The sequence below is a fragment of the Pseudomonas sp. NFACC42-2 genome, assembly GCF_900116055.1.
In the GTDB taxonomy this organism is placed as follows: domain Bacteria; phylum Pseudomonadota; class Gammaproteobacteria; order Pseudomonadales; family Pseudomonadaceae; genus Aquipseudomonas; species Aquipseudomonas marginalis.
In genome coordinates this window covers 1-57,671 of sequence record NZ_FOZO01000023.1, presented here as the reverse complement: position 1 = coordinate 57,671, position 57,671 = coordinate 1, and the positions used below count along the sequence as shown (strand labels likewise).

The following is a 57,671-nucleotide window of genomic DNA, read 5'->3' as shown; positions in this document are numbered from 1 at the left end:
AACCGGAAACGTTTGCGGTCATATTAAAAATAAAACTATCTATGACATCATCCACGTATACTAGATCAACAATTGATAGCGCATTATTGACGGTAATAGGTATATCGCGAGCTACATTATAACAAAACGTGGAAACTACCGAATTATAGTTGGGCCGCGACCATTTTCCAAAAACATTTGGCAATCGATACATTAGTACCGGCGCACCTATCAGCTGAGCGTGTGCTTCTAACGTCTTTTCTGCCTTAAGCTTGCTTATGCCATAAGCATTATCCATTCCTGCTTGCGTCGAGGAGGTGAATAATATGGGAATGGAGCGCCCTGAATTAGCTACTAACTCACATAATGAGCAGGTTAATTCTATATTACCGACCGTAAACTCGCTAATATTCTGGGGGCGATTGACGCCTGCAAGATGAAAAATAAAATCCAATTGGGGCGCATGCGAAACCAAGTCCGAAAAGTTGTCACCTTTACAAAACTTAATAACCTCCATTTCGGCAAGTTCATTCAAACGACTTATGAGATTACGCCCCAAAAATCCGTCTGCGCCAGTAATTAGAACTTTCATACTCGTTATTCCTCTGGATCTGCTTTTTCGCCTTTCTGAATGGCTTGCATAAACTTAAGCTTAAGAAGCAGTGCTTTCATGCCGGCAATGTCCAAGCGCACAGTGTTGTGGGAATTATAATCTTCCATATGTGAGATCTTCTCCTCTCCCACCTCAACAAATTTACTGTAGTTCAAATCACGGAGATCAGGCGGAATACGATAATAATCTCCCATGTCGTCAGCACAGGCCATCTCCTCTCGGCTCAAAAGCGCCTCATACAGCTTCTCGCCGTGCCGTGTGCCTATCACTTGAATCGGATGATTCTGAACACCTAACAACGAGCATAAGGCAATCGCAAGAGTTTCTACTGTCGCTGCGGGCGCTTTTTGCACAAATAAATCGCCATTGCTGCCATGCTCAAATGCATAGAGAACCAAATCCACAGCATCTTCTAGTGTCATCATAAAACGCGTCATAGCGGGATCAGTAATAGACAGTGGCTTGCCATTCCTTATTTGCTCAACAAACAATGGAATTACGGAACCACGAGAGGCCATGACATTACCGTAACGAGTTCCACAAATAACAGTTTGGGATTCGTCTACGGTTCTAGACTTCGCGACCATGACTTTTTCCATCATGGCTTTGGAGATTCCCATCGCATTAATCGGATACACAGCTTTATCGGTACTAAGACAGACCACCCGCTGAATTTTATTTAAGATCGCTGCTTCCAAGACATTATCAGTTCCAAGGATATTGGTCTTGACTGCTTCCATAGGGTGAAACTCGCAAGACGGCACCTGCTTAAGCGCCGCTGCATGAAAGACATAATCGACACCTCTCATCGCACTTGTTACGCTTTGTAGATCGCGAACATCTCCTATATAGAACTTTAGCTTTTTATTATTATATTTTTTCCGCATATCATCTTGCTTTTTCTCATCACGACTGAAAACTCTAATTTCAGAAATGTCAGTTTTCAAAAACCGGTTAAGCACAGCGTTACCAAAAGAACCTGTACCGCCAGTCAATAGCAAAATTTTATTTTCAAACATAATAGACCTCAAATTTTCTTATTCAACGTGATTCCTAAATTAATATTAATCGTGCAATTCACGTTGTATCAAACCCAGGTAAGAGTCCGCCCTATCCGTAGCAGATGGATATGAGCTTACAAAAATCTTTGCGTTATGGATAAAACGTTCTTGTTCATCTGGAGATTTAGCGAAGTAATTAGCAATCGCCGCAGCTGCAGAGTGAGCATCTTCCGGCACAAAATAATTGGCAAAGTCTTTACAACAATCTTTAATGAAGGAAAAATCCGAAGCAAACAATGGTTTACCCATGAGCATACTTTCTATAGGCACAGCTGAAAAGCACTCTAAGAGACTTGGAAAGACAACGCCATCTAATGAACAGTAAAAAGTTGGGCATTGCGCCAATGTTAATGAGCCGACGTTATTAATGTTTTTTTTAAAAAAATCGGAACATGCGCCCCATTCTTCTGGAGAAAACGTTACATAAATATCCGCATCAATACCGTGTTTTTTTTTCAACGCGATTTTTATGTATGGCAATAAATCAAGATTCTTGTGGACATAATTCCGTGATATCAGTCCCAATTTTATTGCAGGTGATTGTTCCATTCCACTATTAATTGAAACCCAGCGATCAGGCTGACTAAAAACTGAATCAACAGCACTGTTGATCACAGTAATTTTTTTTCTATGAAAACCCGATATCCTCTGCAGTCCCAACTTTACATGCTCCAGCTCAACCACAAAAGAGTCTGCTTTAGCAAAGAAAAACCTCTGAGCCCTAAACTTCAGGCGCATCAATACTCGTCTTATAACTGATACCTTGTAAAATGCCCGACTTTCAGGATATATAATTGATGGCTGCGCAAAGCCAACAATATGTTTATTAATTTTTTTCATAGAGTAAGCGGGACCGAACACTGTAAACACCAGATCATATCCTGAAATATTCTGGCTCAATCCCCCCCATAGCGCTTTGATTCCTATAAAATCCGCGACTGTTACTTTTTTAAAAGCAGACAGATTTACGCCAAGCTCCAAGAGATTCTTCATAACGTTGGTGGAGACTAAAATCGAGACGTCAAAATCTAATGACTGCTTAACACTCACGCGATTAATAAACGATGTTGCAACAGCAACCGCTCCGCCCACGTGTAAATTAGAACAATTAATTAAGACCTGCTTTCTTTGCTCAGTGATCATACAAAGCCTTTAGCATGAAAGGTTTCTCAGCAGTGGAATATATTTATCGAGCACTCCACACCAGTAAGACTCAGCAAAAATCTTGTCCCCGCAACCAATAGACTGCATTAGCGCGTGCAAATCAACTTCATATGATTCACCGGACTTAACCAATTCGTACTCAGCGCGTTTTCCAAGCAGAAGAGAGATGCGTTCAACTATCGTAACAACAGATGTAGCGTGAGATGGGGAAATACTTTGAATTGTGTTAATCCCTGTATCTGAGTTGAGCAACAACCCACAAACACGTACGACATCCTCTATATCTATCAGATATCTGTACGCATTGGCTTGAACCGTCATAGGTACTTGGTGCAGCACGGACCTTACGAAATAACTGATTAACGTCGTATTATTAACCAGTCCCACAACTTGAGGAAGCCGATAGACGCACCACTCGCTCGCAAGTGACGAAACTATATTTTCCATTGCAAGCTTATGGTTAATGTAAGGAGTTCTATTTTCCTGATTAACACTGCAAGTTGAGAAGTAGACTACACGAAGCGTGTTGTTGGCAGTGATCACTGACTCAATCAGCTCGGCCTCGCGTGCGAATTCTGAAACTCTTGTTTCATTTGAATTAGAAACGCCCGCGCCAATAATCAAGCAGTCAGAATCCGTACTTAGATTGACCATATGCTTACTAATCAATCCACTGCCGATTATTTTATTCATTGATAAACACTTGTAAAAATTAGCCCGTTAAAAAAATAAAAGACAGCTTACGGCTGTCGCCATTTACGCATCAGCGCTATCGTCTGTCGTTTCACGACTCCCACAGCCATCGCCATGAATGGCCAGCTGCAGCGAAAATATCCTATCGCATGTCTAAACTCCCTCTTTCTTAAAGAGTAGATGAACATGTTGTGCGCATACGCAGATTTTAGCTCTTCTCGCTCAACAACGCCACCAAAGCGCTTATTGAAAAATACTGAAACTTTGTAGGCACTTTTTTCAAAGTCGACTTTTCCATCGTGCATTACGAAGTGCGAAGCACTTCGTTGAAGAACCCTATAAGTAGCAGTGCTGTCTTTTATATAGCCGATTTTGTAGCTGCCTGCAATATGCAACCATATAATATAGTCGAGCATTTTTGCCTTTAGAAAATCTGCATCTACGCTATATCCCTTTAGCGCTTCGGACCTCAAGAGTACAGTGCAAGACTTATATTGATTACCCAGAACTAAACTTGCTTTCACATCCCCGACTGGAGGAATTACGCCTCTGGAAGCATCATGAGCGTGAAAAACAAACTGTGTTTCTTGAACTAAAACATTAGAATCTGTGAACACTGCACCGTAGTCACTGTTCATTTCAAGGAACGTTAGTTGCTTCTGCAGCTTTAACGGATCATTCCAGAAATCATCTCCCTCGCACGGGGCTATATATGCACCTTTAGCGTATGATAACGCAACATCAAAAACTCTTTTACCAGTAGAGTATATATTCTTGGGCTGTTGTATTACTCGTATCAATCCTGGATAACGACCTGCGTAAAAGGAAAGTATTTCACGAGTACCGTCAGTCGAAGCGTCATCATGAACTATTATCTCAAAAGGCACATTTATCTTTTGCGCCAAGAAAGACTCAATCGCTTCGGCAATGAATGACCGCTGATTGTACGTACAACAAATAACACTTACTACCGGGCTACTCATTCAGATCATCCAGCTTTCGAATAAACACACGGCGAGTTCTCCCTGAAAACTTGTAAACTGCCACCATCAACAACAGGCTCAATATATAAAAAAATGATGAATACTGCCGATAATAAAACACACCCCACGATGAAACCTGAAACAACAAAATAAACAAGATTAAATCTGAAAACTTTATTACTCCATGCTTTTTTATATCACGTAGCACCCAACACACTAAACAACTCAATAGAGAAATTACGATTAAACCACCTATTCTGCCAAAGTCATACATGAACGAACCGATAAGAGTAGTAAACACCCATGGAGCGACACCTTCATCTAAAAACACCTTATTCCATGCTTCCTTATTAAAAGGAATCGAATCTGCTCCAAAGAGATAGGAGCTAAGGGACACCAACGGCGCAAACGATATAGCCCCATTAGCCAAGGGCGGATTAACAAGATAGTGGTCATTAAAGTTAAGTACTTGCTGCCCTGCGTAATCCAGCAATGCTATCAAGATGCCGCCTCGATTATCACCACCAAAGCGCTGAGCTGAGATAACCATGAATATTATAAATGCAGGTATCGTCAACATCATGGCCATCCTTTTCAGAAATTTCAATTTTCTATTGACGATAAAACCTCGAAACAGCAAATAAAAAAAACATAAAGACATAAACCAAAAGACAACTCCGTCTCGGCCTACATAAGCCATGATATAAAAAATATAAACGGTACTCAAGACTAGGTGCACAAGCGACCTATAGACACTTGCACCGGGGTACGCCTCTGTCAAATTTAAAAACGCGAACAACATATTTAACACAAACAAATTTGATACTAAAGAAAATATAGAATTTATTAGACCCATCTCACTCAAATAGTTGACTTGCCCTGCTGCTACAGCATTCCGGTTAGCTTCAATATCCCCGCTCAGCATCGTCAGTGCATGAGATAAAAAAAACACTATCGCCCCAAAAGTGAAAGGCACAATTGCCCACTCTATGAACTTTATAGTCTTTATATTATTCAAAACTATCACCTTAAAGCGAAAATCCCTAAATCGAAAAAAACCTAACAATAAAAGACTTAAGCTTATTGAAAAATAGATCAAAGGCTCTAATTGCAACATGTACCTTTCATCATAGCCGAAACAAAAATAGAGAATAGCAGAACAAAATAAAGAACAAAAATAAATAAATATCAAATAGCTCACCACACCTACTTTTAGTTTATTTACCAACTGATATACAACTAGCAACCACCCCACCACCAACACTGGAATAAAGATCATCTAAACCTCTTCAGCTCATCAAATATAGACAACTTATAGACAAACATGGCGAACACAGACATAGACAATATAACTATCAATGCCGCGCAAGCAACATAAAGCAAGTTATAAAACACTCCAGCAACTTTTACATCGATAATAACTATAAGCAAAGAAATCACCACACCTGGAAACAGCACTCTCAATACGTCCTTAATTAGCCAGTCCATGTGTAATCCGGGGGAGATCTTTCCGTGTACGTAAGCAACCCAAAATATTAAAAATGATAGGTTAATAATCAACCAAGTGAACCCAGCGCCTGTGGCGCCGTAAAATATTGTAGCGAAGTAGGTAGCTGGCAACGTAATAGTAATCATAATCAAGTTACCCACCAAGTGGTATTTCAAGTCTCCTTTGGCATATTGTAAGTAATATGGAAAAGCACCGATCGCCAAGATTCCATTTCCTAAGGCGTACAATTTCATTATCAGTGCAGTATCATCCTTCAGTGTCACTCCACCAGTCCACGCGTAAAGCAGATGGTCCCCAGCGCAAAGTAGAGTCAACGTCAAAGCGCCTGCAAAGAGACTCACTAGTTGCGTTGACTTACGATATAGATCAATAACCTCGGCTTTCTTATTTTGTGAGTAAAGATTTGCCATTCTAGGCATAATAGCCGAGCTGATTGGCCCACTGATCACCATTACAGTACTTGCAACCAAAACAGCTAAGGAGAAAAAACCATACTCATTCAATGTTAGTAACTTCGATAATAACAATTTATCTGTCTGAGTAGCAAAAACCCAAACTGAAGAAGTGAAGGCTATAGTCATTGAAAACTTTAAAACGGACTTAATTGGCTTTATAGACCATCCTATAGCGCCCATAGTAAGCTTAAAACGACACAAAATAACTCTTGACTTATTCCACAGCAATATAAGCTCGAGCATAGCTACACATAACTGGTAAACAAAAAATACTTTTGCCGTAAAACCAAAGTACCACATTACCGGAAATACAATTATGAACCGCAACGTCGTAATGATTAAATTAAGCAGCCCTAACCAAACTTGCTGCTCCACTCCACTTATGACCCCCCTGTAAATCCCCCCCATCCAACGTAATGCGACACATACACCCATAATTTGGACAGCAAACTCTACCTGCCCATTGGAAAGAACTTCCGCATTTAACCACTTATTGGATATATAAGGAGCCAATAAGAAAATTCCACCTCCGCCAATTACTGCCGCTCCTAAAAAAATAACACTGAGAGACCTAAATAAACGCCTGAATTCTAATGCACGCGTAGCATCTGCTTTCAGTCGGGCAGCCTCTCGACTTATTGTAGGTGTCAATCCCAAATCAAGCAGGTTAAACCATGCCTGAAGCATCGTGAAAAAACCCAGCAATCCGTATGTTTCCGCGCCCATATATTTGAGATACAGAGGCAGCATGAGAATGCCAGCGAGAGTCGTGTATATTTGGCTTACGTAGTTTGCAAGCACATTTTTTTTAATGGACACTTAGCCACCCAAAACTAAGACTAAAATGCCTTTATAACTGTTATAACTCTACGGAGGTCATCTATCGTAAGCTCCGTATGAATTGGTAAGCAAAGCACTTGCGCTGCAATTATATTTGCAACCGGCAAATTATCAGATGAAGATGACGTCAATTTTTTGTACATCGGAAAGGCGCTAATCAACGGATAAAAATAGCGCCGACTAAATATATTTACCTCTTTAAATCGCTCGTACAACTCGTCACGCGACACAGGAAATTCGTCAGTGACTAAAATTGGAAAGTACGAATTATTAGATCGTTCAAAAAAAATATCCTCTGTCAACTTTATCCCTTTTACATCTGACAGTTGGCCACGATAATACTCCGCAACGTCTTTTCTTTTATTCAAAACAGTATCAATCGTCTTCATTTGGAGCAATCCAAATGCTGCATTAATCTCACTCATTTTCCCGTTAATGCCTGGAGCTACTACTGTAACCTCATCAACAAAACCAAAATTTTTGAGCTGATCAATCTTTTTCTTTACCTCTTTGTTCCCGCTAACAATTGCACCGCCCTCGAATGTATTGAAAACTTTTGTAGCATGAAAGCTTAATACACTTAAATCTCCACGCCGCAACAGGCTTTTTCCGTCCTTATCTCTAACAGCAAAAGCATGCGCTGCATCATAAATAACCTTAAGGCCGTATTCATCAGCGATAGCTTCTATAGTATCCACATCGCATGCATGCCCATAACAATGCACAGGCATTATCGCAGTTGTCTCCGATGTTATTGCAGCTCTGATTTTCTGAGGATTCATATTCATGCTAATGGGGTCAATATCAACGAAAACCGGAGTAATACCATTCCAAAGCAAAGAGTGAGCTGTAGCCACGAAGGAATAAGGCGTGGTAATAACCTCCCCTTTTATGTCTAATGCTTGAAGCGCCGTTAATAAAGCGATGGTACCATTATTGAATAGAGATATATTTTCCACACCTAAATATTTACACAACTCTCGCTCCAACGCTTGATGCATCTCTCCGCCATTTGTCAGAATTTTACTGCTCCAAATCCTCTCTAGATAAGGATTGAACTCTGCAAGTAAAGGCAACGATGGTTGAGTTACATATATAGGCTTATTTTTCAAAGTACCTCCTTAAACACAAGAAAAATTGGAAACTGCGCTATTAATTTTCAACAATACTTTTGAAATTATTATTTCATCAATGTGTATTTTAATAGCATATGAACATTTGCCATAACCACTTCCTAACCCTCATTCCTCCAAAATCTTGTCCATTTCTTTACAGCTCCTTTCTAGACGGAGCCATCCTTCCCCCGCAAAGAACCGCCAGCAATAATACCGGTTTAGATCTCATCTGTAGATAGTTGGTTGAACATGCCCTCATTGCATGCAACACACGGGCAATATCGATGGAGCGGCGTGAGAGGCATCACCGCTACGACAGCTGAAAATAAGCATTTTCGAAAATCGGAAGCTTCTGACGCCTAGCCTTACCCAGAGCCTCGTCGTCCATGCCTTTGACGCTATACACTGCCTGCTCAAGGTGTATCCGACAGAATACTGAAAAGCAAAATACAGATCAGTTGGATAGAATCAATCCTTGCTGCTCGATAGCAGGGGAGGGGGGAGCGAATCATGCCGAGGGACTCGAGCAATGCACAGAAGGGGGGGGGAAAAGATGCAAGGCTTAGAAAGAGCTACCCAGCCAAGAAAATCGGCACATACCGAATGTAAATTTCGAGCCAACTTCCACAAAAGCTAATGGCGTCACCCGCTCCCACAGAATCCACGGATAACCGCCCCCTTCCCCGACAGGGTCAAAAGGGAAGATTATCGGGCTCTAGAGCATTCATTATTATCCTGGAGGATAACCTAATCTACCAGCCAAGAATTAAAGCTCTCGTGTCCCATCAAGTCCACTATTATCTTCTTAAAGCAGCAACAAGTAGTTCATACTCAGAGAGGAAAAACACTCATTACTCACTATCAACGTTTAACAGTACGTCCTTGGAATATAGATGCCAAAGCTGGACCAACGCACAGACCAACAATCAGTGCACCTATGATGAGCACTGATACGGGCAACTGCACCGTCGTCCACCCCAAAAAGGACACTGCAACGCTCCGTTGATTCTCTAGCACAAAAAACAGAACACTCAACGCGGTAGCCAAAACGATCAGAACAAGCACAACACGCTTAACTCCTAGCATGGAACATCCTCCTAAATATGCTCAAACCCCCTCCTCCTCATCCTCATTCACCCGATCCCGCAATTCCTTCCCCGGCTTGAAATGAGGCACAAATTTCCCATCCAGGCTCACCGACTGCCCAGTCTTAGGATTCCGCCCTACCCTTGGCGCGCGGTAGTGCAGGGAAAAACTCCCAAACCCACGAATCTCAATCCGATCCCCGGTAGCCAGGCACTGCGACATCTGTTCAAGCATGGTCTTGATAGCCAGCTCCACATCCTTGGATGAAAGCAGCCCTTGATGGGTGACAATTCGTTCGATCAACTCCGACTTCGTCATATTTTTCCCTTCTTTTTCAAGCAGCTAGGAAAAGCGCTTCGAAGGTTTTAGCATGACTTGATGAATTTGAACAGCCCATCTACCAACTTATCTGCCGTTTGAATAACACCCGCCATAAGCGACCCACACTCTCAATTGCAGATCACGAGCATGGTACGAGTGACCGCTCCTGCAGGGTTCCAACCGAACAAGTAATCACCCTCTTCGTCCTTGGCGTCGCTGGACCTGGTGATGACCTTATAGCCCTGCATCCTGCATTCGCGGGCGGCGCGTTTCTCGCACTTATCCCAGTTGTTGCCCAACCCCGAGCAATCGACCTCAATGCCGCTGACACCGCGCCTCGCGTGAGTTTTGGCGCTGGTAACGGAACAGCCTGCAAGCATTACCACTGCGAACACCACGATAAGCCTGTTCATCGAAATCCTTAAAAACACGGGAGCGCCTTTATCAATACTCTATTCAGCTCTGACACCAAGGCGTCTGCCTTGGTTCTTGCGTGTTGATTCAGCGAATTTCAGGCACAAAAAAGGGCGACCGAAGTCGCCCTTTTTAACAGCCTTACAGAACTTAGTTCTGTTTAGCCATTGCTTCGCGCAGCAGGGAGGCCATGGTGGTCTCGCCTGTTGCAGCTTCCGGAGCCGATTTCAGGCTCTGGATGGCTTCTTTCTCTTCCACTTCGTCTTTCGACTTGATGGAGAGTTGGATCACGCGGCTCTTGCGATCGACGCTGATGATCTTGGCTTCTACTTCCTGGCCTTCTTTCAGAACGTTGCGCGCGTCTTCAACGCGGTCACGGCTGATTTCGGAGGCTTTCAGAGTCGCTTCGATATCGTCGGCCAGAACGATGATGGCGCCTTTGGCGTCAACTTCTTTCACAGTGCCTTTAACGATTGCGCCTTTGTCGTTCTCTTGAACGTACTCGGAGAACGGATCGCTTTCCAGTTGCTTGATACCCAGGGAGATGCGCTCGCGCTCTGGGTCAACCGACAGGATAACGGTGTCCAGCTCGTCGCCCTTCTTGAAACGACGAACAGCTTCTTCGCCAACTTCGTTCCAGGAGATGTCGGACAGGTGAACCAGGCCGTCGATGCCGCCGTCCAGACCAATGAAGATACCGAAATCGGTGATCGACTTGATGGTGCCGGAGATTTTATCGCCCTTGTTGAACTGGCCAGAGAAATCTTCCCATGGGTTAGATTTGCACTGCTTGATGCCCAGGGAGATACGACGACGCTCTTCGTCGATGTCCAGGACCATGACTTCCACTTCGTCGCCGACTTGTACGACTTTCGAAGGGTGGATGTTCTTGTTGGTCCAGTCCATTTCGGAAACGTGTACCAGGCCTTCAACGCCTTCTTCCAGCTCAGCGAAGCAGCCGTAGTCGGTCAGGTTGGTAACACGTGCGGTGACGCGAGTGCTTTCTGGGTAACGGGCTTTGATAGCGACCCATGGATCTTCACCCAGTTGCTTCAGGCCCAGGGAAACACGGTTGCGCTCGCGATCGTATTTCAGAACCTTGACATCGATCTCGTCGCCAACATTGACGATTTCGGAAGGATGCTTGATACGCTTCCAAGCCATGTCGGTAATGTGCAGCAGGCCATCGACGCCACCCAGATCGACGAATGCGCCGTAATCGGTGAGGTTCTTGACGATACCTTTGACTTGTTGGCCTTCCTGCAGGGATTCCAGCAGAGCTTCACGCTCGGCGGAGTTCTCTGCTTCCAGGACGCTGCGACGGGAAACGACAACGTTGTTGCGCTTCTGGTCGAGTTTGATGACCTTGAATTCGAGTTCTTTGCCTTCCAGGTGCGTGGTGTCGCGCACAGGACGAACGTCGACCAAAGAACCTGGCAGGAACGCACGGATGCCGTTAACGTCGACAGTGAAGCCGCCTTTAACCTTACCGTTGATAACGCCCTTGACCACTTCTTCAGCTGCGAAGGCTGCTTCGAGAACAATCCAGCATTCAGCGCGCTTGGCTTTTTCACGGGACAGCTTGGTTTCACCGAAACCGTCTTCAACCGAGTCCAGAGCAACGTGAACTTCGTCACCGACATTGATTGTCAGATCACCAGCATCGTTGTAGAACTGTTCCAGCGGGATCAGAGCTTCAGACTTCAGACCAGCGTGAACGGTTACCCAGCGAGCTTGGTAATCGATATCAACGATAACACCGGTGATGATGGAGCCTGCCTGAAGGTTCAGGGTTTTTAGGCTTTCTTCAAAGAGTTCCGCAAAGCTTTCGCTCATTTTAATTCCTGTTGATAAGGGCGAAGAATACGCCCATCTCCACACCCCAGACGGTGTGGGTCAGTTTCAGTTAAAAGAAGCCACCGCAGGACTATGACTGGTCCCCTGCGGCCTTCTTGATCACCCGGCGATATCGCGAATGGCGATTTCACTCAAGATGCGTTCCAGCACCTGCTCGATGGACAACTCCGTGGAATCCAGCTGTATGGCATCAGCCGCCGGCTTGAGCGGGGCTACTGCGCGCTGGGTATCACGCTCATCGCGTGCACGGATCTCATCTAGCAGACTCGACAGACTAACACCATCGACTTTGCCCTTCAACTGCAAGTAGCGGCGGCGAGCCCGCTCCTCGGCGCTGGCGGTCAGGAAAATCTTCAGCGGCGCCTCGGGAAACACCACCGTGCCCATGTCGCGGCCATCGGCCACCAGCCCAGGCGGCTCCTGGAAAGCCCGCTGACGCTGCAACAGCGCATCACGCACCGCCGGCAGCGCGGCAACCTGGGAGGCCCAGGAGCCGACCTGCTCGTTACGCAGATCATCGGTCACATCGTCCCCTTCCAGGATGATGCGCTGGGGATGACCTTCCATCGCGCCGACGAACTGCACATCGAGGTGCGCAGCCAGCAGTTTCAGGGATTCTTCGTTGGTCAGGTCGACGCCATGGTTGCGTGCGGCAAACGCCAGCAGGCGGTACAACGCGCCGGAATCCAGCAGGCACCAGCCCAGGCGCTTGGCCAGGATGCCGGCGATCGTGCCTTTGCCCGAGCCGCTTGGCCCGTCGATGGTAATCACCGGTGCTTTGATATTCACAATTGAGCCTCTTGGGCAACACGGATGCCGACTTGGGCACACAGTGTAAGAAAGTTCGGAAAAGACGTAGCAACATTGGCGCAGTCATGGATACGAATCGGCGCAGCCGCCCGCAAGGAAGCCACACTGAAGGCCATGGCAATCCGGTGATCGCCATGGGCATGGACTTCACCACCACCCATCAGGCCACCGTCAATGATAATCCCATCGGCGGTCGGTTCACACTTCACCCCCAACACCTGCAGACCGTCGGCCATGACCTGGATACGGTCGGACTCCTTAACACGCAACTCTTCGGCGCCCCGCAAAATGGTCCGGCCTTCAGCGCAGGCGGCCGCGACGAACAACACCGGGAATTCATCAATAGCCAGGGGCACCAGCGCTTCTGGAATCTCGATACCCTTCAATACAGCTGCCCGCACCCGCAGGTCAGCGACAGGCTCGCCACCCACTTCGCGCGGGTTTTCCAAGGTGATATCGGCCCCCATCAACCGCAGGATATCGATCACCCCGGTGCGGGTCGGGTTGACGCCGACATGCTCCAGCAATAACTCGGAGCCCGCGGCAATCGAAGCCGCCACCAGGAAGAATGCCGAAGAGGAGATGTCCCCCGGCACTTCAATATGGGCAGCCGTCAGTACATGACCCGATTCCACCGATGCGGTAGCGCCTTCCACCGCAACCGGGTAACCAAAACCGCGCAACATACGCTCGGTATGGTCACGGGTCGGCGCAGGCTCGGTCACCGCAGTTTGACCTTCGGCATACAGCCCCGCCAGCAACAGGCACGATTTGACCTGGGCACTGGCCATCGGCATTACATAGCTCATGCCTTTGAGCGCCTGGCCGCCACGAATGGTCAGCGGCGGACGCCCTTCCGGCCCGGTCTCGATCACCGCACCCATGTCCCGCAATGGCTTGGCCACGCGGTTCATCGGGCGCTTGGACAGGGAAGCATCGCCGGTCAACACGCTGTCAAAGCGTTGTGCCGCCAACAAACCGGACAGCAGGCGCATGGACGTACCGGAATTGCCCAGGTAGATCGGCCCCGGCGCCGGCTTCAAGCCGTGCAAGCCCACACCATGAATGGTCACGCGCCCATGGTGCGGCCCTTCAATCACCACGCCCATGTCGCGAAACGCCTGCAGGGTCGCCAGGGCGTCTTCACCCTCAAGGAACCCTTCCACCTCCGTCACGCCCTCGGCCAACGAGCCGAGCATGATCGAGCGATGGGAGATCGACTTGTCACCCGGCACCCGGATACGCCCGCTCAAGCGGCCGCCCGGGTTGGCGAGGAAGGTCAGGTCATCGGCGTTCACAGCGGTTTCCATATAGGCCCGGCGAGCCAGGATCTTGCTGAAATGCTCACGCGCCACCCGCGCACGGGTGAACACGCCCAATAATTGATGGCCATCCCCGGCATCGACCGCGTCGCGCAACGCGTCGAGGTCACTGCGGAAGGTGTCCAGGGTGCGCAACACCGCTTCGCGATTGGCGAGAAAGATGTCGTGCCACATCACCGGATCGCTGCCGGCAATCCGCGTGAAATCGCGGAAGCCACCGGCGGCGTAACGGAAAATCTCGAGGTTTTCGTTGCGCTTGGCCAGGGAGTCCACCAGGCCGAATGCCAACAGATGGGGCAAATGGCTGGTCGCCGCCAGCACTTCGTCGTGGCGCTCGACCTGCATATGTTCCACATCCGCCCCCAGCTCACGCCAGAGACGATCCACCACCGCCAGCGCGGCCGGATCGGTTTGTTCCAGCGGCGTCAGGATCACTTTATGGCGGCGGAACAGCTGCGCATTGGACGCCTCCACCCCGCTCTGCTCGGAGCCGGCAATCGGATGGCCCGGCACAAAGCGCGACGGCATGCCACCAAAGGCCTGCTGCGCGGCCCGCACCACATTGCCCTTGGCACTGCCGACGTCCGTCAGGATCGCCTGGCCCAGGTCCATGCCGGCCAATACCGCCAGCAGTTTCTCCATGGCCAGGATCGGCACAGCGAGCTGGATGACGTCAGCTCCCTGACACGCCAGCGCCAGGTCCGCCTCGCAGCGATCCACCACACCCAACTCCACCGCCAGCTTGCGCGATTGCGGGTCCAGGTCCACACCGACTACTTCGCCGCACAGCCCGCTTTCGCGCAGGCCTTTGGCGAAGGAGCCACCGATCAAGCCCAGGCCGACCACCACCAGGCGACCGATCATAGGCACGGCAGGTTGCAATGCAGTGACATCAACCACGAGCCAGGACCTTGGCCAGCGCCTCCAGGAAGCGGCTGTTTTCAGCCGGCAAGCCGATGGTGATCCGCAGGTGGTTCGGCATGCCGTAGTTGGCCACCGGCCGCACGATCACACCTTCGCGCAGCAGCCCCTGGAATACCGGGGCAGCCACTTGACCAAGGTCGACACAGATGAAGTTGCCCTTGGAGGGAATCCAGCCCAGGCCCAACGCACGGAAGCCATCCTGCAACTGCAACATGCCGCTTGCGTTGATGCGGCGACCTTCTTCCAGGTACTCGGTATCCTTCACCGCCGCACAGGCTGCCGCCAGGGCGAGGCTGTTGACGTTGAACGGCTGGCGTACGCGGTTCAGTACATCGGCAACCACCGCAGTCGACAGGCCATAGCCGACCCGCAGCGACGCCAGGCCATAAGCCTTGGAGAAGGTGCGCGACACCAGCAGGTTCGGGTAGGCCGCCAGGAAATCCAGGCCGTCCGGCAGGTCGCTGCCTTCGGCGTACTCGATGTAGGCCTCGTCCAACACCACCAGTACATGCTCAGGCACGTCCTGCAGGAAGTCGTTAAGCGCCCGTGCATCGAACCAGGTGCCGGTCGGGTTGTTCGGGTTGGCGATAAACACGACGCGGGTCTGGGCGTCGATGGCGGTCAGCATGGCCGGCAGGTCATGACCCCAGTCCTTGGCAGGAATCACACGGGCGTCGGCACCGACCGCCTGGGTGACGATCGGGTAGACCGCAAACGCGTGCTCGCTGAACACGGCGTTCAGGCCCGGCGCCAGGTAGGCACGCCCGACCAGCTCGAGGATGTCATTGGAACCGTTGCCCAGGGTGACCTGGTTCAGCTCGACCCGGCATGTTTCTGCCAACAGGGACTTGAGGGCGAAGCCATTGCCGTCCGGGTAACGGGTCAGCTCGGCCAATTCTTCGCGAATCGCCGCCAATACCTTGGGGCTTGGGCCCAGTGGGTTCTCGTTACTCGCCAGCTTGACGATTTTGGAAGGATCCAGGTTCAACTCACGCGCCAGCTCGTCCACAGGCTTGCCCGGAACGTAAGGCGACAGTTGTTGCACGCCCGGCTGGGCCAGGACGAGGAAGTTGCCACTCATGTTAAAGCCTCACAAAACCGCTTTCGGGTAAGAGCCCAGCACCTTGAGTGCCACGGCTTCCTGACTGATCTTCTCCAGCACGCCCTTGACCAGCGGATCGCGGTGGTGGCCGATAAAGTCGATAAAGAACACGTAAGTCCATTTACCGCTGCGCGAAGGACGCGTCTCGATGCGCGTCAGGTCAATCCCGTTGTCGTGGAACGGCACCAGCAGCTCATGCAGCGCGCCGGGCTTGTTGCTCATGGAGACGATGATCGAAGTCTTGTCGTCGCCGGTCGGCGGCACTTCCTGGCTGCCGATCATCAGGAAACGCGTGGAGTTGTCCGGGCGATCCTCGATTTTCTCGGCCAGGCGCGTCAGGCCATACAGGCCTGCCGCCATATCACCGGCGATCGCCGCCGAATTCCATTCACCCTTGACCCGCTTGGCCGCTTCGGCGTTGCTGGACACCGCCACGCGCTCCACATTCGGGTAATGCGCATCCAGCCACTTGCGGCACTGGGCCAGGGACTGGGCGTGGGAATAGATGCGGCTGATGCTGTCGGTCTTGGTGTTCTCACCCACCAACAGGTGATGGTGGATGCGCAGCTCGACTTCGCCGCAGATCACCATGTCGTGCTCAAGGAAGCTGTCCAGCGTGTGGTTGACCGCGCCTTCGGTGGAGTTTTCCACCGGTACCACGCCAAAGTTCACCGCGCCGGCCGCCACTTCACGGAACACCTCGTCGATGGCCGCCATCGGCTTGCTGATCACCGCGTGGCCGAAGTGCTTCATGGCCGCCGCCTGGGTGAAGGTGCCTTCCGGGCCGAGGTAGGCCACTTTCAGCGGCTGCTCGAGCGCCAGGCACGACGACATGATTTCACGGAACAACCGCGCCATCTCTTCGTTGCCCAGCGGGCCCTTGTTACGCTCCATGACGCGCTTGAGCACCTGGGCTTCACGCTCCGGCCGGTAGAACACCGGCACTTCGCCCTCCGCCAGGGACGCCATCTTCACCCGTGCCACTTCCTGGGCGCAGCGCGCACGCTCACTGATCAGCTCCAGGACTTTCTCGTCCAGGCTGTCAATGCGTACACGCAGGGCCTTGAGTTCTTGTTCAGACATTAGCCGTGTTCCTTTTCGAACTCTGCCATGTAGGCAACCAGCGCGTTGATCGCATGGATGTCGACAGCGTTGTAGATGGAGGCGCGCATGCCGCCTACCGAACGGTGCCCCTTGAGGTTCAGCAGGCCACGGGCGTCGGCACCGGCCAGGAATGGCTTGTCCAGGCGGTCATCGGCCAGGCGGAACGGCACGTTCATCCAGGAGCGGTCGGTGAGGTTGATGGGGTTGCTGTACAGGCCACTGGCGTCGATGAAGTCGTACAGGGTGCGCTTCTTCTCTTCGTTGAGCTTGCCCATGGCAGCCACGCCGCCCTGCTCCTTCAGCCACTCGAACACCAGGCCCGACAGGTACCAGGCGAAGGCCGGCGGGGTGTTGTACATCGAGCCGTTGTCGGCCGCGACCTTGTAGTTGAGCATGGTCGGGCACAGCGAACGGGCGCGACCCAGTAGGTCCTCACGGACGATATTGACCAGGATGCCGCTCGGGCCGATGTTCTTCTGCGCACCGGCGTAGATCATGCCGTAGCGCGACACATCGATAGGCCGCGAGAGGATGTCCGAGGACATGTCGCACACCAGCGGAACGTCGCCGACTTCCGGCACCCAGTCGAACTCCAGGCCGCCAATGGTTTCGTTCGCGACGTAGTGCACGTAGGCCGCATCCTTGGACAGCTTCCATTCGTTCTGACCGGGAATGGCGAAGTAGTCGTAGGGCTTGGCGGTGCCGGCCACATTGACATGACCGTAGCGCGAGGCCTCTTCAATGGCCTTCTGCCCCCAGATGCCGGTGTCGATGTAGTCGGCCGTGCCGTCTTCCGGCAGCAGGTTCAGCGGGATCTGGGCGAACTGCTGGCTCGCGCCGCCTTGCAGGAACAGCACTTTGTAGTTGGATGGAATGTCGAGCAAGTCGCGCAGATCCTGCTCGGCCTTGGTGGCAATGGACACGAACTCATCGCTGCGATGGCTCATTTCCATCACGGAGAGGCCTTTTCCATGCCAGTCGAGGAGTTCACCCTGCGCACGCTGCAGGACTGCTTCAGGAAGCGCCGCGGGACCGGCACAGAAGTTATAGGCTCTCTTGCTCACATCCAATCTCACTCTGATCTGGTGGGGTGGTGCAATAAATCGGGTTTCAATACTTTCATAAGGGACAAACAACAAGGGGGCGAATCTTCATCCGCCCCCTGTGTGTCCGCTTATTCCTGCGGTTCTTCTTCGTCTGCGGCAGCATCGAGGGTTGGCTCGTCGACGCTGTCATCGCCGGTTGCGATCACCTCGCCTTCGAACTCCTCACCTTCCAGCTCTTCGCCTTCGACTTCCGATGGTTCCTGGACACGCTCCAGGCCGACCAGTTTTTCGTCCTTGGCCAGCTTGATCAAGGTCACACCCTGGGTGTTACGGCCCAGGCTCGACACTTCGGCCACACGGGTACGCACCAGGGTGCCCTGGTCGGAAATCAGCATGATTTCCTCGCCATCGAGCACCTGGACCGCGCCGACCAGACGGCCGTTGCGGTCGTTGCTGACCATGGCGATCACGCCCTGGCCGCCACGCTTGTACTCCGGGAACTCGCTGATGGCGGTGCGCTTGCCATAACCACGCTCGGAAGCGGTGAGGATCTGGCTGCCTTCTTCCGGGATCAGCATCGAAATCAGCTTCTGCCCTTCCGGCAGGCGCATGCCGCGCACACCGCGGGCGGTACGGCCCATGGCGCGAACGTCGGATTCCTTGAAGCGTGTCACTTTGCCGCCGTCGGAGAACAGCATGACTTCACGCTCGCCATCGGTGATGGCCGCGCTGATCAGTACGTCGCCTTCGTCCAGCTCCAGGGCGATCAGACCCACGCTGCGCTGGCGGCTGAAGGATTCCAGCGGGGTCTTCTTCACGGTGCCCTTGGCGGTGGCCATGAAGATGAAGTGACCTTCGGTGTATTCCTCGACCGGCAGCATGGTGGTGATGTATTCATCACTGTCCAGCGGCAGCAGGTTGACCAACGGACGACCACGGGCAGCACGGGAAGCTTCCGGGATTTCGTAGGTCTTGAGCCAGTACACCTTGCCCTTGCTGGAGAACAGCAACAGCGTGGTGTGGCTGTTGGCGACCAGCAGGTGAGCGATGTAGTCCTCATCCTTCACGCCGGTAGCCGATTTACCTTTACCGCCACGACGCTGGGCCTGGTACGCAGCCAATGGCTGGGTCTTGGCATAGCCACCGTGGGAGATGGTCACCACGCGCTCTTCTTCCGGGATCATGTCACCCAGGGTCAGGTCGAGGCGAGCATCGAGGATTTCGGTGCGGCGCACGTCGCCGTATTCGGCGCGGATCACTTCCAGTTCTTCGCGGATCACTTCCATCAGGCGCACGGCGCTGTTGAGGATGCGGATCAGCTCGCCGATCTGGTTGAGGATCTCCTGGTACTCGGCCAGCAGCTTCTCGTGTTCCAGGCCGGTCAGGCGGTGCAGGCGCAGTTCCAGGATGGCCTGGGCCTGTTCCGGCGACAGGAAGTACTTGCCATCGCGCAAGCCGTATTGCGGGTCCAGTGTCTCCGGGCGGCACGAGTCGGCACCGGCACGTTCAACCATCGCCACCACGGCGCTGGATTCCCATGGCATCTTGATCAGCGCTTCCTTGGCTTCCGACGGCGTCGGCGAGGCCTTGATCAGGGCGATGACCGGGTCGATGTTCGACAGCGCTACAGCCTGGCCTTCCAGGATGTGGCCGCGCTCGCGGGCCTTGCGCAGCTCGAACACGGTACGGCGGGTAACCACTTCGCGACGGTGACGTACGAAGGCTTCCAGCAGGTCCTTGAGGTTCAGGATGCGTGGGCGGCCGTCGATCAGTGCAACCACGTTGATACCAAACACGCTCTGCAGCTGGGTCTGGGCGTAGAGGTTGTTGAGGATCACCTCAGGCACTTCGCCACGACGCAGCTCGATCACCACGCGCATACCGTCTTTGTCGGATTCGTCGCGCAGCTCGGTGATGCCTTCGAGTTTCTTCTCTTTAACCAGCTCGGCGATCTTCTCGATCAGACGCGCCTTGTTCAGCTGGTACGGGAGCTCGGTGATGACGATCTGCTGGCGGCCACCGACCTTGTCGATGTCCTCGATGATCGAGCGGGCGCGCATGTAAATACGGCCGCGACCGGTGCGGTAGGCTTCGATGATGCCGGCGCGACCGTTGATGATCGCGGCGGTCGGGAAGTCCGGGCCCGGAATGTATTGCATCAGCTCATCGACGGTCAGCTCAGGGTTGTCGATGAGGGCCAGGCAACCGTCGATGACTTCACCGAGGTTGTGCGGCGGGATGTTGGTGGCCATGCCCACGGCGATACCGCTGGAACCGTTGACCAGCAGGTTGGGAATCTTGGTCGGCATGACCGCCGGGATCATTTCGGTGCCGTCGTAGTTCGGCACCCAGTCCACGGTTTCTTTATGCAGGTCGGCCAGCAGCTCGTGCGCCAGCTTGGTCATGCGCACTTCGGTGTATCGCATGGCCGCGGCGTTGTCGCCGTCGACCGAACCGAAGTTGCCCTGGCCGTCTACCAGCAGGTAGCGCAGGGAAAACGGCTGGGCCATCCGAACGATGGTGTCGTACACCGCAGTGTCGCCGTGAGGGTGATACTTACCGATCACGTCACCGACAACACGGGCAGATTTCTTGTACGGCTTGTTCCAGTCGTTACCCAGCTCGCTCATTGCGAACAGCACACGCCGGTGCACGGGCTTCAAGCCATCGCGCGCATCAGGCAGTGCCCGACCGACAATCACGCTCATCGCGTAGTCGAGGTAGGACTGTTTCAGCTCGTCTTCGATATTGACCGGGAGGATTTCTTTGGCCAGTTCGCCCATGAGAAGCCTGATTCCTTTTTCGGGTGAAACCTCGTCGCATCCATATGGGACGAACGAAGCTCGCCGTCGCCGGCACACTGCCTGACAACGACTTACGACAAATCAACGAGTTATGACACGGATCTGCACGTTATGGGCAACCCCTGGGGGCGGCCCTGGAAACCGCCGGATGTTATCACAATCGCCGCCACGCACCTATCCCCCTGATGCGCATGGAGACTAGTAATTTGACGGATGACAGGCTTGAGGAGGCCGAGAGGGGCTCAGAGATGGGGTGGTGCTTTTTTTTGAGGGCGGATCCGAGGGTTTTATTGACTTTCAGGGCCAATCGGGGGCAAGCCCCCTCCCACACTTTAATTGTGAACAGTCAAAATGCGGCAGGGGGCTTGCCCCCGATAGCCATTTCATAGACACCACAGCCCTCAATGCAGCCGCTTGCGGCACATCAGCTTGGCCAATTTCGCCGTATCCGGCCGCTCAATCACGCCCTTCTCCGTCACAATCACATCAATCAAGTCGGCCGGAGTCACATCAAATACCGGATTAAACGCATTGACCTCCAAGCGCTGCCCCATGACCTCCAGCAGCTCACCGGGATCGCGCTCCTCCAAGGCCACATCGTCACCAGTGGCCATCATCAGGTCCAGGCTCGAACTCGGCGCCACCACCATGAAACGCACGCCGTGGTGCATGGCGCACACCGCCAATTGATAGGTGCCGATCTTGCTGATCACATCGCCATTGGCGGCAATGCAATCAGCGCCGACGATCACCCAGGTGATGCCCTTGGTCTTGAGGAGATGCGCACCGGCCGAGTCGGCATTCACAGTGACCGGGATCCCCTCGCCCGCCAGCTCCCAGGCGGTCAGCCGCGAGCCTTGCAGCCATGGGCGGGTTTCATTGGCGTAGACGTGCTCGACCAAGCCTTCCAGGAAGGCCGCGCGAATCACCCCGAGGGCCGTGCCGACACCGCCGGTTGCCAAGGCGCCGGCGTTGCCATGGGTCAAGATCGCCTGGGCGTTGCCCTGATGCTTGCGAATCCGCTCAACGCCCAACTGGGCCATGACGAGGTTGGCTTCCCGGTCGCTTTCATGGATAGCGATCGCTTCAGCCTCCAGCACCGCCAGCGGATCGGCGTGCTTCTTGACGCGATCCAGGCGATCGCGCATGCGCTTGAGCGCCCAGAACAGGTTCGAGGCGGTCGGACGGGTATCGGCCAGTAGTGCGTAGTCCTCTTCCCAGGCGGCCTGCCAGTCACCGCCCTCGGCGATGCGCTCGCGAGCGGCGAGCACCAGGCCATAGGCCGCGCTGATGCCGATGGCCGATGCGCCACGCACCACCATGGCGCGAATGGCCGCAGCCACTGCATCGACCGTGGTGCAGGCCACCCAGCGTTCCTGGGACGGCAGGGCGCGTTGATCGAGCAGGTGCAGCGTGCCATCACGCCAATCGATGGCCTTCACTTTCTCCGCTGCCAACAGTCGATCGCGCATCCATCACCCCATACTCATCAACAAAAGCCGCCGATTATAGCGATCCGCCAGCCAGGACGCTCGGGTATACTTCGCGCTTCTTTTATAGCTGCCCGGGAAGAAGCCTGCGATGACCTCCACTGCCGCCCCGCTCGACTTATTGCTACTGCCAACCTGGCTGGTACCTGTCGAACCCGCCGGCGTGGTGCTCAAGGACCATGGCGTGGGCATCCGCAATGGGCGTATCGCCTTTATCGGTCCACGGGCTGCGGCGTTGAAGCTGTCGGCCACTGACGTGCGCGAACTGCCGGGCATGTTGCTCAGTCCAGGCCTGATCAACGCCCACGGGCATGCGGCGATGAGCCTGTTTCGCGGTCTGGCCGATGACCTGCCCTTGATGACCTGGCTGGAAAAACACATCTGGCCCGCCGAAGCCAAGTGGGTCGACGAGGCCTTCGTGCGTGACGGCACCGACCTGGCCATTGCCGAGCAGCTCAAGGGCGGTATCACCTGCTTCTCGGACATGTACTTCTACCCCAAGGTCGCCAGCGATTGCGTGCATAACAGCGGCATGCGTGCGCAGATCGCGATTCCGATCCTCGACTTCCCGATTCCCGGCGCCGGCACCGCCGATGAGGCGATCCGCCAGGGCATCGAGCTGTTCGGCGACCTCAAGCACCATCCGCGCATCAAGATCACCTTCGGCCCCCACGCGCCCTATACGGTGTGCGATGCCAACCTGGAAAAGATCCGGGTCATCGCCGAAGAGCTGGACGCCGCGATCCATATGCATGTGCATGAAACCGCTTTCGAGGTACAACAGGCCGTCGAACAGACCGGCGAGCGGCCATTGGCGCGCCTGGGACGCCTCGGTTTGCTGGGCCCGCGCTTCCAGGCCGTTCATATGACCCAAATCAGCGAGGACGACCTGGCTTTGCTGGTAGAAAGCAACACCAGCGTGATCCATTGCCCGGAATCGAACCTGAAACTGGCCAGTGGCTTCTGCCCGGTGGAGCGTCTATGGCAGGCGGGCGTCAATGTGGCCATCGGCACCGATGGCGCCGCCAGCAACAACGACCTGGACCTGCTGGGTGAAACCCGTACCGCCGCGATGCTGGCCAAGGCCGTCGCGGGTTCGGCCACCGCCCTGGACGCCCACCGTGCGCTACGCATGGCTACGCTCAACGGTGCACGTGCCATGGGCCTGGAAAGTGAAATCGGCTCCCTGGAAGTGGGCAAGGCGGCGGATATGGTCGCCTTCGATCTGACGGGGCTGGCGCAACAACCGATCTACGATCCGGTCTCACAGCTTATATATGCCACCGGACGCGATTGCGTGAAACACCTTTGGGTCGCCGGCAAGCAGTTGCTCGACGACCGGCAACTCACCCGCATGGATGAACAACAGTTGACCACCACGGCCATTGCCTGGGGAAAACGCATCAGCGGGCACACCGAATAACGCTGGCTCTGAACCTGCGTGTTCAGGACCGACAAACCGATTTATCAGATTTAGAGGATTCACCATGAGCAACGTCGACCACGCCGAAATCGCCAAGTTTGAAGCCCTGGCCCACCGCTGGTGGGACCGCGAAAGCGAGTTCAAACCCCTGCACGACATCAACCCGCTGCGGGTCAACTGGATTGACGAACGCGTCAACCTGGCCGGCAAGAAGGTGCTGGACGTCGGTTGCGGCGGCGGCATCCTCAGCGAAGCCATGGCCCAGCGCGGCGCCACCGTGATGGGGATCGACATGGGCGAAGCGCCGCTGGCCGTGGCCCAGTTGCACCAGCTGGAATCCGGCGTGAGCGTGGAATATCGCCAGATCACCGCCGAAGCCCTGGCCGAGCAAATGCCCGAGCAGTTCGACGTGGTCACCTGCCTGGAAATGCTGGAGCACGTACCAGACCCATCGTCGGTGATCCGCGCCTGCTTCCGCATGGTCAAGCCGGGCGGCCAGGTGTTCTTCTCCACCATCAACCGCAACCCCAAGGCCTACCTGTTCGCGATCATCGGCGCCGAATACATCATGAAGCTGCTGCCGCGCGGCACCCACGATTTCAAGAAATTCATCCGCCCTTCCGAACTGGGTGCGTGGAGCCGCCAGGCCGGGCTGACCGTCAAGGACATCATCGGCCTGACCTACAACCCGCTGACCAAGCACTACAAACTGGCCAGCGACGTTGACGTCAACTACATGATCCAGACCCTGCGCGAGGAGTAAGCCTGTGAAGTTGCGAGCGGTTCTCTTCGACATGGACGGTACCCTGCTGGACACTGCGCCGGACTTTATCGCCATCTGCCAGGCGATGCGCGCCGACCGCGACCTGCCACCAATCAACCCACAGCATATCCGCGATGAAATCTCCGGCGGTGCGCGGGCGATGGTGGCCGTGACCTTCTCGATGGACCCGGAATCCCCCGGCTTTGAAGAGCTGCGCCTGGAGTTCCTCGAGCGTTACCTGAAGGGTTGTGCGGTCCACAGCACACTGTTCGACGGCATGGCCGAACTGCTGGAAGACATCGAGAAATCCAAGCTGATCTGGGGCGTGGTCACCAACAAGCCACTGCGCTTTGCCGAGCCGATCATGCAGCAACTGGGCCTGGCCAAGCGCTCGGCGCTGCTGATCTGCCCGGACCATGTGAAAAACAGCAAGCCGGACCCGGAGCCGATGATCCTGGCGTGCAAGATGCTCGGCCTGGACCCGGCCAGTGTGTTGTTCGTGGGGGATGACCTGCGTGACATCGAGTCCGGCCGCGACGCCGGCACCCGCACGGCGGCGGTCACCTATGGCTATATCCACCCGGACGACAACCCGCGCCATTGGGGCGCGGATGTGGTGGTGGATCACCCGCTGGAACTGCGCAAGGTGCTGGATAACGCACTGTGCAGTTGCTGATGGCTCACCAACCCAGCTGACCTATGATGATCCCCTGTGGGAGGGGCGGTGCGACGATTCGACTTGCCCCCGATTGCAGTGTGTCAGTTACTGCATTTGTTGACTGATCCACCGCTATCGGGGGCAAGCCCCCTCCCACAGGGGATCTCCACCGGTCTCAAGTTTTGTGCTGAAACATGTTGAATTCTGTCGAGGCTTTTTATGTTTGATTACTCTGCACGTCCAGAACTGCTCAAAGGCCGGATCATCCTGGTGACCGGCGCCGGTCGCGGAATTGGCGCGGCGGCGGCGAAAACCTACGCCGCCCATGGCGCCACCGTGCTGTTGCTGGGCAAGACCGAAGCCAACCTGGCCCAGGTGTATGACGAGATCGAAGCGGCCGGCCACCCGCAGCCGGTGGTGATCCCCTTCAACCTGGAGACCGCCCTGCCCCATCAATACGATGAGCTGGCAGCGATGATCGAAAAAGAATTCGGCCACCTCGATGGCCTGCTGCACAACGCCTCGATCATCGGCCCACGTACGCCGATCGAGCAGTTGTCCGGCGAGAACTTCATGCGGGTGATGCACATCAACGTCAATGCGATGTTCATGCTCACCAGCACGTTGTTGCCGCTGCTCAAGCTGTCCCAGGATGCGTCGGTGGTGTTCACCTCCAGCAGCGTCGGGCGCAAGGGCCGGGCGTATTGGGGCGCTTACGGGGTGTCGAAATTCGCCACTGAAGGCTTGATGCAGACCCTGGCGGATGAGCTCGAAGACGTGGCTGCAGTAAGAGCCAACAGCATCAACCCAGGCGGCACGCGCACCAGCATGCGGGCCCAGGCATATCCAGGGGAGAACCCGATGGAAAGGCCGGCACCGGAAGAGATCATGCCGGTGTACCTGTACCTGATGGGCCCGGACAGTACCGGCATTAATGGGCAGGCGTTTGACGCCCAGTAACAACTGACACACCGGAACTAAATGTGGAAGGGGGCTTGCCCCCGATTGCAGGGTGTCAGTCACTGTATCTGTGACTGACCCAACGCTATCGGGGGCAAGCCCCCTCCCACATTTGTATTGCGGTGTTCTCTAGGCCTTAGTTTTTCACGACATCTTCAAGCGTGAAACGACCCAACGGGTTTTGCAGGAAGTTGCTCACATTCTTGCGTGAGATGTTGATGTACGGGCTGTAGTACAGGTCGATCCAGTTCACATCCTGTTTCGCCAGTTTCTGCAGTTCGACATACATCTGCTCACGCTTGACCGGGTCAGCCTCGATGCGCGCCGCCGCCACCAGCTCCTTGACCTTGTCGTTCTTGTAGCGGGTCATGTAGTTCTGGTTGGTGTCGTGACCCAGTACGAAGGTGGTCTTCTGGTCCGGGTCGAGGATGTCGTTGGTCCAGTACATCACCGAAATATCGTACTCACCGTCCACCAGCATCTGCCAGCTTTGGGTCGGGTCGACCTTCTGCAGGTTGGCGGTCACGCCGACCTTGGCCAACTGGTCCTTGATGATCACCGCGATCTGCTCGTCGGCTTCGTTGCCGGCGTTGACCACATAGTTGAGCTTCAAGTCCTTCGCGCCAGCCTTTTCCAACAGTTTCTTGGCGGCGGTCGGGTCATACGGGCGTTGCAGGTTGTTGGCGTAGTGGAACAACGAGCCTTTCGGGATGTAGGAATAGGCCACCGTGCCCTGACCGTAGGTCGCGGTTTTCACCAGCGACTGTTTGTCGATGGCCATGTCCAGCGCCTCGCGTACTTCCTGCTTGGCCAGCAGACCGTGGGCGTGGTTGATCAGCAGGTGATCTTCACGGGTGGACGGGTCGGAGTGGATCACCACGTTCTTGTCTTTCTTCAGCTCTTCAACCCGGGAAAACGGTACGAAGATCGCCGTGTCCAGCTCGTTGTTCTGCACCATGCGCATCCGCGTGTTGTCGTCGGTCACGGAGACCCACTCCACGCCATCCAGGCTGACCTTCTTGGCCTGCCAGAAGTTCGGGTTCTTCTTCAGGATGACCCGGTCGCCCTTGCGCCATTCGTCTACGGTAAACGCGCCGGAGGTCACCGGATTCTCGGAATAGGCGTCTTCCCCCATTTTGGTCATGGCTTTTTCCGACAGGATCGACACCGTCGGCGAGGCCAGTTGCGACAGGAAGGCGACCGCCGGAGTCTTCAGTGTGACAACCAGGGTTTTCGAGTCCGTCGCTTTGGCGGTGTCGATCAGGTTGAAGGGATCAGCCCACAACGAAGCCTTGTTATCGCGGATGCGCAACAGGCTGAACGCTGCATCCTCGGCGGTGATCGCCGAGCCATCGGAGAACTTCGCATCGCGCAGCTTGAAGGTGTAGGTCAGGCCGTCCTTGGAAATATCCCAGCTTTCAGCCAGGCCCGGCTCCATCTTGGTCCCCAGGTTGTCCACGCGTACCAGGGTGTCGTAGACGTTGGCAAATACCCAGGTATCGCGGTTTTGCGCGCTTTTGATCGGGTCGAACGTGGTGCTGTCTTCACGGCAACCGATGGTCAGGACGCCGGCGGCCTGGGCCAGGCCGGCGGTCAACGACCAGGCGGTCAGCGTGGCAGCGGCGAGCAATTTCAAGTGGCGCGATTGCATGTCATAACTCCTTGTTCATGATGGGCAGGAAGGGTCAACGGTTCTTCAAGCACGCAACTGTATCGATGCTCGTGCAGGGAATGGATAGGCGGCAATACCACGGAACACATCGTCCGGGCGTACCGGCAACGCGGGTGGAAGGCACAGCCCGTAGGCAAATTCAGCGGGCTCGGCGGCTCGCCAGGTAACGGCTGCGTCGGCAAGGGCCGGTGCGGATCGATCTCCGGAATCGCCTCGATCAACGCCGCCGTATACGGATGGCGCGGCGCGGTGAAGACCGCTTCCACCGGCCCTTCCTCGACGATCTTGCCCAGGTACATCACCGCCACGCGGTCGCACAGGCGCCGCACGATGGCCAAATCGTGGGCGATAAACAGGATCGCCAGGTTCATGCGCTGTTGCAGTTCCAACAGCAGGTTGATGATCTGGCCCTGGATCGATACATCCAGGGCCGCCACGCATTCATCGGCGATGATCAAGCGCGGCTCCACCGCCAGCGCCCGGGCAATACCGACACGCTGGCATTGGCCGCCACTGAGGGCGCCGGGTTTGCGACTGGCCAGTTCGGGGCGCAGGCCGACCAGGTCAAGCAGTTCGTTGACGCGAGCCGGGATGCGCGCTGCCGGGACTTTGCGCTGCACCCGCAGCACCTCGGCGATGGTTTCGCCGATGGTGTGGCGCGGGTTCAACGCGGCGTAGGGATCCTGGAAGATCATCGCCGTTTCCTGGCGCAGGCGCGCGATGTCGATCGCGCTGCCATGGGCCATATCGATGCCATCGAACAGCACCTGCCCGGCACTGATCGGGTTGAGGTGCAGGATCGCGCGGCCCAGGGTGCTTTTGCCGCTGCCGGACTCCCCCACCAACCCCAGGGTTTCACCGGCTGCAAGGTTCAGCGACACACCGTTCACCGCCCTCACCCATTGCTTGTTCAGGCCGAACACCCCCGTGCCGGACGCGGCGAACCGCACCTCCAGGTCCTTGATCTGCAACAGGCTCATGGGCGTGCTCCCAACGGGTAGTGACAGGCCACGCGCGCCCCTTCGGGCAACCGTTCGGTGCACAACGCGCCGACCTGCGGGCAACGCGGGTTGAAGCGGCAGCCACCGGGCAATGCATCGAGCAAGGGCGGCTGGCCGGGGATGGTACGCAGCAACCCAGGGCCACTGCCGTGGGCCGGTTGGCAATCAATCAGGCCGGCGGTGTAGGGGTGTTGCGGGTGGGCGAGCACGTCGTACTTGCTGCCGTGTTCGCACAGGCGCCCGGCATACATCACGGCGATGGAATCGCAGGTTTGCGCGACCACGCCGAGGTCGTGGGTGATCATGATGAGCGACAGGCCGCGCTGGTCACGCAGGTCCAGCAACAGGCGCAGGATCTGTGCCTGCACGGTCACGTCCAACGCCGTGGTCGGCTCGTCGGCAATCAATACGTTCGGGTTGCAGCCCAGGGCCACGGCGATCATCGCGCGCTGGCGCATGCCACCGGAAAATTCATGGGGATAGTTGTCGACCCGTGCCTGGGGATCGGGAATGCCCACCTGGCGCAACACTTCGATGGCTTGTCGGCGCGCGTGTTTTTTTGACGCGCCCTGATGCAGGCGGATGCCTTCGGCGATCTGATCGCCGATGCGCATCAAGGGGTCGAGGTGGCTGCTGGGGTTCTGGAAGATCATGCCCAACTGTCCGCCACGCACCGCGCGCATGCCGGTGTCATCCAGTTGCAGCAGGTCCTGGCCCGCCAGGCGTACCGCACCGCCCTGCACACGCAGGTTGGGCGACGGCAACAGGCGCATCAAGCCACGGCAGGCCATGGTCTTGCCCGAGCCGCTTTCACCCACCAGACCGAGGATCTCGCCTTCGGCCAGGTCGAAGGACACGCGGTCGACCAAGGTCACATCGCGCCCGCTGTTGTTGGCGATCACACTAAGATCCCGCACTTGAAGCAGACTCATGAGCGATCCCCCAACACTTGCGCCACACCATCGGCCAGCAGGCTGAAGCCCATGGCCAGGGTCACGATGGCCAGCCCCGGAAAGGTGCAGATCCACCAGGCCGTGGTAATAAACGCCTGCCCTTCGGCAATCATCGTCCCCCACTCCGCCGTCGGCGGTTGCACGCCCAGGCCCAGGTAGCTCACGGCGGCACCGTTGAGCAGTACCAGCACCGCGTCAGACATGGAAAATACAATCGAGCCAAACATCGCATTCGGCAGCAAATGCCGGAACAGGATGCGCCCATGGCCAAAGCCCAGGCTCTTGGCTGCCAGGGCGAAGTCGCTTTCCTTGAGCACCAGGATCTGGGAGCGGATCAGCCGTGCATACGACACCCAGCCCACCAGCGCCATGGCGATATAAAAACTCTTCAGGCCCGGACCGAGAATAGCCATGATCGCCAGCATCAACACCAGGAACGGGAACGCCAGGATCACATCGATCACGCGCATGCAGAAACTGTCGAAGCGCCCGCCGATATAGCCGGAAACCGCGCCGACAAACGTGCCGATCATGAACGGGAAAATTACCCCGATAATGGCCAGTTGCAGATCGACGCGCGCGCCCCAGATCACCCTCGAAAGGATGTCTCGACCGTAGTTATCCGTACCGAATGGATGGGCCAGACTCGGCCCCAGCAAGCTGATGTCGGTGTTCTGCGCGATCGGGTCATAGGGCGCGATCCACGGCGCACACAGCGCCAGGACCAACCACACCAGCAGGATCAACAGCCCCCACGCGGCCGTCAGGCGGCCATTGCGAAAGCCAAACCGCAGACGCAGGCGCCATGGGGCAATCAGTGGACGGCTGCTCATTGCATTTTCACCCGAGGATCGAGGGCCACCGTGACCACGTCGGCGATAAAGTTGACCACCACCGTCGCACACGCCAGCACCATGGCCACGCCCTGCACCACCATGTAGTCGCGGGTAAAAATGCCGCGCACCAGCAACTGGCCGATACCGGGAATGGCGAACAGGCTTTCGATCACGACGGTGCCGCTGATCAGCCAGCCGATATTCACCGCCAGCAGGTTGACCGCCGGCACCAGGGAATTGGGCAGCACATGGCGTCGGAACACCGCAGCTTCCGACAGCCCACGCGCCCGCGCGGCAGTGACGTGGTCGGCCTGCAGCTCCATCAACATGCTCGCCCGCAGGTTGCGCACCAGCACCGCCGACAGCGCCAGGGCGATGGTCAGGCACGGCAAGACCATATGGTGCGCCTTGTCCAGCCAGGTACGGCCGTAGCCGGACACCGGGAACAAGCCCCATTGCACACTGAGCAGCAGGATCAGCATCAGGCCCAGCCAGAACGCCGGCATGCCCAGGCCCACGGTGGTGAACACGCGGATCAGGTTGTCCGCCCACCCGCCTTTATTGCGCGCGGCCCACGTCGCCAGCGGCACCGCGATCAGCAGTGCCAGCACCACACTGCCAAGCACCAGCACCAGGGTGGGTTCGATGCGGGTGACGATCAATTTCAAGGCGTCGACTTTGTACAGCAGTGATTGGCCGAGATCGCCCTTGAGCAGGTTCTTCAGGAAATAGAAATACTGCTGCCACAAAGGCTGGTCGAGGCCGTACTGGGCGCGGATTTTCAGCAAGGCGTCCGGCGTGCTGCGCGAGCCCAGCAGGGCCCGTGCCGGGTCGCCAGGAATCGAGCGCACCAGCACAAACGTGATCAGGCTGATGCCAAACAGTACCGGCAGCAATTGCAGCGGCCGGGACAGTACAAAACGGTAGCGCGCCAGGTTCATCTGTCAGCCTCGGTGGCGAGCGAGAAAGTCCAACAGTACCGGAAAATAAGCCTGTGGCTCTTCATAGAACGGCATATGGCTACTGTTGGGAAATACATGCAGTTCGGCGTGTCTGGCCGCCATCTTCATGCGCATGGCGCAGGCTGGGGTGAGTTCGTCGTGCTGGCCGGTGGTGATCAGGATCGGCATGTTGAAAGCGGCCATCTCGGGGATGCGGTTCCAGTCCTTGAGGTTGCCGACGTAGAGGAATTCGTTGGGGCCCTGCATGGTTTCGTAGGGGCCCATGTTCCAGTCGCCGAGGGAGCGCTTGACCGGTTCGGGCCATTCGTCCAGGCGGCAGACGTGGCGATAGTTGAGCAAGGTGATCGCGGCCTGGTACTGCGGGTGATTCAGGGTGCCCATGGCTTCGTGGCGTTGCATCATCGCCACGGTCTCACTGCCCAGCGCGCCGCGCAGGCGTTCGAGTTCTTGAGAAAGATGCGGAATGTCGCCGACGGTGTTCTCGAGGATCAGGCTTTTCAGCCTGTCGGGGTAATGGATGGCGTATTCGATGCCCAGCCAGCCGCCCCAGGAATGCCCGAGCAGGTGCACGCGGCCGAGGCCAAGGGCTTGGCGTACGGTTTCGACTTCTTCGACATAACGGCGGATTTCCCACAGGGAAACATCGGTCGGTCTGGCTGATGCGCCTGTGCCAAGCTGGTCGAATGCAACCACTCGCAGGTCATGGTCCTTGAGCCAGCCATGGGCGTCGCGCAAGTAGTCACACGGCAGGCCCGGCCCGCCGTTGAGACACAAGAGCACCTCATCGCCTTCGCCGAAGCTGTAGACCACGAGGTTGTGGCCATCGACTTGCACGTTGTACTGCTGGTCGGGGGCAATTTCACGCCACATGCATACATTCCTTGTGTTGTATCGGCCTGGCGGGCAGCGGCCGTTTATCAGGCCAACACTACCGAGGATGCCGCGCGTCCATAACCTGGTATTTCTTATAGGTTTGGCCTGGCAGTCCTTCGCCGGGGCGTGGCATTCTACTTGCAGGAAGTGGAGATTCAAATGAATTCGGGAGCAGAACGGATGCTGGCCAAGCTAACTGCCTTCAATCAACGTCTGATGCCGGGCAGGAGCCTGGATGAGCAGATGGACAACACTTTTATCCTCGCCCAGCAATTGGGCTTCGATGCACTGGTATACGACTACACCCCGGTGCCGATCGACCAGGATGGTGCATTGATCACCCCCTCGGTGCTGGAGCTGCGTAACACGCCGACCGATTGGCATGCGCTGTGGTGCAGCAAGGGTTTCTACCAGATCGACCCGGTGCAACACCTGGCCCTGCGCACGGTATCGCCGTTCGTGTGGTCCTACGAAGCCAAGGCTGACACGGCCCTGCAAACCATCATCGACCCTTGCCACGCCCCCGTTTCGTCCTACCTGCACGACCAGCAACTGACCTGCGGCGTCAGCGTGCCGATGCATCTGCCCCGTGGCGGCTTCGCGTCACTGACCGGCTTGCGCACTGGCAAAACGCCTACTGTGCTGCAGGACACGCAGCAGACCTTGTCGGACTTCAGCCTGATTTCCCACGCGTTGCAGGAAGCGGCCTACCCGCTGTTCGGCAAGGAGCTGCGCACCTACCCGCACATTCACCTGACCAAACGTGAACGCGAATGCCTCAAATGGGCCGCCGACGGCCTGACCGCCGCCGAAATCGCCACGCAACTGAGCCGCTCACTGGCCGTCGTCACCCTGCACCTGGCCTCGGCGATGCACAAACTGGGCGCCAAGAACCGCGTGCAGGCGGTGGTCCGCGCCACCCATTACCGCCTGCTGGAAGACTGATCCCCCGGCAAAACCTAGCTGTTTTGCTAGTTACCTAAATCTCGCCCGCAGACTATCGTGTCTCTGATCATTTTTTCAGGGCAGGGCAGGAAATGGACTTCATCGAAAAAATCCGCGAAGGGTATGCCGCGTTTGGCGACTACCAGACCTGGTACCGCGTCACTGGCGACCTGGCCAGCGGCCGCACGCCGCTGGTGGTCATCCACGGCGGCCCGGGCTGCACCCATGATTATGTCGACGCCTTCAAGGACGTCGCGGCCAGCGGTCATGCGGTCATCCACTACGACCAACTGGGCAACGGCCGCTCCACGCACTTGCCTGAGAAAGACCCGTCCTTCTGGACCGTCGATCTGTTCCTTAAAGAACTGGACAACCTGCTGGACCACCTGCAGATCAGCGATAACTACGCGATCCTTGGTCAGTCCTGGGGCGGCATGCTCGGCAGCGAGCACGCAATCCTGCAACCCAAGGGCCTGCGTGCGTTTATCCCGGCCAACTCACCGACCTGCATGCGCACCTGGGTCAGCGAAGCCAACCGCCTGCGCAAGCTGCTGCCCCAAGGCGTGCATGAAACCCTGCTCAAGCATGAAGCCGCCGGCACCTACCACGATCCGGAATACCTCGCCGCCTCGCGGGTGTTCTATGACCAGCATGTGTGCCGGGTGAACCCATGGCCGGAAGAAGTGGCGCGCACCTTCGCCCAGGTCGACTCGGACCCCACGGTGTATCACGCCATGAGCGGCCCGACCGAGTTCCACGTGATCGGCAGCCTGAAGGACTGGAAATCCATTGGCCGCCTGTCGGCCATCAAGGTGCCGACCCTGGTGATTTCCGGCCGGCATGACGAGGCCACTCCACTGGTGGTCAAGCCATTCCTGGATGAGATCGCGGATGTGCGCTGGGCGCTGTTCGAAGACTCCAGCCACATGCCCCACGTGGAAGAACGCCAGGCGTGCATGGGCACCGTGGTGAAGTTTCTGGATGAGGCGTGCTCTGTTCCGCACACAGTCCGCAAGGCTGGTTGAGTTCCAAATGTGGAAGGGGGCTTGCTCCCGATAGCAGAGTGTCAGCCACTGTATTTGTGACTGACCCACCGCTATCGGGAGCAAGTCGAATCGTCGCACCGCCCCTCCCACATTTTCAGACCTCTGTGGTTTCAGCGTGTGGGGCTTTCCTTGGCTCCTGCGCCACCAATGGAATTTCCTTGCCCTCGGCATCAAATAACTTGCCACCCCTGAAATAGTCCCCATCACGCAACGCCGCTACGTCGTGGAAACACAAACTGCGCTCAGTCCCCGCCACAAACACCGACTGCTGGTCCGAATTGCCTACGGTGAAATGGTTGAACGCCAGGTTCAACAGGATCGCCATGATCGCCGATGAACTGATACCCGAATGGAAAATGGTCGCGAACCAGCTGGGGAACTGGTCGTAGAAACTCGGTGCGGCAATCGGGATCATGCCAAACCCGATGGACGTGGCGACGATGATCAGGTTCATGTTGTTGCGGTAATCCACCTTGGACAAGGTGCGAATACCACTGGCCGCCACGGTACCGAACAGCACAATCCCGGCACCGCCCAGTACCGAGGTCGGCACCGCCGCGATCACCCGCCCCATGAATGGCAGCAAGCCGAGGATTACCAGGAACAAGCCGCCGGTTGCCACCACAAAACGACTCTTCACTCCAGTCACCGCCACCAGGCCAACGTTCTGGGCGAAGGCACTCTGGGTGAACGAACCGAAGATCGGCGCGAACATGCTCGACAGCATATCGGCGCGCAGGCCGTTACCCAGGCGCTTGGAGTCGACCTTGGTATCGATGATTTCCCCCACCGCCAGGATGTCGGCCGAGGTTTCCACCAGTGTCACCATCACCACGATGCACATGGAAATGATCGCCGCGATGTGAAAGGTCGGCATACCGAAATGGAACGGCGCAGGGAAACCGAACATAGGCCCCTGGCTGACCCCGGAAAAATCCGCCATGCCGAGGAACACCGCGATCACCGTGCCGATCACCATCGCCAGCAGGATCGACAGGCGCGAGATGGTCGCGCTGCCGATCTTGCTCAATAGCAGCACCAGCACCAGGGTCAACGCCGCCAGGCCGATATTGGGCATGCTGCCGAAATCCGCAGCGCGGCTGTTACCGCCCATGGCCCAGCGCGCCGCCACGGGCATCAGGGTCAGGCCGATGGTGGTGATCACAATACCGGTCACCAACGGCGGGAAAAACTGGGTGATCCGCGAGAACACCGGGGTGATCAACAGCCCGATAAACGACGCGGCCATCACCGCGCCGAGAATCGCCGGTACCCCGCCGGCGCCATCGCTGCCGACAATCGCCACCATGGTTGCCACACCGGCAAACGACACACCCTGCACCAGCGGCAACTGACAGCCAAAAAACGGCAGGCCAAGGGTTTGCAACAGGGTGGCAAGGCCACCGGCAAACAGCGACGCGGCGATCAACAGGCCGATATCCGCCGGTGACAACCCGGCAGCCTGGCCCACGATCAACGGTACCGCGACGATGCCGCCGTACATGGTGAGCACATGCTGCAGGCCGTAAGCCATGTTGGCGGCGACGCCTAGATTCTCATCTTCCGGCCGCTGCGGTGACGCCTTCGGGATAGTCATGGTGAGGGGTTCTCTGTTTTTGTTGTGGTGACACTGTATGCAATGTTTAGACTGGATGTCCATAGAGTTGTATACAATCAATCGAACAAGATACCCTCCGTCGGCGTTACAAAAACAACCCGGCCGTGATGAGCCAGAACGCCAAAGGACACTAGAACAATGAAAAAGGCATTACAGGGAGCCACCGTTGCACTCACCCTCCTCGGCGGCGGGGAGGCCGTCGCGGTGGAATGGATGAACAACAGCGTAGGTTTTCGCTACGGCCAGCAGTTCACCAATCCGAATAACCCCGACGAATTCAGCAAGCGCATCTACAGCGTTACCCACGCCAGCGGCTACCGGTATGGCAGCAACTTCCTGAACCTGGACGTGTTCCTGTCCGACAGCCGCGACCCGCGCAAGGGCACCGACCACGGCGGCAGCGAGGTGTACGCGGTGTACCGGCATCAGCTGTATGCTTCACGGGTGCTGGATGTGCCCCTGGGCACCGGGCTGGTCAAGGATTACGCGCTGACCCTGGGCTTTGATGCGAACCGCAACAACAACTTCGCTTCGGCGAAAAAACGCGCACTGGTGATCGGTCCGACCTTGAAGTTCAACACCGTGGGCGTGCTGGACCTGAGCCTTCTGTACTACAAAGAGCGCAACCACACCGGCATCCCCGGTGCACGGGAGTCGAACCACACGTTTGACGACACCTACATGCTCAATCTGACGTGGATGCGCCCTTTCGAGATCGCCAACCATGCGGCGAAATTCCAGGGTTTTGTGAACTACGTCGGGGAAAAAGGCGCGGACTACCATGGCCGTGACACGGCACCGGAAGCGCTGATGCGCAGCGCGCTGATGGTCGCGGTGCGACCGGGCAAGCGCGTGAAGCCGAACCTGTACCTCGGGGTGGGTTACGAGTACTGGCATAACAAGTTCGGCGTGGACGGCGGCCGGGGCAGCCGCACGTCAACGCCGACGGTGAACATGGAAGTGACGTTCTAGGCGGCGGCCAGTTCCGACTTGTCTGCTTTCGGCCGCGCCAGCCAATAGCCCAAGACGGCCAAGGGCGCGGTCGCCAGCATCACAATCACAGTAATCAGCAACGGCTGTTCGATCATCGACGACACCAACAGGCTGCTGAGAAAGCACAGACCCAATTGCAGCGTATTTTGCAGTGCCGCCGCCTTGCCGGAATGTTCTGCAAACGGCATCAGCGCATTCGCCACCACGATCGGATAACTCGCGCCGTTGACCAGCGCCATCAGGCAGAACGGAATCAGCAAGGTGGTGAGCGTCGGCACGGTCAAGGTGGCGACCAGGTACAACGCCAGCATGCTGATGCAATAGGCCAGCAGCAGCCACGGCAACAGCGTCTTGCCCTGGAAACGCTGCAAAGCGCTGCGGCAACTGTAGCCACCCACCAGAAACGCCAATGTCGGCAGCACGTAGCTCAGGCCGATGTCATTCGGGCTATAGCCCATGTCGCCGAGGATGAAGGGTGAAGCGGTCAGCCAGGCGAAGAAACTGGCCGAGCAGGCGGCGAAGATCATCACATTGCCGGTAAACACCCGGGAGGTGAGCAACTGCCAATAGCCAAGGCGCGAAGGTTCGTCTTCCCGCGTCTGAGGTTTCGGCACGGAGCGTAGGAACAACGTCGGCAGCAACAACAGCAACGACACGCCCAGCAATACGCCGAAGATGGCTTGCCAACCGAAGTGGTTCAGCACCATCGCGCCCAGCAGCGGCGCCAGGGCCGGTGACAACGACATCAACGGCATGATGCTGGCGAACACACGGTGGGCCTTGTCGGCCGGGTAGCGGTCGATCACCAGCGCCTGCCAGCTCACGGCTGCGGAACACACGCCAATCGCCTGCATAAAGCGCAAGGCCAGCAACTGCGGCGCGGTCTCGACCCAAAACATCCCCGCGCAGCCCACCACAAACAGGCTCAAGCCTGCGAGCAGGATCGGCTTGCGCCCCAGGCGGTCGGACAACGGCCCCCACAGCAACTGCCCCACGGCAAAACCCGCGAGGAAGATACTCAGGCTGGCGCCCACCGCGCCCGCACCAATCTGCAACTGCTCGCCCATGGCGCCGAACGCCGGCAAATACATGTCCATGGCGAGATAACCGAGCATGCTCAGCCCCGCCAGGTACCAGGTGAAACCAAAAGAATTTTTCATTGAAACCTTGTTAATCCTGCCATCAAACTATTTGCTGACTGCCGCCCATTATGAAGCTGACAGTTTTGCTGTGAAGCGATAATAATTGGCGGCTGTTATCAATAATTTTGAAGGCAACTCTCATGTGGTCCGAATACTCCCTGGATGTCGTCGATGCGGTAGCGCGCCATGGCAGCTTCAGCGCCGCTGCCCAGGAATTGCATCGCGTGCCGTCAGCCATCAGTTATACCGTACGCCAACTTGAAGAGTGGCTGGCGGTGCCGCTGTTTGTGCGCCGCCATCGTGATGTGGAACTGACACCCGCCGGCCGTCTGTTTATCGACGAGGCCCGCGGGGTAATGAAAAAAATGCTCGGCACACGGCGCCTGTGCCAGCAGGTGGCCAATGGCTGGAGTGGCCAGTTGAAGGTGGCGGTGGATTCCATCGTCAAACCCCAGCGCTGCCGACAGTTGGTGCTGGATTTCTACCGGCAGTTTCCCGAGGTGGAATTGCTGCTGGAATACGAGGTGTACAACGGTGTGTGGGATGCCCTGGCGGATGAGCGCACCGATATTGTCATCGGTGCCACCAGCGCCGTGCCGGTGGCCAGTCACTTCACCTTTCGCGATATGGGCTTATTGAATTGGCTGTGCGTGGTCAGCGCCCGGCACCCGTTGGCGGCCGTGGACGGGTTGCTCAATGACGACCAACTGCGCCCCTTCGCCTCGCTGTGCATGACCGACACCTCGCGCAACCTGCCCAAGCGCGACACCTGGACTCTGGATAACCAACGCCGGTTGGTAGTCCCCAACTGGGCCTCCGCCATCGATTGCCTGCGCGATGGCCTGTGCGTCGGCATGGCACCGGCGCATCAGGTATTGCCGTGGATCGAACGCGGTGAATTGGTGGCGCTGCAACTGACGCGCCCCTTCCCGGCCAGCCCATCGTGCGTGGCCTGGGCACAGAGCAAACTGTCCCCGGCCATGGCGTGGTTGCTGGAGTACCTGGGGGATACCGAGACGATGAACCAGGAGTGGCTCAACGGAAAGGACCTAGCTCAATAGCCGAGTGAGGGCCCGCACGATCATCTCCACCTCCTTGGCATCCAGGGTCAGCGGCGGCAGCAAGCGAATGACCTTGCCCCGCGTCACGTTGATCAGCAGCCCATGCTCCTGGGCAGCACGCTGGGCCAGGTCGCGATAGGGGCTGGCCAACTCAACACCGATCATCAGGCCCTGCCCCCGAATCGCCAGCACCTGCGGATGCTCTTCCAATTCCATGCGTAACCGCGCCAGCAAGCGCTCGCCCTGTTGTGCAGCGTTCTGCAACAAGCCTTGCTCTTCGATAATGTCCAACACAGTGCAGCCCACCCGGCACGCCAGCGGGTTGCCACCAAAGGTGCTGCCATGGCTGCCGGGCGTGAAAAGCGCGGCTACCGCAGCCCTGGCCAGGCACGCACCGATGGGCACGCCATTGCCGAGGCCTTTGGCCAGGGTCATCACATCCGGAACAATGCCTTCATGCTGGAAGGCAAACCAGGCGCCGGTGCGGCCGATGCCGGTCTGGATTTCGTCGAGCATCATCAGCCAGCCGTGCCGTGTGCAGTGGTCACGCAGGGCTTGGAGGTAACCCGGCGGCGCTGGCAGTACGCCACTTTCGCCCTGGATGGGCTCCAGCAAGACCGCCGCGATCCGTGTGCCAAACGCCTGGGTGATTGCCTCGATCGCCGCCAGATCACCAAACCTGACCTTGAGAAAATCCCCCGGCAAACGTTGGAAACCCAAGCGCACCGAGGGGCCATCGCTCGCCGCCATGGTACCCAGCGTACGGCCATGAAAGGCATTCTCCATCACCACCACCAAGGGCTCTTCGATGCCTTTTTTCCAGCCATGCAACCGCGCCAGTTTCAGCGCCGTCTCGTTGGCTTCGGCGCCGGAATTATTGAAGAAGGCACGGTCCAGGCCGGACAGCCGTGTCAGGCGCCGGGCCAGACGTTGTTGCCAGTCGATGCTGTAGAGGTTGGAGGTGTGCAACAACAGGCCGGCCTGCTCGCTGATGGCCGTTACCAGTTTCGGGTGGGAATGCCCGACATTGGTCACCGCCACACCCGCCACTGCGTCCAGGTATTCGCGCCCCTGCTGGTCCCACAGGCGCGTGCCGAGGCCACGGGTGAAGCTCAGGGCCAGGGGTTGATAGGTGGTCATCAGGCAGGCGGCGGTCATGGTGGCGGACTCCAGTGCATCGTTGAGATAGCAACAGTATCGTTAGCCATCCCAGCTGGATAAACTGCGCCTTCCTGCAATGACTTTAAACCAGGGCTTGATAATGGACCTGTTCCAAGCGATGTCGGTGTACGTGAAAGTGGTGGAGAGCGGCAGCATGACCGCCGCCGCACACGCTTGCGGGATGTCGACCACCATGGTCGGCAACCACTTGCGCGCTCTCGAACAACGCCTGGGCGTCAGCCTGCTCAAGCGCACCACCCGCAAACAGAGCCTCACGGAGTTCGGCGGCCAGTATTACCAGCGTTGCCTGGAAGTACTGGGGCTGGTGGCCGACTCCGAGCAATGGGCCGAACAGGCCCACGGTGACGTCCCCAAAGGTACCCTGCGCATCACCGCGCCACCGGCGTTCGGCACTGAACGCCTGGCGCCGGCCTTGAGCGAGTTTTCCCAACGCTACCCGCTGATCAAGCTGTACGTGGTGCTCAGCAACCAGCGCATGGACATGGTCGACAGCGGCTTTGACGTGGCTATCCGCCTGGGCGAGCTGGAACCCTCAAGCCTGATCGCCCGACCGATGCAGGACTACACCATCACCCTGTGCGCCTCACCGGACTACCTGGCGCGACGTGGTACACCCCGGACGCCCGAGGACCTGCAACAGCACGACTGCCTGGCGTTCGCCTACCCTTCCACCGATGACTGGCGCAACGCCGACAAGCTGTGGCGCATGACCGGCGCAGAAGGCGAAGTGGAAATCCCGGTGTCCGGCTCGCTGACCATCAATAGCTCCCAGGCCTTGCGCCAGGCCGCCGTGCAAGGCATGGGGATCGTCATGCTGCCGGATGCCCTGGTGCAGCCAGACCTGCAAACCGGCAAGCTGGTGGCCTTGCTGACCACCTATCAACTGCCCAGCCGGCCCATGCATTTACTGTACGGCCAGGACCGTTATCGCTTGCCGAAGCTGCGCGCCTTTGTGGATTTCGCCATGGAAAAGTGGGCGCGCTAGAAGCCCACGCCCAACTCGCGCAATCGCGCAGCCGTCTGCTCGGCAGACACATGGTGAATGCCTTGCCAGCCGAGGGCGACGGCCGCTTCGATATTGCCGGCAACATCATCGATAAATACCACTTCCCCCGGCTGGATATCCGGCAGGTACACCCGTACCTGGCTGAGACTGGCGTGGTAGATCGCCGCGTCAGGCTTGATCAGCTTCAACTCGCCAGACACCACGATGTTGCGAAATTGCCGAAGGAAGGGGTAATGGGCAAGCGCATAGGGAAAGGTCTCGGCCGACCAGTTTGTGAGCCCGAACAGTGGCATGTTGGCCTGATGCAGCGCATTGAGAATCGCCACGCCTTCGGGCAACGGGCCACGCAGCATTTCGTGCCAGCGGCCGTAATAGGCCGTGATCAAGGGTTCATGCTCGGGGTATTGATCGATCAGGATCTGCGTGGCTTCGGCCAGCGGCCGCCCCGCATCCTGCTCGGTGTTCCAGGCCTGGGTACAGATGTTATCGAGGAACCACTGCCGCTCTTGATCGTCGGCAATCAGTTTGCGGTACAGGTGCTGCGGGTTCCAATCGAAGAGAACACCGCCGAAATCAAAAACGACTGCACGAATCGTCATCAGATCCTCCGTTAGCGTGGTTTGAGAGCTGAGGGAGTCTGGCAGATTTACAAGGAGGGAGGTGCGCGCCGGAGCGTAAGACGGATCTGAAAAACCAAAAAAACAAATATGGGAGGGGACAAGCCTCCTCCCACATTTTTAACCGCGTTTAGGCTTGGACCAGACCCTTGATCTTCACGGTCGGGTTGACGTCAGCCTCGTAGTCCACACCATCGATTTCAAAGCCGAACAAGCGCAGGAACTCAGCCTTGTAGCCGGCGAAATCACTGATCTCGTCGACGTTCTCGTCGGTGACCTGGTTCCACAGTGCCGCCACGGCGTCCTGGACCTTCGGTTCCAGTTCGGCCAGGTCGGCGCGCAGGCGGCCGTCGGCGTCAAGCTTCGGTTCGCTGCCGTACAGGCTGTCCTTGAACAGGCCGTAGACCTGCTCGATGCAGCCTTCGTGGGTGCCCTGCTCTTTCATCACTTTGAACAGCAACGACAAGTACAGCGGCATGATCGGGATCGCGGAGCTGGCCTGGGTGACCACCGCCTTGAGAACCGATACGCGGGCGTCGCCCTTCAGTGCAGCGAGGTTGTCGCGCAGGGTCAGGACTTTTTTGTCCAGGTCTTTCTTGGCTTCGCCGATGGAGCCGTTCCAGTAGATGTCCTGGGTCAGCTTCTCACCGAGGTAGGTGAACGCGGTGGTCTTGGCGCCTTCGGCCAGTACGTCGGCATCACGCAGGGCGTCGATCCACAGCTGCCAGTCGGCACCGCCCATGACATTGACGGTGCCGTCGATTTCTTCCTGGGTTGCAGGCTCGAGGGTGGTATCGACCACAACGCCTTTGTCGGTATTGATACCGCGCAGGGTCACAGCCTTGCCGATTGGCTTGAGCGTGGAGTTGTAGACTTCACCGGTTTTTGGATCAGTACGGCGTGGCGCGGCCAGGCTGTAGACGACCAGGTCGATCTTGCCCAGGTCTTTCTTGATGGTTTCGATGGTCAGGCGCTTGATCTCGTCGGAAAACGCGTCGCCATTGATGCTCTTGGCGTACAGGCCTTTTTCAACGGCAAACTTCTCGAACGCAGCGCTGTTGTACCAGCCGGCGGAGCTCAGCTTGCCTTCTTCGCCTTCTTTCTCAAAAAACACGCCCAGGGTGTCGGCGCCGCAGCCAAACGCTGCACTGATGCGCGCGGCCAGGCCGTAGCCGGTGGAAGCGCCAAGGACCAGCACCTTCTTCGGGCCGTCTTTGATGGCGCCGTGCTCAGTTACGTAGTCGATCTGTTCCTTGACGTTCGCTTCACAGCCAACAGGGTGAGCGGTCACACAGATGAAGCCACGAACCCGCGGTTTGATGATCATAAAATTTCTGCCTCTTCCAAGGTGCCGAAGGCCAATGGTGGCCATTCAACTTCAATCGTACCGGTCTATGACGTCCGAAAAACCGAAGCGTCACGATAGTCGCAAATCTTCTGTTTACAAAATCCAATCCACACGAGCCCACCAGGGTTAAAGACTGTGTCGAGCCTTCACAATTTTGCACTATTTAAAACGCCAATCCGCTGCTGGACGCCTTATCATGACGAAGATGTTTCATTATGTTTCAAAACCCCACCACTCGCGGCCACGGATCCGGACCTGTCGAATGGCGTCCTTCTGGAGCTGAGTTGCATGAACAAGTCTGCTTTGCGTAAGAAAGCGGTATCGGTCGCCTGGGTACTCGGCGTGTTGCTGATTATCGATGTGTTCCCCGAAACCACGCTGGTGTTCCTCTGCCTGGTACTGGTGTGCGGCGTTTACGACTTCCTGCGTAACGGCCTGTATGACAAGCCGACCGTCAAGAAATACTTTATCGGCAGTGGCCGCAATACCTGGCTGCTGGCACCGTTCAACACCCTCTTCGACCTGTTGAGCTCGCGTAACCGTCACGTTTATACGATGCGCGACCTGCCACCCGCCTGGCGCACAGACCTGCAACAGGTGCTCGATGACGCCATGGCCCACAAGGATGAAATCATCGGCTACCTGGATGAACGCATGGCCGAGAAAAAACGCGGCATGCTGTTTTTCCAGTGGTACGGGCGGCCGATCGAAACCACCCTGGATATTCCAGAACTGCGCAAGAAACTGCCGTTCGTGAAAACCATCGGCGTGTCGGTGTTCAACGAGAACCGCTCTACGTCCTTTCACTTCGGCCCCCTGCGCATGATGTTCCGCGTGCTCTACAACATGGCACCGGCGCCCCATCACGATGGCGTGTACATCCAGGTCGGCAAGCACAAGCACTACTGGCATGACGACCCGCTGTTTATCTTTGATGACACGCTGATGCATGCGTCCTTCAACAAGAACGACGCCAAGCGCTACTGCCTGTTTATCGACATCGTACGGCCAACGCCGCTGCCGTCGGTGCTTAACGCCGTAATCACGGGATTTGCCGGGTTGGTCTTTACCCTGCGTCGGGTTTTCTACAAAAACTGGAAGCTGATTGAGTAAGTTCTGCGGCATGATGGTGTTGGACGGTATTTGCGCTCGGCCCAGCGCCTGAGGTAAATATCCGGCTCGTGCGCCCTAACCTGCGCCCACCATTCTCAAGTCATCGCACCTCGACAGGTGCGGTGGCTGCGTTTTTCAAGGAATCAGAATGCCCCAACGCCAAGTCATCAATGCCTCCGTCAGCCCCAAGGGCAGCCTCGAAACCCTGTCCCAACGTGAAGTCCAGCAACTGAGCGAAGCCGGTACCGGCAGCATCTACACCCTGTTTCGCCAGTGCGCCCTGGCGATCCTCAACACCGGCGCCCATATCGATAACGCCAAGACCATCCTCGACGCCTACAAAAATTTTGAAGTGCGCATCCACCAGCAGGACCGTGGCGTGCGCCTGGAGCTGTTGAACGCCCCCGCCGATGCGTTCGTCGATGGCGAAATGATCGCCAGCACCCGCGAAATGCTGTTCAGCGCCCTGCGCGACATCGTCTACACCGAGAACGAACTGGACAGCCAGCGTATCGACCTGAGCAACTCCCAGGGCATCACCGACTACGTGTTCCACCTGCTGCGCAATGCTCGCACCCTGCGTCCGGGTGTAGAGCCGAAGATCGTGGTGTGCTGGGGCGGGCACTCGATCAACACCGAAGAGTACAAATACACCAAGAAAGTCGGCCACGAACTCGGCCTGCGCAGCCTCGACGTGTGCACCGGTTGCGGCCCGGGCGTGATGAAAGGCCCGATGAAGGGCGCGACCATTTCCCACGCCAAGCAACGCATTACCGGCGGGCGCTACCTGGGCCTGACCGAGCCGGGCATCATCGCCGCCGAAGCGCCGAACCCCATCGTCAACGAACTGGTGATCCTGCCGGACATCGAAAAACGCCTTGAAGCCTTCGTGCGCGTGGGCCACGGCATCATCATCTTCCCCGGCGGCGCCGGTACGGCCGAAGAGTTCCTGTACCTGCTGGGCATCCTGATGCACCCGGACAACCGCGACGTGCCCTTCCCGGTCATTCTCACCGGGCCGAAACAAGCCGCGCCGTACCTGCAACAATTGCACGCCTTCGTCGGCGCCACCCTCGGCGAAGCCGCGCAGGCGCACTACCAGATCATCATCGACGACCCGGCCGAGGTGGCCCGCCAGATGACTGCCGGCCTCAAGGCGGTGAAGCAGTTCCGCCGTGAGCGCAACGACGCGTTTCACTTCAACTGGCTGCTGAAGATCGACGAAGGCTTCCAGCGCCCGTTCGACCCGACCCACGAAAACATGGCCAGCCTGCAACTGAGCCACGCACTGCCGCCCCATGAACTGGCAGCCAACCTGCGCCGTGCGTTTTCGGGGATCGTGGCGGGTAACGTGAAGGACAAGGGCATTCGCCTGATCGAAGAACATGGCCCGTACGAGATCCACGGCGATCCGGCCATCATGAAGCCACTGGATGAGCTGTTGCAGGCGTTCGTTGCCCAGCATCGCATGAAGTTGCCGGGTGGCGCGGCGTATGTGCCGTGTTATCGCGTAGTGCAGTGAGCTCGCCAGTTAATTTGCTTACAGCCGCCAGGCTTTACTGGCGGTCGGTCATAGTTTGTATCTCTTTGCGCCATGGGTAAGCGTGCGGGAGGGCTGAGTTCGGACTAGGTTTTCATGACTCCGACTCATCCTCCACCTGAAGAGCGACCTATGGACCAACGGATATTGTCCTCCACCACTCCTTACCCTAAGGTAAGGAGCATCATGTTGGAGATCTTTACCATGGCGACCGCCACACTTACCTCAAAAGGGCAAATCACCATCCCCGTCCAAGTCAGGACCGCACTTGGCCTGGAAACAGGCGACCGCGTCGAGTTCGTCGAAACGGAAGATGGCAAGTTTTCCATCATTGCAGCGAGCAAGACTGTCCATGACCTCAAGGGGCTGATCCGGAAGCCTGCACGGGCCGTGTCCATTGACGACATGAACCGCGCCATCGCAGCACAGGGAGCGAAGGCTGGATGATCGGGCTGGATACCAATGTACTGGTGCGCTACGTCACCCAGGATGATCCCGTTCAATCCCCCAAGGCCTGCGAATTGATTGAATCCCTCACCACGCTTTCGCCAGGGTTTGTCAGTCTGGTATCCGTGGTGGAGCTGGTGTGGGTATTACAGAGCTGCTACCAATGCGCCAAAAATGACATTGTCGTCGTTCTGGAAACACTGCTGCGCACCCGTGAATTGACCGTCGAACATGCCGAGGTCATCTGGCAGGCGCTTCGACGGTTCATGGCCAACAACGCCGATTTTGCCGATTGCCTGATAGAGCGCTGCGCCCACGCGGCCGGGTGCGAATACACCGCTACCTTTGACCTCGGTGCGGCCAAGGCAGCGGGTATGAAGCGTCTGGGCTGAGCGGCAACATTGCGGCAAGGGGCAGGCTTTGGTAAAAGTCGCAAATCCCTGAACGAGAGAACGCCCCACGTGCGCACGTTTCTTCTTGCTGCCCTGGCCCTGACGCCGCCCCTCGCACTGGCCGAGATCATCTGGCCCGACCTGCCAAAGAGCTGCTTCGTCAGCGGGCGTTCTGCCACCAGTGTGGATGTGGACACCGGCTGCGCAGCGTTCCTGATCAATGTGCAAGGCAAGGCCGCAGGTACGCCGATCAAGGTGGATATTCCCCAATATGCTTTTCACATCGACGAAGCCAGCGGCAAAGAGACACCGGTGATCATCATCCAGGCCGAAGAGAACGGAGAGGTCAAGGCCGTGGGATACAAGGAACTGGGCACCGATCAACTCGGTGCCGCGCTGCTGCGGGAAGTACGGCTCCTGGGTACAAAGAAGCCTTCCTAGTCGGGGTTCAACGAACCCAGCCACCCACCTGCCAGTGGTAGCCATCATTGCGCTGCACCCAATGTGGATGCACATAACGATAGCCTTCGCGCACCGGCTCCCAATGGCCGTGTACGGCAACGTAGCGCCCGCCTTCCCAGCGCCAGTAACCACGTGACCATATGTAACCTTCACGTACGGCAGGCTCGACTTCGATGACCTGGGTCGGCGGCGGTTGTGGCGCAACCACCTCGACATATTCACGCTGTACAGGCCGGCGCTCATGCACCACGCGCTCCTGCACACACCCGGACGCCGCGACCACAACTGCCGCTAATGCCGCGTAACGTAACAACATACAACCCCCTCGGGCGTTATCGCCCAACACCTGCACCGGTAAAAATGCCCCCGTGTTTCAGCCATGCTCCTGCTCAGGCCTGGGTACTTTTTTAACAGGTTGTGTCTGTCGGATTGCTGAAGCAGCACGCATCAAGGGTGACCGAAGCGTCCCAACACCGCTTCGACAAAGCGTCTCAACTTGGCCGTACGCTGGCGGTTCGCCGTGTAGACAAGGTGCATCGGCCGGCTCGGCGCTTCAAAGTCCGGCAGCACTCTCACCAATTCGCCCCTGGCCAATGCCCCGCGCAAGAAGTCTTCCGGACCGAGCACGATGCCAAAACCATCCAGCGCGGCGGTCATCAAGGCCCTGCTTTCATTGATCTGCAAGCGACTGGCAACCTGCACCTTGCAAGGCGTCGAACCCTGGTAGAACACCCACTCGCGATCCGCCGGCCGCGACCAGAAGGCGTAGCCGAGGCATTCATGACGCTCAAGGTCCACCGGGGCCTGCGGGGTACCGCGTGCCGCCAGGTACTCCGGCGATGCGCAGACCACAAGGCGGTAAGGTGCCAGTGGCCTGGCTGTCAGACCGGTGGTCGCCAGGGGGCCGATACGAAAAGCGGCTTCATAGCCCTCCTCCACCAGGTCCACGAAACGGTCGGTCAAGTGCAGGTCGATTTCCACATCCGGGTTGTCGCGCAGGAACCCGGTAATCAACGGCATCAGGCTGTAGGAGCCGAAGGTAACGGGCGCGGTGATTTTCAGCTTGCCACGCGGCGTGTCGTTCATGATCTGCGCCAGTGAATCGGCAGCCTCGGCTTCTATCAGGATATGTTTGCAACGCTCGTAGTACGCGTTCCCCAGCTCCGTCAGGCTTTGCCTTCGTGTGGTGCGGTTAAGCAAGCGAGCGCCCAGGCGCTGCTCCAGCGCGGTGACATGTTTGGCCACCATCTGCGACGACATGCCCAAGCGCTCTGCAGCCCGCGCGTACGAGCCCAACTCAGCAGCTATCACAAAGGCATTCATGCTCGACAGGCGATCCATCATTCCCCACTCCCAGTAACAACATCCACTCCAAAACGACGATTTATCGTCAATTGGTTGCCAATCATCATAACCGCTCCCCCATTCATTGGAGCAAGACCATGAAGATTGGTGTTATTGGAGCAGGCTTTATCGGGCGCGCCGTGGCCCAACTGGCGCTGGCGGCCGGGCACGAAGTGATGTTGAGCAACTCCCGTGGCCCCCACACCATGAGCAGCGTCGTGAGCGGCATACTCGGCGTGCAGGTGGGCAGTGCCGACGACGCCGCCAAATTCGGCGATGTGGTGCTCGTGGCGATCCCCCTGGAGCATTACCGCAGCGTCCCGGCGCAATGGCTGGAGGGCAAGATCGTGATGGACGCGAATAATTACTACCCGAACCGCGACGGCCATATCCCGGTACTGGATCGCTTCGAAACCACCACCAGCCGGTTGCTCGCCGAGCATTTGCCCCATTCACATGTAGTCAAAGTGTTCAACGCGATCTTCGCTCCCGACCTGACGCAGGACGCCCGCCCTCACGGTGCCCCCGACCGCCGGGCGTTGCCGGTAGCAGCGGATGACGCCGCAGCGAAGGCACGCGTCATCACGCTACTCGACGAATTGGGTTTCGACGCCGTGGATGCCGGCAGCCTGGATGACAGCTGGCGGCTGGAACGTGGCAAGCCTGCCTATTGCGTCCCGCTGGACCAGGCTGGCTTGAAGGCAGCGCTGGCCGCCGCCGAGCGTACGGTTGAACTGCCGCCTGTCGAACGCACCCGCCGTTAGACACGCACAAAAAAACCCGCTGACCGTTACCGGTTCAGCGGGCTTTTTGTTACCGGCAAGGTCCTGACCCAGGACCTCCCCAGCGGCTTACAGCGCCAGGTCAGACGCCGGCTTGCTCGGCTCAGCCGCAGGCTTGGCAGCCTCGGGCGCCTTGACAGCAGCCTGTTGCGGAATCGCAGGCGGTGCAGGCAGTTGCAGGATATTGGCGGTGTAGGCCCATTCCTTGGCAACAGCCTCAGGACTGTCGTTCAGCTTGGTACCATAGCTAGGCACGATCTGGTGCAGTTTTGCCTGCCACTCAGGGGTCGCAACCTTGTCCTTGAACACTTTCTGCAGCACGGTCAGCATGATCGGAGCCGCGGTGGACGCGCCTGGCGACGCACCCAACAGGCCTGCAATAGTGTTGTCGGCAGAGCTGACCACTTCGGTACCGAGTTTCAGGACGCCGCCCTGCTCTTCGTCACGCTTGATGATCTGCACGCGCTGGCCGGCCTGCCACAGGCGCCAGTCGGATTGCTTGGCGTTCGGGAAGTACTCCTGCAGCGCCTTGAAGCGATCGTCATCCGACAGCATCAGTTGGCCGGCGAGGTACTCGACCAGTGGGTATTCACGAATACCGACTTTGGTCATTGGCCAGATGTTGTGGGTGGTGGTGCTGGTCAGCAGGTCCAGGTACGAGCCTTCTTTCAGGAATTTGGTCGAGAAGGTGGCGAATGGGCCAAACAGAATCACGCGCTTGCCATCCAGCACGCGGGTGTCCAGGTGCGGAACCGACATCGGTGGCGCGCCAACCGAAGCCTTGCCGTAGGCCTTGGCCAGGTGCTGCTCGGCGACGGTTGGGTTATCGGTCACCAGGAACGAGCCGCCGACCGGGAAGCCAGCGTATTCCTTGGCTTCAGGAATGCCCGACTTTTGCAGCAGGTGCAGTGCACCGCCGCCCGCGCCGATGAACACGAACTTGGCGTCGGTTTCAGTCTTGGTGCCGTCTTTCAGGTTTTTGTAGCTGACACGCCACGAACCGTCGGCGTTCTTGGTGATGTCCTGCACTTCGCTCGACAGTTTCAGGTCGAACTTAGGCGTGGTTTGCAGGTGGGCGACGAACTGGCGGGTGATCTCGCCGAAGTTCATGTCGGTACCCAGCGGGCTCCAGGTGGCCGCGATTTTCTGGTTCGGGTCACGCCCTTCCATCATCAGCGGAACCCACTTGGCGATCTGCGCCGGGTCTTCGGAGTACTGCATGCCGGCGAACAGCGGGCTCGCTTGCAGGGCTTCGTAGCGCTTCTTGAGGAACTTGATGTTGTCATCGCCCCACACAAAGCTCATGTGCGGCGTGGAGTTGATGAACGAACGCGGGTTCTTCAGCACGCCCTGCTGGACCTGCCAGGACCAGAACTGACGGGAGATCTGGAACGCTTCGTTGATCTCGACCGCTTTCGGGATCTCAACGTTGCCGTTCTTGTCTTCCGGGGTGTAGTTCAGCTCAGCCAGGGCCGAGTGGCCGGTACCGGCGTTGTTCCAGCCGTTGGAGCTTTCTTCGGCGACGCCATCGAGGCGCTCGACCATTTCCATCGACCAGCCCGGCTCCAGCTCATTGAGCCAGACACCCAGGGTTGCACTCATGATGCCGCCGCCGATCAGCAGCACATCGACTTTCTTTGTCTCTTCCGCGTGAACGGACGTGATCCCCATCGACAAAGCCAGCCCCAGCAGGGCAGTGTTTACTTTTTTAAACATCAGTAGCACCTATGATAAAACGCCATCCGCCCCACCGCCCCTGATCATGGGCAACCCTCAATCACGCTGCGCCAGGCAACGCACCGCGGGGTTTGCACATTCACTCGGGGACCGCAGGGTGGGCACACAAGGCCGACGTATCGACCTCACTTTTATGTCCCTTCTGCGCTGACTTCTTATCATTATTGGCTTCAGCTACCTGGGCGACAGCCAAACGCCGGGACGTATACGGGTGTACGTACCGGGAAAGACCGGACCAAGACGGCGCGCAGAATATCACGCCACACGGCGTTTATGCGTCGTTTGGCCAATTGACAACTCTAAATCGCCGGTTTTAACGCGCGAGTGTCAAGTGTGGCAAGCGCGACCTGAGGTCACAGGGCAGGAACTCTCGGGCAAAAGGCGGTTCTAGACTCCTTCGTCGCTGCTTGCGTAGCATCGACGGTTTTCCCTCGTACCCCTTCAATACAGAGCGATCCATGTCTATCCACCAAACTCCCGGGCACGTACTGCCCGCGCGCAGCGCCGCCAAAATGGAAGCGGCCATGGCCGTGGGCGCCTTCGCGATCGGTACCGGCGAATTCGCCATCATGGGCCTGATGCCCGACATCGCCCAGAACCTGGGTTTAAGCGAACCCCAGGTCGGCCACGCCATCAGCGCCTATGCGTTGGGCGTGATGGTCGGCGCCCCACTGCTGGCCATCCTCGGCGCCAAGCTGCTGCGCAAACATATGTTGCTGTTGCTGATGGGCCTGTATGCCCTGGGCAACCTCGCCACTGCGTTCACCCCGACCTTCGGCTCGTTGGTGGCGTTCCGCTTTATCAGCGGCCTGCCCCACGGCGCCTACTTCGGGATTGCCGCCGTGGTCGCCTCGAGCATGGTGCCCAACGACAAACGCGCCGGCGCCGTGGCGCGGGTAATGATGGGCCTGACCCTGGCCATGCTGCTGGGCAACCCCATCGCCACCTTCCTCGGCCAGCACCTGGGCTGGCGCTCGGCGTTCGCGCTGGTGAGCGTGATTGCCCTGTGCACCATCGCCCTGGTCTGGCAATTCGTACCCCATCGCCATGACGAACAACGCAGCGACCCACGCAAGGAACTGCGCGCCTTTACCAAACCCCAGGTGTGGATGGCGCTGTCCATTGGCGCCATCGGCTTTGCCGGGATGTTCTGCGTGTTCAGCTACCTGGCACCGACCATGCTGGAAGTGACCAAGGTATCCCCGCAGTGGATTCCATTTGGGCTGGCAGCATTCGGCGTGGGCGGGATTATCGGCAACATCGCCGGCGGCAAGCTGTTTGATCGCCTGCAGTTTCGCGCGGTGGGTTGGATTCTGGTGTGGTCGATCGCCGTGTTGCTGTTCTTCCCCTTCGCGGCGTCCTCGCTATGGGGCGTGCTGCTGAGCATGGGCCTGGTCGGCACCATGGTCTCGTTGGCCGCACCGCTGCAGATCCGCCTGATGGACATCGCCCACGAAGCACCGAGCCTGGCGGCAGCGTCCAACCATGCGGCGTTCAACTTGGCCAATGCGCTGGGACCATGGTTTGGCGGGATGGCCATTACGGCTGGGTTTGGCTGGACCAGCACCGGCTACATCGGCGCGACGACGGCACTGGTCGGGCTGGGCATTTACCTGATAGCACGGCGGATGCAGGGAGGGCATTAAGCTCAACCACCTAGCACATTACAATTTCCATGAATAGCGAAAAATCGGCGCAATGAAACTATTTCGTTTCCATTCAGGTAAAGTTCAGGTTGGATCCAATAAGCACAAGCTGTAACATATCCGTCATATTTATTCCCAATGACAAGGACGTGTTTTGAGCTTTCCTGACACAGGTGTATTGCAAAGTTTTCCGACGACCCTCACTCATCGCAATGCGACGATCTTCACCACCGACACCACCGACCACAAAACGCAGCAGGCGATTCAGGACCTGATCGATACGCGCCACCAACTGACAGATCGCATCAGCGCACCGCTCAAAGGGATGGAAGCCAACCTGTTCGCTAAATCCCAGCCGCTGGACAGCCTCCGGCCCAAATTGCGCGTGACCTTCGGGCGCGCCAAGCGGGACGGTGCGTTTGACTGGCCGGTCGAAGAAGTCATCAACACCCTCGGCGCCCAGAAACGCGGTGCGCCGGTTGCTGGCTTGTATGGGTTCGGTTATCGAAAGTCAGCGCTTGGCCTGATCCAGGAATTCTTCATCTTTACCGAGATGCTGGAGGGCCACCTCAATGGCCTGGAATGGCTCAAGCAGGAGCGTGACATCCAGAGCCTGATCACCGCGTCGTTCAAACTGTTGCACTGCCTGCACAGCAAAGGCGTGGTGCATATGGACTTCTGGGCAAACAATGTGATGATCAACCTGGAGCAGCCGACGCACGCCAAGGCCATCGACCTGGAAAACTGCTTTCTCACGCCAACGGACTACTTGACCGAGGTACTGGCGTTTCAATTCGGGTTCTATTATCGGCGGGAAATTTTCCGGTTCATGATCGAAGAGGATTACGACCGGAGGGTGCTGCAAGAACTTGGCAATTACGACGGCATTGATCGCCGTCGTTTTGACGAAATCTACACCTCGAGCAAACATGAAAACATCAGCCGCCGCGCCAGGCGCGAGATTTTCCATAATGGGGTTGTGATAACAGGCTGACTCACCTCCCCCGGCGACAAGGGCGCTTGCCCCCGCCGGGCCATATGCGCCATCAATCATCATGCAACAACCCCGTCCCATATTCCCCATAACTACTCCCCAGGCCACTGCCGCCAAAATTAGCTTTGGCAGCCTTGCTGGAGCTGTGGTCACCAAACGCCTGGCATCCGCCTGAAAAGCAAGGGTCGCCACTCATGCCCGGCGCACCCGAAGAACAAGCGCCCAACAGCAACGTGCCGGTAATCATCACGATTTTGACGAGGTTCGGAATCATTTTTTCAGTTCCCTGTGGACTGGACCGTGGGGGCTTCTCTTGAGAAAGATCGTAGACCTCAACGGCGGAAGGAATTATGAAACTTTGCTGGGGGACAGCGTCGGTTCAGGTTGCCGGCCTGGGGCAAGACGGGGGGATTATCAGGCATGTGACCATGCTGGCTGGCGGCAGGCGCGACTTGCTCCTCGGTAATTGGCGGGCATTAACCGGCGTGGCGGACAACCACCTGCCCCGCCCCTTTCGATCTAATCACGCAGCAATCCCGAACTGTAGTGGTTAAGCTGCTACCGATCTCACTGCCTCCCGCGTTCATCTTGGCCCCACTGCCGGGCCCATGACGACCATCCAACGCCTGGCAACCCGCGGAAAAGCAGGTGCTGGTGCTCACGCCTGAGCAGGCGCCAGGTAACGCAACAGGTGCAATGAGGATGGATTCATGGGGGGGGGCGCGCAGTATTCAAGTCACCGAGGACTGAAGCGTGAACGATTTTATCGTGCAGGCGATCCTATGCCGCAAGACAAAGGGCATGATGAAACTTCAATGCATGAAAGCTACGGTTCAGGTGGTGCCAAAGAACGAGTCCAAGCCTCACAAACGGGAAATATTCTCATCTAAATCGACTGATAATATTACATGCCGTATTGTGTTTTTTTCTCTACAATTCGGAAATGCAAAGTAAAGGAATTTTTTGTGAGCACTTCAACGAATTCGAATAGCCGTCGTACTGATGATGAAATAGATTTGATTCCACTTATCCAAGCCTTATGGACAAGTAAGAAAATCCTTATAGCCACAACGGTAGCAGGCGCTATCGCTTCATATGCAATCTATGCAACCGCCCCCGCGCAATGGACTGCTAGCACATACCTTACCAAAGCCTCGCTCTACAGCTTATATAAAGAAGTTAAAGAAAAAGAACCCGCCCCTACTGCGATCCCGCACTCGCTGGAAACCGACCTGTACAGCTCAATACAAAACGACGTGTTCTATACCGCCATGGGCGTCATGGCGGCTCAAGCCATTACACTGAAGGAAGTGCCGCCCAAGACAGGCAAAAACGAATCCTTCCTGTACGTCGCATCGACAACGGCCACGACTGAAGAGTCGGCAAGAACGCAACTGAAATCCGCTCTGGATACTGCCAACAACGAAGCCATGGCACTTAACTTACCAGCGCTGGCTTCTGGAAAAAACGTACGCGCGTTCAACGTTCTCGACGAAGTCAAAACCGTTAACGATAAAAACTCAAAAAAACTCCTCGCACTGGGCGCTTTCCTGGGTTTTATTCTGGGTAGTTTTTTTGTATTGGGCCGACTTCTCACGCGACAATACAAGCAGCCGAAGCGTTCTTAGAACGCTCTAGAGGAATGCGTCGATCAATAAACAAACGACGCCGATCAATAATGAAGCAATAAAAACAACAAACAACTTCGCGGAAAATGTCGCTTTCATTAATAGTACTTATAAAAATGTAGTGGCCCATAGCCATTATGGCACGATAAAAATTTTTTTGCGGCGATTTTTTTCAATCGGTGAGGGAGAAACAACACGAACTCGAAGATCGAAAAATGCACAAGGGCTTCCGGGTCGACAACGTCATGGTCGACCTGCCGCAGCCAACCCATGCCAAGACCATCGCCCTTGAAAACTGCTTCCTTACCACGACCGTCACCTGACCGAGGTACAGGCGTTCCAATTCGGATTTTTTATCGGTGCAAGATTTTCCGGTCCGTGATCGAAGAAGATAATGAGCAGAGAGTGATTGAAACCGAACACGCGAAAGATGGAGAGGCGGAGTGCGAAGCCTTCCCCTGGATTCCTGATAAACTCCCGGCCTCTGCCTCGCCCACTCAGATTGCCCAATGTCCCTGATCAGCGCTTCACCGCCCCTCCTCTCCCGCCGCTTCTCCGTCGCCCCGATGATGGATTGGACCGACCGCCACTGCCGGTTCTTCCTGCGCCTGCTCTCCAAACGCGCCCTGCTCTACACCGAGATGGTCACCACCGGCGCAATCCTCCACGGCGACCATGACCGCTTCCTGCGTCATAACGAAGCCGAGCACCCGCTCGCGCTCCAGCTCGGCGGCAGTGTCCCCGCAGACCTGGCCGCCTGCGCCCGTATGGCCGAGGCTGCCGGTTACGACGAAGTGAACCTGAACGTCGGCTGCCCCAGCGACCGCGTCCAGAACAACATGATCGGCGCGATCCTGATGGCTCACCCGGCCCTGGTGGCCGATTGCGTGAAGGCGATGCGTGATGCGGTGTCGATTCCGGTGACGGTGAAGCACCGTATCGGCATCAACGGCAGGGACAGTTATGCCCAGTTGTGTGATTTCGTCGGGACGTTGAAGGACGCCGGCTGCACCAGTTTCACCGTGCATGCGCGGATTGCGATTCTTGAGGGCTTGTCGCCGAAGGAAAACCGCGACATTCCGCCGTTGCGGTATGACGTGGCGGCGCAGTTGAAGCAGGATTTCCCGGAGCTGGAGATTATTCTCAACGGCGGGATCAAGACGCTGGAGCAATGCCATGAGCATTTACAGACGTTTGACGGGGTGATGCTGGGCCGTGAGGCTTATCACAATCCGTATCTGCTGGCGGAGGTGGATCAGCAGTTGTTTGGTAGCGCGCAGCCTGTGATCAGTCGGGCGGAGGCGTTGGCGCAGTTGCGGCCTTATATTGCTGAGCATTTGGCGAACGGCGGGACGATGCATCACATTACGCGGCATGTGTTGGGGTTGGGCACCGGTTTCCCTGGGGCACGCAGATTCAGGCAGTTGTTGTCGGTGGATATTCATAAGGCTGCGGATCCATTGGCATTGCTGGATCAGGCTGGGGCTTTGTTGGAAGGGCGTTGATTGGATAGCTTGCAGGGGGTCAGTTGGTTATTGGATGAGCCGACACACTGCCATCGGGGTGTAGAACCGTAGACATCGTTTACATCTGAAACCGGGGACATCGTTTACACATTTGAGGCCTGGACGCGGGTCATACCTCGTCCAAGCCTCCCCAAGGGATAATCACACAGGTACAAATCCCAAGCATCATCTTCAGCTTCTTTGAGCCCTATCCTTTCCCCGGACAGCGCCTCGCTGATAAATACCAACTTGCCGTTCCACTTGATCGATCCGTCCTGCCTGACGCTTCGAACTTTCATTTCTGCCGGATATTCCACATCGGGCAAGCA

53 protein-coding genes and 1 pseudogene (1 of these 54 running past the window's edge) are annotated in these 57,671 nt (G+C 57.0%); 19 read left to right on the top strand and 35 right to left on the bottom strand.

All coding sequences use genetic code 11. The features are described from left to right. From BM416_RS26495 to mtnA, 19 genes are all read right to left on the bottom strand, one after another. Window positions 1–571: the 5' portion of a UDP-2-acetamido-2,6-beta-L-arabino-hexul-4-ose reductase gene (locus tag BM416_RS26495; RefSeq protein WP_092489975.1), read on the bottom strand. Its footprint begins 542 nt before the window's first position; the window shows 571 of its 1,113 coding nt (coding positions 1–571); its start codon is at window positions 569–571; its stop codon lies beyond the left edge, outside the window. Between the two features lie 5 nt (window positions 572–576). Then, window positions 577–1,611: a polysaccharide biosynthesis protein gene (locus tag BM416_RS26490; RefSeq protein ID WP_092489974.1), complete on the bottom strand. Its 1,035-nt coding sequence runs from the start codon at window positions 1,609–1,611 to the stop codon at window positions 577–579. Window positions 1,612–1,656: 45 nt separating this feature from the next. After that, window positions 1,657–2,796, bottom strand: a complete 1,140-nt coding sequence (locus BM416_RS26485; RefSeq protein WP_092489973.1) for a glycosyltransferase — start codon at window positions 2,794–2,796, stop codon at window positions 1,657–1,659. Between the two features lie 9 nt (window positions 2,797–2,805). Then, complete coding sequence (locus BM416_RS30490) at window positions 2,806–3,510, bottom strand: NAD-dependent epimerase/dehydratase family protein (RefSeq protein ID WP_139237779.1); 705 nt, start codon at window positions 3,508–3,510, stop codon at window positions 2,806–2,808. 47 nt (window positions 3,511–3,557) lie between these two features. Beyond that, window positions 3,558–4,493, bottom strand: coding sequence for a glycosyltransferase (locus BM416_RS26480; protein WP_092489972.1), 936 nt, complete (start codon window positions 4,491–4,493; stop codon window positions 3,558–3,560). Continuing rightward, on the bottom strand, window positions 4,486–5,772 hold the full coding sequence (locus tag BM416_RS26475; RefSeq protein WP_092489971.1) for an O-antigen polymerase: 1,287 nt from the start codon (window positions 5,770–5,772) through the stop codon (window positions 4,486–4,488). Before BM416_RS26475 ends, BM416_RS26480 begins: the two co-directional genes overlap by 8 nt. Beyond that, window positions 5,769–7,277, bottom strand: coding sequence for an oligosaccharide flippase family protein (locus BM416_RS26470; protein WP_092489970.1), 1,509 nt, complete (start codon window positions 7,275–7,277; stop codon window positions 5,769–5,771). Before BM416_RS26470 ends, BM416_RS26475 begins: the two co-directional genes overlap by 4 nt. A 20-nt stretch (window positions 7,278–7,297) precedes the next feature. Next, window positions 7,298–8,410: a DegT/DnrJ/EryC1/StrS family aminotransferase gene (locus BM416_RS26465; RefSeq protein WP_092489969.1), complete on the bottom strand. Its 1,113-nt coding sequence runs from the start codon at window positions 8,408–8,410 to the stop codon at window positions 7,298–7,300. 864 nt (window positions 8,411–9,274) lie between these two features. Further along, window positions 9,275–9,499, bottom strand: a complete 225-nt coding sequence (locus BM416_RS26460) for a lipopolysaccharide assembly protein LapA domain-containing protein (protein WP_092489968.1) — start codon at window positions 9,497–9,499, stop codon at window positions 9,275–9,277. 21 nt (window positions 9,500–9,520) lie between these two features. Next, the gene (gene ihfB / locus BM416_RS26455; RefSeq protein ID WP_003218804.1) at window positions 9,521–9,817 is read right to left on the bottom strand and encodes an integration host factor subunit beta; all 297 of its coding nucleotides are present in this window, start codon (window positions 9,815–9,817) and stop codon (window positions 9,521–9,523) included. A 131-nt stretch (window positions 9,818–9,948) separates the two neighbouring features. Then, complete coding sequence (locus tag BM416_RS26450; protein ID WP_027604176.1) at window positions 9,949–10,233, bottom strand: hypothetical protein; 285 nt, start codon at window positions 10,231–10,233, stop codon at window positions 9,949–9,951. 151 nt (window positions 10,234–10,384) lie between these two features. After that, on the bottom strand, window positions 10,385–12,070 hold the full coding sequence (gene rpsA / locus BM416_RS26445; RefSeq protein WP_027604177.1) for a 30S ribosomal protein S1: 1,686 nt from the start codon (window positions 12,068–12,070) through the stop codon (window positions 10,385–10,387). A 120-nt stretch (window positions 12,071–12,190) separates the two neighbouring features. Then, window positions 12,191–12,880, bottom strand: coding sequence for a (d)CMP kinase (gene cmk / locus BM416_RS26440; protein WP_092489967.1), 690 nt, complete (start codon window positions 12,878–12,880; stop codon window positions 12,191–12,193). Then, window positions 12,877–15,087, bottom strand: a complete 2,211-nt coding sequence (locus BM416_RS26435) for a bifunctional prephenate dehydrogenase/3-phosphoshikimate 1-carboxyvinyltransferase (protein ID WP_256577593.1) — start codon at window positions 15,085–15,087, stop codon at window positions 12,877–12,879. Before BM416_RS26435 ends, cmk begins: the two co-directional genes overlap by 4 nt. A gap of 28 nt (window positions 15,088–15,115) precedes the next feature. Continuing rightward, window positions 15,116–16,228, bottom strand: a complete 1,113-nt coding sequence (gene hisC, locus BM416_RS26430) for a histidinol-phosphate transaminase (RefSeq protein WP_092489965.1) — start codon at window positions 16,226–16,228, stop codon at window positions 15,116–15,118. 9 nt (window positions 16,229–16,237) lie between these two features. After that, window positions 16,238–17,332 carry a prephenate dehydratase gene (gene pheA / locus BM416_RS26425; RefSeq protein WP_003172650.1) on the bottom strand — a complete coding sequence of 365 codons (1,095 nt, stop codon included), beginning with the start codon at window positions 17,330–17,332 and terminating at the stop codon, window positions 16,238–16,240. After that, window positions 17,332–18,417, bottom strand: coding sequence for a 3-phosphoserine/phosphohydroxythreonine transaminase (gene serC, locus BM416_RS26420; protein WP_065939348.1), 1,086 nt, complete (start codon window positions 18,415–18,417; stop codon window positions 17,332–17,334). Before serC ends, pheA begins: the two co-directional genes overlap by 1 nt. 110 nt (window positions 18,418–18,527) lie before the next feature. After that, window positions 18,528–21,182 carry a DNA gyrase subunit A gene (gyrA, locus tag BM416_RS26415; protein ID WP_027604181.1) on the bottom strand — a complete coding sequence of 885 codons (2,655 nt, stop codon included), beginning with the start codon at window positions 21,180–21,182 and terminating at the stop codon, window positions 18,528–18,530. Window positions 21,183–21,604: 422 nt separating this feature from the next. Then, window positions 21,605–22,675 carry an S-methyl-5-thioribose-1-phosphate isomerase gene (mtnA, locus tag BM416_RS26410; RefSeq protein WP_092489964.1) on the bottom strand — a complete coding sequence of 357 codons (1,071 nt, stop codon included), beginning with the start codon at window positions 22,673–22,675 and terminating at the stop codon, window positions 21,605–21,607. Window positions 22,676–22,784: 109 nt separating this feature from the next. Between mtnA and BM416_RS26405 the strand changes: the two genes are divergently transcribed. The 4 genes from BM416_RS26405 (at window position 22,785) to BM416_RS26390 (ending at window position 26,497) form a co-directional block, all read left to right on the top strand. Next, on the top strand, window positions 22,785–24,116 hold the full coding sequence (locus BM416_RS26405; RefSeq protein WP_092489963.1) for a TRZ/ATZ family hydrolase: 1,332 nt from the start codon (window positions 22,785–22,787) through the stop codon (window positions 24,114–24,116). A 64-nt stretch (window positions 24,117–24,180) separates the two neighbouring features. Beyond that, window positions 24,181–24,879 carry a bifunctional 2-polyprenyl-6-hydroxyphenol methylase/3-demethylubiquinol 3-O-methyltransferase UbiG gene (ubiG, locus tag BM416_RS26400; protein ID WP_092489962.1) on the top strand — a complete coding sequence of 233 codons (699 nt, stop codon included), beginning with the start codon at window positions 24,181–24,183 and terminating at the stop codon, window positions 24,877–24,879. Between the two features lie 4 nt (window positions 24,880–24,883). Then, window positions 24,884–25,555, top strand: a complete 672-nt coding sequence (gene mupP, locus BM416_RS26395; protein WP_092489961.1) for an N-acetylmuramic acid 6-phosphate phosphatase MupP — start codon at window positions 24,884–24,886, stop codon at window positions 25,553–25,555. A 201-nt stretch (window positions 25,556–25,756) separates the two neighbouring features. Further along, the gene (locus BM416_RS26390; protein ID WP_092489960.1) at window positions 25,757–26,497 is read left to right on the top strand and encodes a YciK family oxidoreductase; all 741 of its coding nucleotides are present in this window, start codon (window positions 25,757–25,759) and stop codon (window positions 26,495–26,497) included. Window positions 26,498–26,633: 136 nt separating this feature from the next. Here BM416_RS26390 and BM416_RS26385 read toward each other — a convergent pair whose 3' ends face one another. Genes BM416_RS26385 through BM416_RS26360 form a run of 6 tightly spaced genes read right to left on the bottom strand, consistent with a single transcriptional unit; the run spans window position 26,634 to window position 32,791 of the window. Continuing rightward, window positions 26,634–28,148, bottom strand: coding sequence for an ABC transporter substrate-binding protein (locus BM416_RS26385; RefSeq protein ID WP_065939299.1), 1,515 nt, complete (start codon window positions 28,146–28,148; stop codon window positions 26,634–26,636). After that, window positions 28,130–29,149 (bottom strand): ABC transporter ATP-binding protein, encoded by a 1,020-nt coding sequence (locus tag BM416_RS26380; protein ID WP_092489959.1) that lies wholly within the window; start codon window positions 29,147–29,149, stop codon window positions 28,130–28,132. The genes BM416_RS26385 and BM416_RS26380 overlap by 19 nt, the downstream gene beginning before the upstream one ends. After that, a complete protein-coding gene (locus tag BM416_RS26375; RefSeq protein WP_092489958.1) occupies window positions 29,146–30,102 on the bottom strand; it encodes an ABC transporter ATP-binding protein in 957 nt (318 codons plus the stop codon). The genes BM416_RS26380 and BM416_RS26375 overlap by 4 nt, the downstream gene beginning before the upstream one ends. Beyond that, a complete protein-coding gene (locus BM416_RS26370) occupies window positions 30,099–30,956 on the bottom strand; it encodes an ABC transporter permease (RefSeq protein WP_065928124.1) in 858 nt (285 codons plus the stop codon). The genes BM416_RS26375 and BM416_RS26370 overlap by 4 nt, the downstream gene beginning before the upstream one ends. Continuing rightward, window positions 30,953–31,900, bottom strand: coding sequence for an ABC transporter permease (locus tag BM416_RS26365; RefSeq protein ID WP_027604190.1), 948 nt, complete (start codon window positions 31,898–31,900; stop codon window positions 30,953–30,955). The genes BM416_RS26370 and BM416_RS26365 overlap by 4 nt, the downstream gene beginning before the upstream one ends. A gap of 3 nt (window positions 31,901–31,903) precedes the next feature. Further along, the gene (locus tag BM416_RS26360; protein ID WP_092489957.1) at window positions 31,904–32,791 is read right to left on the bottom strand and encodes a proline iminopeptidase-family hydrolase; all 888 of its coding nucleotides are present in this window, start codon (window positions 32,789–32,791) and stop codon (window positions 31,904–31,906) included. A gap of 183 nt (window positions 32,792–32,974) precedes the next feature. On the opposite strand from BM416_RS26360, the gene BM416_RS26355 reads away from it, so the two are divergent. Continuing rightward, entirely contained in the window at window positions 32,975–33,739 is a 765-nt protein-coding gene (locus tag BM416_RS26355; protein ID WP_092489956.1) for a LuxR family transcriptional regulator, read from the top strand. A 92-nt stretch (window positions 33,740–33,831) separates the two neighbouring features. Next, the gene (locus tag BM416_RS26350) at window positions 33,832–34,764 is read left to right on the top strand and encodes a proline iminopeptidase-family hydrolase (protein ID WP_027604193.1); all 933 of its coding nucleotides are present in this window, start codon (window positions 33,832–33,834) and stop codon (window positions 34,762–34,764) included. 115 nt (window positions 34,765–34,879) lie between these two features. Here BM416_RS26350 and BM416_RS26345 read toward each other — a convergent pair whose 3' ends face one another. Beyond that, a complete protein-coding gene (locus BM416_RS26345) occupies window positions 34,880–36,382 on the bottom strand; it encodes a nucleobase:cation symporter-2 family protein (protein ID WP_065947414.1) in 1,503 nt (500 codons plus the stop codon). A 159-nt stretch (window positions 36,383–36,541) separates the two neighbouring features. Between BM416_RS26345 and BM416_RS26340 the strand changes: the two genes are divergently transcribed. After that, on the top strand, window positions 36,542–37,375 hold the full coding sequence (locus BM416_RS26340; protein ID WP_092489955.1) for a nucleoside-binding protein: 834 nt from the start codon (window positions 36,542–36,544) through the stop codon (window positions 37,373–37,375). Here BM416_RS26340 and punC read toward each other — a convergent pair. Further along, a complete protein-coding gene (gene punC, locus BM416_RS26335) occupies window positions 37,372–38,556 on the bottom strand; it encodes a purine nucleoside transporter PunC (protein WP_092489954.1) in 1,185 nt (394 codons plus the stop codon). The genes BM416_RS26340 and punC overlap by 4 nt on opposite strands. A gap of 122 nt (window positions 38,557–38,678) precedes the next feature. Between punC and punR the strand changes: the two genes are divergently transcribed. Continuing rightward, window positions 38,679–39,599, top strand: a complete 921-nt coding sequence (gene punR, locus BM416_RS26330; RefSeq protein WP_092489953.1) for a DNA-binding transcriptional activator PunR — start codon at window positions 38,679–38,681, stop codon at window positions 39,597–39,599. On the opposite strand, the gene BM416_RS26325 is transcribed toward punR, so the two are convergent. Further along, entirely contained in the window at window positions 39,588–40,757 is a 1,170-nt protein-coding gene (locus BM416_RS26325) for an aspartate aminotransferase family protein (protein ID WP_092489952.1), read from the bottom strand. The two genes, punR and BM416_RS26325, sit on opposite strands and share 12 nt — an antisense overlap. 103 nt (window positions 40,758–40,860) lie before the next feature. Between BM416_RS26325 and BM416_RS26320 the strand changes: the two genes are divergently transcribed. Further along, on the top strand, window positions 40,861–41,766 hold the full coding sequence (locus BM416_RS26320) for a LysR family transcriptional regulator (protein ID WP_027604199.1): 906 nt from the start codon (window positions 40,861–40,863) through the stop codon (window positions 41,764–41,766). On the opposite strand, the gene BM416_RS26315 is transcribed toward BM416_RS26320, so the two are convergent. Then, the gene (locus BM416_RS26315; protein WP_092489951.1) at window positions 41,763–42,386 is read right to left on the bottom strand and encodes an HAD family hydrolase; all 624 of its coding nucleotides are present in this window, start codon (window positions 42,384–42,386) and stop codon (window positions 41,763–41,765) included. The two genes, BM416_RS26320 and BM416_RS26315, sit on opposite strands and share 4 nt — an antisense overlap. Window positions 42,387–42,534: 148 nt before the next feature. Beyond that, entirely contained in the window at window positions 42,535–43,731 is a 1,197-nt protein-coding gene (fabV, locus tag BM416_RS26310) for an enoyl-ACP reductase FabV (RefSeq protein ID WP_065928135.1), read from the bottom strand. Between the two features lie 309 nt (window positions 43,732–44,040). Between fabV and BM416_RS26305 the strand changes: the two genes are divergently transcribed. From BM416_RS26305 to BM416_RS26285, 5 genes are all read left to right on the top strand, one after another. After that, window positions 44,041–44,865, top strand: coding sequence for an aspartyl/asparaginyl beta-hydroxylase domain-containing protein (locus BM416_RS26305; RefSeq protein ID WP_092489950.1), 825 nt, complete (start codon window positions 44,041–44,043; stop codon window positions 44,863–44,865). 148 nt (window positions 44,866–45,013) lie between these two features. Further along, window positions 45,014–46,387: a nucleotide 5'-monophosphate nucleosidase PpnN gene (gene ppnN / locus BM416_RS26300; RefSeq protein ID WP_027604203.1), complete on the top strand. Its 1,374-nt coding sequence runs from the start codon at window positions 45,014–45,016 to the stop codon at window positions 46,385–46,387. A gap of 207 nt (window positions 46,388–46,594) precedes the next feature. Next, complete coding sequence (locus tag BM416_RS26295; protein WP_082340966.1) at window positions 46,595–46,852, top strand: AbrB/MazE/SpoVT family DNA-binding domain-containing protein; 258 nt, start codon at window positions 46,595–46,597, stop codon at window positions 46,850–46,852. Continuing rightward, on the top strand, window positions 46,849–47,244 hold the full coding sequence (locus BM416_RS26290; protein ID WP_092489949.1) for a PIN domain-containing protein: 396 nt from the start codon (window positions 46,849–46,851) through the stop codon (window positions 47,242–47,244). Before BM416_RS26295 ends, BM416_RS26290 begins: the two co-directional genes overlap by 4 nt. A gap of 69 nt (window positions 47,245–47,313) precedes the next feature. Next, the gene (locus BM416_RS26285) at window positions 47,314–47,685 is read left to right on the top strand and encodes a hypothetical protein (RefSeq protein WP_092489948.1); all 372 of its coding nucleotides are present in this window, start codon (window positions 47,314–47,316) and stop codon (window positions 47,683–47,685) included. 7 nt (window positions 47,686–47,692) lie between these two features. Here BM416_RS26285 and BM416_RS26280 read toward each other — a convergent pair whose 3' ends face one another. Continuing rightward, complete coding sequence (locus BM416_RS26280) at window positions 47,693–48,022, bottom strand: YXWGXW repeat-containing protein (protein WP_043293388.1); 330 nt, start codon at window positions 48,020–48,022, stop codon at window positions 47,693–47,695. Between the two features lie 131 nt (window positions 48,023–48,153). Beyond that, window positions 48,154–49,050 (bottom strand): LysR family transcriptional regulator, encoded by an 897-nt coding sequence (locus tag BM416_RS26275; RefSeq protein WP_092489947.1) that lies wholly within the window; start codon window positions 49,048–49,050, stop codon window positions 48,154–48,156. 50 nt (window positions 49,051–49,100) lie between these two features. Here BM416_RS26275 and BM416_RS26270 point away from each other — a divergent pair, with 50 nt between their 5' ends. Beyond that, window positions 49,101–49,814: an NADPH-dependent F420 reductase gene (locus BM416_RS26270; protein ID WP_256577592.1), complete on the top strand. Its 714-nt coding sequence runs from the start codon at window positions 49,101–49,103 to the stop codon at window positions 49,812–49,814. 87 nt (window positions 49,815–49,901) lie between these two features. Here BM416_RS26270 and mqo read toward each other — a convergent pair whose 3' ends face one another. After that, window positions 49,902–51,548, bottom strand: coding sequence for a malate dehydrogenase (quinone) (gene mqo, locus BM416_RS26265; protein WP_092489945.1), 1,647 nt, complete (start codon window positions 51,546–51,548; stop codon window positions 49,902–49,904). Window positions 51,549–52,027: 479 nt separating this feature from the next. Between mqo and BM416_RS26260 the strand changes: the two genes are divergently transcribed. Together BM416_RS26260 and BM416_RS26255 are read left to right on the top strand one after the other, a co-directional pair. Then, complete coding sequence (locus BM416_RS26260) at window positions 52,028–53,215, top strand: MFS transporter (protein ID WP_092489944.1); 1,188 nt, start codon at window positions 52,028–52,030, stop codon at window positions 53,213–53,215. A gap of 154 nt (window positions 53,216–53,369) precedes the next feature. Then, complete coding sequence (locus BM416_RS26255; RefSeq protein WP_092489943.1) at window positions 53,370–54,209, top strand: lipopolysaccharide kinase InaA family protein; 840 nt, start codon at window positions 53,370–53,372, stop codon at window positions 54,207–54,209. Between the two features lie 52 nt (window positions 54,210–54,261). On the opposite strand, the gene BM416_RS26250 is transcribed toward BM416_RS26255, so the two are convergent. After that, window positions 54,262–54,483: a hypothetical protein gene (locus BM416_RS26250; protein ID WP_092489942.1), complete on the bottom strand. Its 222-nt coding sequence runs from the start codon at window positions 54,481–54,483 to the stop codon at window positions 54,262–54,264. Window positions 54,484–55,174: 691 nt separating this feature from the next. Here BM416_RS26250 and BM416_RS26240 point away from each other — a divergent pair. Together BM416_RS26240 and dusA are read left to right on the top strand one after the other, a co-directional pair. Next, window positions 55,175–55,837: a Wzz/FepE/Etk N-terminal domain-containing protein gene (locus tag BM416_RS26240; RefSeq protein ID WP_092489941.1), complete on the top strand. Its 663-nt coding sequence runs from the start codon at window positions 55,175–55,177 to the stop codon at window positions 55,835–55,837. A gap of 509 nt (window positions 55,838–56,346) precedes the next feature. Beyond that, a complete protein-coding gene (dusA, locus tag BM416_RS26235) occupies window positions 56,347–57,342 on the top strand; it encodes a tRNA dihydrouridine(20/20a) synthase DusA (RefSeq protein WP_092489940.1) in 996 nt (331 codons plus the stop codon). Between the two features lie 104 nt (window positions 57,343–57,446). On the opposite strand, the pseudogene BM416_RS30665 reads toward dusA, so the two are convergent. Next, window positions 57,447–57,671 (bottom strand): annotated as a pseudogene (locus tag BM416_RS30665) (IS481 family transposase); the annotation flags it as partial.

Bases quoted from the DNA above. Each gene is read 5' to 3' on its own strand.
- BM416_RS26490 (WP_092489974.1), bottom strand. From the start codon at position 1,611: ATGTTTGAAAATAAAATTTTGCTATTGACTGGCGGTACAGGTTCTTTT.
- BM416_RS26485 (WP_092489973.1), bottom strand. From the start codon at position 2,796: ATGATCACTGAGCAAAGAAAGCAGGTCTTAATTAATTGTTCTAATTTA.
- BM416_RS30490 (WP_139237779.1), bottom strand. From the start codon at position 3,510: ATGAATAAAATAATCGGCAGTGGATTGATTAGTAAGCATATGGTCAAT.
- BM416_RS26480 (WP_092489972.1), bottom strand. From the start codon at position 4,493: ATGAGTAGCCCGGTAGTAAGTGTTATTTGTTGTACGTACAATCAGCGG.
- BM416_RS26475 (WP_092489971.1), bottom strand. From the start codon at position 5,772: ATGATCTTTATTCCAGTGTTGGTGGTGGGGTGGTTGCTAGTTGTATAT.
- BM416_RS26460 (WP_092489968.1), bottom strand. From the start codon at position 9,499: ATGCTAGGAGTTAAGCGTGTTGTGCTTGTTCTGATCGTTTTGGCTACC.
- ihfB (WP_003218804.1), bottom strand. From the start codon at position 9,817: ATGACGAAGTCGGAGTTGATCGAACGAATTGTCACCCATCAAGGGCTG.
- BM416_RS26450 (WP_027604176.1), bottom strand. From the start codon at position 10,233: ATGAACAGGCTTATCGTGGTGTTCGCAGTGGTAATGCTTGCAGGCTGT.
- rpsA (WP_027604177.1), bottom strand. From the start codon at position 12,070: ATGAGCGAAAGCTTTGCGGAACTCTTTGAAGAAAGCCTAAAAACCCTG.
- BM416_RS26435 (WP_256577593.1), bottom strand. From the start codon at position 15,087: ATGATCGGTCGCCTGGTGGTGGTCGGCCTGGGCTTGATCGGTGGCTCC.
- hisC (WP_092489965.1), bottom strand. From the start codon at position 16,228: ATGAGTGGCAACTTCCTCGTCCTGGCCCAGCCGGGCGTGCAACAACTG.
- pheA (WP_003172650.1), bottom strand. From the start codon at position 17,332: ATGTCTGAACAAGAACTCAAGGCCCTGCGTGTACGCATTGACAGCCTG.
- gyrA (WP_027604181.1), bottom strand. From the start codon at position 21,182: ATGGGCGAACTGGCCAAAGAAATCCTCCCGGTCAATATCGAAGACGAG.
- mtnA (WP_092489964.1), bottom strand. From the start codon at position 22,675: ATGCGCGATCGACTGTTGGCAGCGGAGAAAGTGAAGGCCATCGATTGG.
- BM416_RS26405 (WP_092489963.1), top strand. From the start codon at position 22,785: ATGACCTCCACTGCCGCCCCGCTCGACTTATTGCTACTGCCAACCTGG.
- ubiG (WP_092489962.1), top strand. From the start codon at position 24,181: ATGAGCAACGTCGACCACGCCGAAATCGCCAAGTTTGAAGCCCTGGCC.
- BM416_RS26390 (WP_092489960.1), top strand. From the start codon at position 25,757: ATGTTTGATTACTCTGCACGTCCAGAACTGCTCAAAGGCCGGATCATC.
- BM416_RS26385 (WP_065939299.1), bottom strand. From the start codon at position 28,148: ATGCAATCGCGCCACTTGAAATTGCTCGCCGCTGCCACGCTGACCGCC.
- BM416_RS26380 (WP_092489959.1), bottom strand. From the start codon at position 29,149: ATGAGCCTGTTGCAGATCAAGGACCTGGAGGTGCGGTTCGCCGCGTCC.
- BM416_RS26375 (WP_092489958.1), bottom strand. From the start codon at position 30,102: ATGAGTCTGCTTCAAGTGCGGGATCTTAGTGTGATCGCCAACAACAGC.
- BM416_RS26370 (WP_065928124.1), bottom strand. From the start codon at position 30,956: ATGAGCAGCCGTCCACTGATTGCCCCATGGCGCCTGCGTCTGCGGTTT.
- BM416_RS26365 (WP_027604190.1), bottom strand. From the start codon at position 31,900: ATGAACCTGGCGCGCTACCGTTTTGTACTGTCCCGGCCGCTGCAATTG.
- BM416_RS26360 (WP_092489957.1), bottom strand. From the start codon at position 32,791: ATGTGGCGTGAAATTGCCCCCGACCAGCAGTACAACGTGCAAGTCGAT.
- BM416_RS26355 (WP_092489956.1), top strand. From the start codon at position 32,975: ATGCTGGCCAAGCTAACTGCCTTCAATCAACGTCTGATGCCGGGCAGG.
- BM416_RS26350 (WP_027604193.1), top strand. From the start codon at position 33,832: ATGGACTTCATCGAAAAAATCCGCGAAGGGTATGCCGCGTTTGGCGAC.
- BM416_RS26345 (WP_065947414.1), bottom strand. From the start codon at position 36,382: ATGACTATCCCGAAGGCGTCACCGCAGCGGCCGGAAGATGAGAATCTA.
- BM416_RS26340 (WP_092489955.1), top strand. From the start codon at position 36,542: ATGAAAAAGGCATTACAGGGAGCCACCGTTGCACTCACCCTCCTCGGC.
- punC (WP_092489954.1), bottom strand. From the start codon at position 38,556: ATGAAAAATTCTTTTGGTTTCACCTGGTACCTGGCGGGGCTGAGCATG.
- punR (WP_092489953.1), top strand. From the start codon at position 38,679: ATGTGGTCCGAATACTCCCTGGATGTCGTCGATGCGGTAGCGCGCCAT.
- BM416_RS26325 (WP_092489952.1), bottom strand. From the start codon at position 40,757: ATGACCGCCGCCTGCCTGATGACCACCTATCAACCCCTGGCCCTGAGC.
- BM416_RS26320 (WP_027604199.1), top strand. From the start codon at position 40,861: ATGGACCTGTTCCAAGCGATGTCGGTGTACGTGAAAGTGGTGGAGAGC.
- BM416_RS26315 (WP_092489951.1), bottom strand. From the start codon at position 42,386: ATGACGATTCGTGCAGTCGTTTTTGATTTCGGCGGTGTTCTCTTCGAT.
- fabV (WP_065928135.1), bottom strand. From the start codon at position 43,731: ATGATCATCAAACCGCGGGTTCGTGGCTTCATCTGTGTGACCGCTCAC.
- BM416_RS26305 (WP_092489950.1), top strand. From the start codon at position 44,041: ATGAACAAGTCTGCTTTGCGTAAGAAAGCGGTATCGGTCGCCTGGGTA.
- ppnN (WP_027604203.1), top strand. From the start codon at position 45,014: ATGCCCCAACGCCAAGTCATCAATGCCTCCGTCAGCCCCAAGGGCAGC.
- BM416_RS26290 (WP_092489949.1), top strand. From the start codon at position 46,849: ATGATCGGGCTGGATACCAATGTACTGGTGCGCTACGTCACCCAGGAT.
- BM416_RS26280 (WP_043293388.1), bottom strand. From the start codon at position 48,022: ATGTTGTTACGTTACGCGGCATTAGCGGCAGTTGTGGTCGCGGCGTCC.
- BM416_RS26275 (WP_092489947.1), bottom strand. From the start codon at position 49,050: ATGATGGATCGCCTGTCGAGCATGAATGCCTTTGTGATAGCTGCTGAG.
- mqo (WP_092489945.1), bottom strand. From the start codon at position 51,548: ATGTTTAAAAAAGTAAACACTGCCCTGCTGGGGCTGGCTTTGTCGATG.
- BM416_RS26260 (WP_092489944.1), top strand. From the start codon at position 52,028: ATGTCTATCCACCAAACTCCCGGGCACGTACTGCCCGCGCGCAGCGCC.
- BM416_RS26250 (WP_092489942.1), bottom strand. From the start codon at position 54,483: ATGATTCCGAACCTCGTCAAAATCGTGATGATTACCGGCACGTTGCTG.
- dusA (WP_092489940.1), top strand. From the start codon at position 56,347: ATGTCCCTGATCAGCGCTTCACCGCCCCTCCTCTCCCGCCGCTTCTCC.